The organism is Mizugakiibacter sediminis, from assembly GCF_000953855.2.
GTDB classification, from domain to species: domain Bacteria; phylum Pseudomonadota; class Gammaproteobacteria; order Xanthomonadales; family Rhodanobacteraceae; genus Mizugakiibacter; species Mizugakiibacter sediminis.
This window is the reverse complement of record NZ_DF970239.1, coordinates 4,041-61,011: the sequence shown is the minus strand read 5'-3', so window position 1 is coordinate 61,011 and position 56,971 is coordinate 4,041. Positions and strand designations below refer to the sequence as shown.

Here is a 56,971-nt window from a genome sequence, read left to right as displayed (position 1 = left end):
CGGTGATCGCGGTGGAAGAAGTGCCGCGCGAGGACACCCACAAGTACGGCATCGTCGCCACCGAGCCGTCGGCCACGCGCGCCGCGCGCATCACCCACATGGTGGAGAAGCCGAAGCCGGCCGAGGCGCCGTCCAACCTCGCCGTGGTCGGCCGCTACGTGCTGCCCGGCCGCATCTTCGAATTGCTGGAGCAGACGCGGCCGGGCGCCGGCGGCGAGATCCAGCTCACCGACGCCATCGAAGGCCTGCTGACCCAGCAGAACGTGCTGGCCTACCGCTTCGAGGGCGAGCGCTTCGACTGCGGCAACAAGCTCGGGCTGGTGCAGGCGACGCTACACTTCGCGCTGCAGGATCCGCAACTGGCCGCGGCCGCGCGCAAGTACATCGCCTCGCACTGAACGGCCGGTCCCACCGCCACGACGCAGGCGTTCGCGCGCATGGACCTCGACTGGATCCTCAACCATCTGGGCGAGGAGCGCGAACGCTACTTCGGCGCGGTCGCGCCGCCGCTGCTGCAGTCGTCCAACTTTGCCTTCCCGACGGTGGCGGACATGCGCGCGCAGGCAGGCGACGAGTTCGGCCATCACTTCTACACGCGCGGCAACAACCCCACGGTCGAGATCCTGCGTCGCAAACTGGCGGCGCTGGAAGGCGCGGAAGACTGCCTGGTGTTCGGCTCCGGCGCCGCGGCGATCGCCGCCGCGGTGATCGCCAGCGTGTCCGCAGGCGACCACGTCGTCTGCGTGCAGAAACCGTACAGCTGGACCCGGCGCCTGCTCGCCGACCTGTTGCCGCGCTTCGCCGTCACGACCACGTTCGTCGACGCCGCCGACGCGGGATCGGTCGAGGCGGCGCTGACGCCCGGCACGCGCCTGCTCGTGCTGGAAAGCCCCAACACGCTGACCTTCGAGCTGCAGGATCTCGCCGCGCTGGCGGCGGTCGCCCGCCCGCGCGGCGTCCGCACATTGTGCGACAACAGCTACGCCAGCCCGCTGAACCAGTCGCCGCTCGCGTTCGGCATCGACCTGGTGGCGCATTCGGCGACCAAGTACATCGGCGGGCACGGCGACGTGGTCGCCGGTGCGCTGTGCGGCCCGCAGGCGCTGCTGCGCGAGGTGTTCCGCGGACCGTACATGACGCTCGGCGCGATCCCGTCGCCGCACGACGCCTGGCTGCTGCTGCGCGGCCTGCGCACGCTGCCGCTGCGCATGCGGCGCTGCGCCGCCACGGCGCTGCAGGTGGCGGCGTTCCTCGAAGCGCACCCCAAGGTCGAGCGCGTGTGGTACCCGCATCTGCCCTCGCATCCGCAGCATGCGCTGGCATTGCGGCAGATGCGCGGCGGCAGCGGCCTGCTGTCGCTGGCGATCCGTTGCGAGGACGTGTCCGGCGTGGAACGTTTCTGCGACGCGTTGCGGCGCTTCCTGATGAGCGTCTCCTGGGGCGGCTACGAGTCGCTCGCTTGTCCGATCGCCGCCTTCCTGCCCGCGGGGACATCGGCTGCGGCGAAAGCGGGACAGGTGCCGGCCAACCTGGTGCGCCTGTCGATCGGCCTCGAGGAACCGGACGTGCTGATCGCCGATCTCGCGCAGGCGTTGGACCGAGTCTGACTTCCTGCCCAAGAGCGCGCTCGCCGGCGGCGCTATGCTTTGGCACTTCGGGGGAATCGGGAGCAGGCCGCTGCCATGCCGGAAGCGACCGTCGGCTATTACCGCGCGACCGCCACCGCGTACGCGCCTTTCGCACCGCTGCAGGGACGCCACGATGCGCGCGTCGTCATCGTCGGCGGCGGCTACGCGGGCTTGAACACCGCGCTCGGCCTGGCCGAGCGCGGCGTGCGCGACGTCGTCCTGCTGGAACGCGAGCGCATCGGCCACGGCGCCTCCGGCCGCAACGGCGGTTTCGCCTTCGCCGGCTACTCGCTGGGCGAGGAGGCGCTGGTGGCGAAGCTCGGGCGCATCGCCGCGCGCGAGCTGTTCCAGCACACCGTGCGCGCGGTCGAACTGATACGCCGGCGCATCGCCGAGTACGCGATCACCTGCGACGTCGTCGATCATGGCGTGATCTGGGCCAACTGGTTCCGCGACCCGGAGATCCTCAGCGCGCGCCGCCGCTTCCTCGCCGAACAGTTCGGCGTCGAATGGGAATGGCTGCCGAAGGCCTATCTGCGCGAGCTGGTACGCAGTCCGCGCTACAGCGACGGACTGCTGGAACGCAACGCGCTGCACATGCACCCGCTGAATTACGCGATCGGCCTGGCGCAGGCGGCCGCGGGGCGGGGGGTGCGCATCCACGAGACCAGCGGCGTGCGCGCCCTGGCACGCGACGGCGCCGGCTGGCGCGTCGCCACCGCCGACGGCGAGGTGCATGCCGAACAGGTCGTGCTGGCCTGTGGCGGCTATCTCGCCGGCCTCGAGCGCAAGGTCGACCGCGCGGTGCTGCCGATCGCCACCTACGTGATGGCGACCGAGCCGCTGGGCGAACGCTTGCGCGAATGCCTGACGACGTCCGCGGCGATCTACGACACGCGCTTCGCCTTCGACTACTACCGGCCGCTGAAGGACACGCGTCTCTTGTGGGGCGGACGCATCTCGATCCTCGACCGCTCGCCCGCGCAGGTGCGCCGACTGCTGACGCGCGACCTGCTGAAGGTGTTCCCGCAGCTCGCGGGCGTGAAGATCGACTATGCCTGGTCCGGCCTGATGAGCTACGCGCGCCACAAGATGCCGCAGATCGGCACCGCCGGCGACGGCCTGTGGTGGGCGCAGGCCTTCGGCGGACACGGCGTGGCGCCGACCACGGCGGCCGGCGAACTGCTGGCCGCGGCCATCGCCGAGGGCGATCCGGCGTGGCGCGCGTTCGGCACGTTCGGCCTGACCGCCGCCTTCCGCCCGGCCGGCTTCCTCGCCGCGCAGGCCAGCTATTGGTGGGCCGAACTGCGCGATCTGCTGCGCGAGGTGCTGGAAGGCTGAGACGCGCGGTCAAGACGAGGTACGGCCGCCTGCGCCATGCTGCCGACCTTGGCGACCGATGAGGGAACGCAGATGGACACCATCGCCTGGACCGATTTCGAAAAGGTGCTGATCGCAGTCGGCACCGTCACCCGCGTCGAGCCGTTTCCCGAGGCGCGCAAGCCGGCCTACCGGATCTGGGCCGACTTCGGCCCCTACGGCGAGAAGAAGACCAGCGCCCAGGTCACCGCGCTGTACCGGCCGGAAGACCTGCTCGGCCGCCAGATCGTCGGCGTGATCAACTTCCCGCCCAAGCAGGTCGGCCCGTTCCGCTCCGAATTCCTGCTGACCGGCTTCCCGACGGAGCAGGGCGTGGTGATCACCACGCCCGAACGCGCGGTGCCGAACGGGACGCGGTTGGCCTGATCCGCCGCGAAGGCCGACGCGCCGCGCCGCGCGTCGCTCAGAGCGCCTCGAAGATCCCCGCCGCGCCCATGCCGGTGCCGATGCACATCGTCACCATGCCGTACTTCTGCCGGCGGCGGCGCAGGCCGTGCACCAGGGTGGCGGTGCGGATCGCGCCGGTGGCGCCCAGCGGATGGCCGAGCGCGATCGCGCCGCCCAGCGGATTGACCTTGGCCGGGTCGAGGCCGAGGTCCTTGATCACCGCCAGCGACTGCGCGGCGAACGCCTCGTTCAGCTCGATCCAGTCGAGGTCGTCCTGCCGCATACCGGCGGCCTTGAGCGCCTTCGGGATCGCTTCCTTCGGGCCGATGCCCATGATCTCCGGCGGCACGCCGGCGACGGCGAAGCCGACGAAGCGCGCCAGCGGGGTGAGGCCGTACTCCTTGATCGCCGCCTCGCTGGCCAGCAGCACGGCGCCGGCGCCGTCGGACATCTGCGAGGAGTTGCCGGCGGTGACGCTGCCGCCCATGCGGAACACCGGCTTCAGCTTGGCCAGCGCCTCCGCGCTGGTGTCCTTGCGCGGGCCCTCGTCGGTGTCGATCAGACGCTGGTCCTCGCGCGCGCTGCGGTTGGCGAGGTCGGGATAGCGGTCGTCCAGCCGGTACGGCGCGATCTCGTCGCGGAAGTCGCCGCGCTCGATCGCCGCGATCGCGCGCTGGTGGCTCTGCAGGGCGAACGCGTCCTGCTCCTCGCGCGTGACCTTCCAGCGCTCGGCGACCTTCTCCGCGGTGATGCCCATGCCGTAGGCGATGGCGACGTTCTCGTCCTGGAACACCGCGGGATTCATCGCGATCTTGTGGCCCATCATCGGCACCATGCTCATCGACTCGGTGCCGCCGGCCAGCATCAGGTCGGCGTCGCCCATGCGGATGCGGTCGGCGGCCAGCGCCACCGCCTGCACGCCGGAGGAACAGAAGCGGTTGATGGTCATGCCCGGCACGCCGTCCGGCAGGCCGGCCAGCAGCGCGCCGATGCGCGCCACGTTCATGCCTTGCTCCGCCTCCGGCATGGCGCAGCCGACGATGACGTCGCCGATGCGCTGCGGATCGACGCCCGGCGCCTGCTCCAGCACCGCGCGCAGCACGTGCGCCAGCATGTCGTCGGGGCGGGTGTTGCGGAAGACGCCGCGCGGGGCCTTGCCGAGCGGCGTGCGCACGGCGGCGACGATGTAGGCGTCCTGGATCTGCTTGCTCATGATCTCGCTCCTCGATCGGGGAGACGGGAGATGGGAGAAGGAAAAGCGACATGCGCGTGCTTGCCCGTCCCCCGTCTCCCATCTCCCGTCTCCCGGCTTTGTCAGTTGCGCAGCGGCTTGCCGGTAGCCAGCGTGTGCACGATGCGCTCCTGCGTCTTCGGCATCTGCGCCAGCTGCACGAAGTGCTTGCGCTCGAGGTCGAGCAGCCAGGCCTCGTCGACCTGCGAGCCGCGTTCGATCTGGCCGCCGCACAGCGTGTCGGCGATGCGCGAGGCGACCTCGTAGTCGTGCGGCGAGACGAAGCGGCCCTCCAGCATGTTGACCAGCATCATCTTCAGGCTGGCCGCGCCGACGTCGCCGGCGACGACGATGTCGCGCGCGGGCAGGGGCGGGCGGTAACCCGATTCCGCCATCGCCGCGGCGACCTGCTTCGCCACGTACAGCAGCTCGTGGCCGTTGAACACGACCACGTCGCTGTCGCGCAGCAGGCCCATCTGCTTCGCCTCCAGCGCCGAGCCGGAAACCTTGGCCATCGCCACCGTCTCGAACCAGCGCTTGATCTGCGGGAACGGGTCGCCGTCCGGCGCCGCCCGCGAGCAGCGCAGCGCGATCTCCTTCAGGCCGCCGCCCGCGGGCAGCAGGCCGACGCCGGCCTCGACCAGGCCGATGTAGCTCTCCAGCGCGGCGACGGTGCGCGCGCTGTGCATCTGGAACTCGCAGCCGCCGCCCAGCGCCATGCCGCGGATCGCGGCCACCACCGGCACCAGCGCGTACTTCAGCTTCATGCTGGTGGCCTGGAAGTTGGCGATCATCGCCTCGAACTCGGCCAGCTTGCCGGCCTGCAGCAGGCCCATCGCGCCCTTCAGGTCGGCGCCGGCGGAGAACGGCTCGCCGGTCTGCCACAGCACCAGCGCCTTGCAGCCGCGCTCGGCCTCCTCGACCGCGCGCTGCAGGCCGTCCAGCACCGCGTCGTTGACCGTGTTCATCTTGGTCTTGAACGAGGTGATGGCGATGTCGTCGCCGAGGTGCCACAGGCGGATGCCGTCGTTCTCCCAGATCGTCGTCCCGGTATCGAACCGCTCGCCCAGCAGCGGATCGGGGAACAGCTGGCGCCGGTACACCGGATGCCGCGAGCGCGCCTCGAGCTTGCCGCTGCGCGGCGCGAACGAGCCGTCCCGGTCGTGCACGCCCTCGCGGCCGTCGGTCACCCAGGCGGGCAGCGGCGCCCGGCTCATCGCCTTGCCGGCGGCGATGTCCTCGGCGATCCAGCCGGCGACCTGCCGCCAGCCCGCGGCCTGCCAGGTCTCGAACGGACCGAGCTTCCAGCCGTAGCCCCAGCGGATCGCGAAGTCGACGTCGCGCGCGGTGTCGGCGATGTCGGCGAGGTGGTAGGCGGTGTAGTGGAACAGGTCGCGGAACACCGCCCACAGGAACTGCGCCTCTCGGTCGGCGGAGGCGCGCAGTTTGGCGAACTTCCCGGCGGGGTCCTTGATCGCCAGGATCGCGGCGACCTCGTCGGAAGCCTTCTGCGCGGACGGCCGGTAGTCGCGCTTGGCGAGATCGAGCACGACGATGTCCTTGCCGGCCTTGCGGTAGAAGCCGGCGCCGCTCTTCTGGCCGAGCGCGCCCTGGTCGATCAGCGCCTGCAGCCACGCCGGCGACTTGAAGTAGCCGTGCCAGGGATCGTCCGGCAGCGTGTCGGCCATGGTCTTGATCACGTGCGCCATGGTGTCGAGGCCGACCACGTCCGCGGTGCGGTAGGTCGCGCTCTTCGGACGGCCGATCGCCGGACCGGTCAGCGCGTCGACGACGTCGAAGCCGAGCCCGAACCGCTCGGTGTGGTGCATCGTCGCCAGGATCGAGAACACGCCGATGCGGTTGCCGATGAAGTTCGGCGTGTCCTTGGCGTAGACCACGCCCTTGCCCAGCGTGGTGGTGAGGAATGCCTCGAGGCCCTCCAGCACCGCGCGGTCGGTCAGCCGGTTGGGGATCAGCTCGACCAGGTGCATGTAGCGCGGCGGGTTGAAGAAGTGCACGCCGCAGAAGCGGTGGCGGATCGCTTCCGGCACCGCCTCGGCCAGCGTGTTGATCGACAGGCCGGAGGTGTTGCTGGCGACGATCGCGTGCGCCGGCAGGTGCGGCGCGATCCTGCGGTAGAGGTCGAGCTTCCAGTCCATGCGCTCGGCGATCGCCTCGATCACCAGGTCGCAGTCCTTCAGCAGGTCGAGATGTTCGTCGTAGTCGGCCGGCACGATCGCGGCGCCGCGCGTTCTCTCGGCCAGCGGCGCGGGCGACAGCTTGGCGAGATTGGCGATCGCCCTTTGCGCGATGCCGTTCTTCGGCCCTTCCTTGGCGGCGAGATCGAACAGCACGGTATCGACGTCGGCGTTGACCAGGTGCGCGGCGATCTGCGCGCCCATCACGCCCGCGCCGAGCACGGCGGCCTTGCGGATGCGGAGAGGTTGGAGGTCCATCGGTGCTCCCGTGGAAACGGAGTGAAACGGGCGTCCCGCGTCGGGGCGGAGGGTCAGGGCGCACGCAGCCCGGCGGCGGCGAAGCGGATCAGGTGCTCGGCGGCGCGCTCGCGGTGGGTCTGCTCGGACACGCCGCTCTTGCGCTTGATCACGCCGAAGTCGGCCATCGCGTAGGTCAGCGCGCCGGAGACGATGTCGAGGCGCCAGTACAGCTCTTCCTTGCCGAGGTGTGGCAGCAGGCGGGCGAAGGCGTTGGCGAATTCCTTCAGCACGTGGCCGTAGTTGTCGGAGAGGAAGCGGCGCAGGCGCGCGTTGTGCTCGGCGTAGGCGCGCGCCAGCACGCGCACGAAGGCGGAACCGCCGTTCTTGTCCAGCGACAGCTCCAGGGCCGGACGGATGAAGGCGGCCAGCACCTGTTCGAGATCGGCCTGGCCGTCGGCATTGGCCGCGGCGAGCGCGGCCAGCCGCCGCGCGTTCAGCTCGTCGAGGCGGCGGCGGAACACCTCCTCGATCAGGTTCTCTTTAGAGCCGAAGTGGTAGTTGACCGCGGCCAGGTTGACGTTGGCGGCGGCGGTGACCTGGCGCAGCGAGGCGCCGGCGAAGCCGTGGCGGGCGAACAGGTCCTCGGCGGCGCCGAGGATGCGTTCCTTGGTGGAAAAATGCTGGGCGAGCATGCGGGCGGGAAGCGGCATCAAACGTTCGTTTGAATCATACGAACGCCCGCCGGCCCGGTCAAACCAGCCCGGCCGCATCCGCCGGGCTGGTCGCGGGCCTTGCACCTGAGCTAGAATTCGTCAAGATATCGTGAGCTAAATCCGCATCCCTGCGGGATTTTGGCCTAGTCTCGCCGGTACGCCGGCGCACACCCTCACGCCTACCACCATCCGGAGCATGACGCATGGCGCTGGAGCGCACGCTTTCCATCATCAAACCCGATGCCGTCGCGAAGAACGCGATCGGCGAGATCTACGCGCGCTTCGAGAAGGCGGGCCTCAGGATCGTCGCCGCGAAGATGAAGCACCTCTCGCGCCGCGAGGCCGAAGGCTTCTACGCCGTGCACCGCGAGCGTCCGTTCTTCAAGCCGCTGGTCGAGTTCATGATCTCCGGGCCGGTGATGATCCAGGTGCTGGAAGGCGAGGGCGCGATCATGAAGAACCGCGACCTGATGGGCGCCACCGATCCGAAGAAGGCGGCGCCGGGAACCATCCGCGCGGATTTCGCTCAGAGCATCGACGCCAACGCGGTGCACGGCTCCGACGGCGCGGACACGGCCAAGGCCGAGATCGCCTATTTCTTCGCCGAAACGGAGCTCTGCCCGCGCGGCTGAGGGAAACGACGTGAGCACGGCGGGCAAGACCAATCTGCTCGACTTCGATCGCCGCGGGCTGCGCGAGTTCTTCGCGCAGCTCGGCGAGAAGCCGTACCGCGCCGACCAGGTGATGAAGTGGATCTACCACCGCCTGGTCGACGACTTCGCGCAGATGACCGACCTCGGCAAGGCGCTGCGCGCCAAGCTCGCCGATGCCTGCTACGTCGGCCCGCCACGCACGCTGTTCGAGAAGGGCTCCGCCGACGGCACGCACAAGTGGCTGCTCGGCATGGACGGCGGCAACGCCATCGAGACCGTGTACATCCCCGAGCCGACCCGCGGCACGCTGTGCGTGTCCTCGCAGGTCGGCTGCGGGCTGAACTGCCAGTTCTGCTCGACCGCGACGCAGGGTTTCAACCGCAACCTGGCCGCGGCCGAGATCATCGGCCAGGTGTGGGTCGCGGCGAAGCATCTCGGCAACGTGCCGCACCAGCAGCGCCGCATCACCAACGTGGTGATGATGGGCATGGGCGAGCCGCTGCTGAACTTCGACAACGTCGTCACCGCGATGAGCGTGATGCGCGACGACCTCGGTTTCGGCCTGGCCAACAAGCGCGTGACGCTGTCCACCGCCGGCCTGGCGCCGATGATCGACAAGCTGTCGGAAGCCGCCGACGTGTCGCTGGCGGTCTCGCTGCACGCGCCCAACGACGAGCTGCGCACGCAGCTCGTGCCGCTCAACAAGCGCTATCCGATCGACGAGCTGCTGGCCGCGTGCGCGCGCTACGTCTCCAAGCGGCCGCGCGCGTCGATCACCTTCGAGTACACGCTGATGAAAGGCGTCAACGACCAGCCCGAGCACGCGCGCCAGCTGGTCAAGCTGATGCGGCGCCTGCCCAGCAAGGTCAACCTGATTCCGTTCAACCCGTTCGCCGGCACGCGCTTCGAACGCTCGCCGCCGGAGGCGATCGCCGCCTTCCAGAAGATCCTGCTGGACAGCGGCGTGCTGGCCACCGTGCGGCGCACCCGCGGCGACGACATCGACGCCGCCTGCGGCCAGCTCAAGGGCCAGGTGCTGGACCGCACGCGCCGGCAGGCCGAATTCCGCAAGCGCATCGAGGAGGGCGCGGCCCATGCGGCTTGAGAAGCTGATCGCCATCGCATTCCTCGCAGCACTGCTGGCCGCCTGCTCGACGCCGGGAGGTTCGCCCCGCTCGAACGCTGCGGACAAGCGCGAGGAAGCGGCGCAGATCCACACCCAGCTCGGCCAGTCCTATCTGGAGCAGGGCGACCTGAAGACCGCGCTGGACAAGCTGACCAAGGCGTTGCAGTTCGACCCGAACTACGCTCCGGCGCACACCGTGATCGCGGTGGTCTACGAGCGCATCGGCCAGAACGAGCGGGCGGAGCAGCATTACCGCAAGGCTGTGGAACTGGAGCCGCAGAAGGGCATCCCCAACAACAACCTCGGCGCCTTCCTCTGCCGCGAGGGCAAGGTCGAGGAGTCGCTGCGCTATTTCCGCAAGGCGATCGCCGACCCGTTCTACGCCACGCCGGACACCGCCTACACCAACGCCGGCACCTGCGAGCTGAAGCTCAACCAGGCCGAGGCGGCGGAGGCGGATTTCCGCAAGGCCGTGCAGGCCAACCCGCAGAACCGCGAGGCGCTTTTCCAGCTCGCCCGCGTGCTCTACGGCAAGCGCGACTTGTTCCATGCCCGTGCCTTCCTGCAGCGTTTCGACAGCCTCAACCAGCCCACCGCAGAATCGCTGCTGCTGGGGCACGACATCGAAACCGGACTGGGCAACGCGGAGGGGGCCCAGGACTACGCGAAGCGGCTGCGCAGCCAGTTCCCGGATTCGGAACAGGCGCGCAGCCTCGATCACGCCGGCAACATGAGATGAGTCACAAACCGGAACAGCACGCGGAACTAGATTCCGCGGAATCGGCGCGCCGCACCGCAACGGCGCAGCCCGGCGCCGCGGCGCCGGTGCGACAGGCGGAATCTCTCGGGGGAGAGGGTGACGACATGCGTTTGGCAGAATACGGGGAAACCGGCGGCCACGGGGGAATCGGCGCGCGCCTGGCGGCCGCACGCGCGGCGCGCGGCCTCAGCCTCGAAGCCTGTGCCGCCGCGCTGAAACTGCCGCTGCGCGTGCTGCGCAAGATCGAGGCCGAGGACTACTCGGGCATCGATTCACGGGTGTACCTCGCCAGCTACCTCGGCAGCTATGCGCGCCTGCTGGACATCCCGCTGGCCGACGTCGAGCGGGCGCTGGACGAGCTGGCGCCCGAGCAGCCGACCCTGGTGGCCACCGGCACCATGCCGCGCGGCCGCTATCTGGTCGAGCGCTATGCGGCGGGCGCCACCTATGCGGTGCTGACGGCCCTGATCGCCGTACCGCTGCTTTGGCTGGGCCTGCGCGGCGGCTTGGACACCAAGCTCACCCATATCGCGCCGCTCGACATGCCCGCCGGCCGCGCGCCGGCGCCCGCCGCGGCGCCGAGGCCCCGGACGGTCGCGCCGCCCGCCACGCCGCCGCGGGCGCCGGCGGCCGCCGACGGCGACAAGCCGCTGATGGCGTCGATCGCTCCGTTCTCGGCGATGGAGACCGCACCGCCGGCCGCGGCGGAGGCGGCGCCCGCGAAACACTCGCTGCGCATCCATCTGGATGCGGAGAGCTGGGTCGAGGTCACACGGGCCGACGGCACGCGCCTCGAATACGGTCTGCTGCCGGCCGGCAGCGACCGCGAGTTCCACAGCGACGAACCGCTCGAAGTGCGCATCGGCAACGCCGACGCGGCCAGCGTCGAGGCCGACGGCAAGCCGCTCGACCTGGCCCCGTACCGTCACGCCAACGTGGCCCACCTGCAACTGTTCAAGACGTCCGCGGCGGCTGCCGCGGACGGCTGAGCGCGAGCACGACGGCGCCGCGGCGCACGACGCGCCGCAGCGCGCCGGTCGTGCCCGCGGTACGGGTTCGACGGTCCTTGGGTTATCCTTGGCGACGGCCCGGCGATTCCAGCCGGGCCGTCGCGCTTTGCGCGGCCCTTACGCATTCCGACCGACGACGCGCCGTCCGGCGCGGATTCCGCGCGGTCCCACAGGTGAGACATGGCATTCGAGGCTTACGACGAGTACGAACAGAGCGAGAAGCTGCGCCAGTGGCTGCGCGAGAACGGGCTGTCCATCGCGGTCGGCATTGTCCTCGGCCTGCTGCTGATCTTCGGCTGGCAGCAGTGGCGCTCGCACCGCGCGCAGCACCGCGCCGAGGCCGCGGCCCGCTACGACGCCCTGCAGATGGCGGCGGACGCGCAGCAGACCGAACAGGCCGACACGCTCACCGACCAGCTGATGAAGGATTACGCCGACACGCCGTACGCGGCGTTCGCCGCCGGCGAGCGCGCGGCGCGCCTGATCGACAAGGGCCAGTTCGACCAAGCGCGCACCGCGCTGGCATGGGCCGAGGCCCATGCCGGCGATGCCGCGCTGAAGTCGCTGTTCACGCTGCGCCTGGCCCGAGTGGACCTTGCCCAGGGCAAGGCCGACGCCGCCCTGGCGCGGCTCGGCACGCTGCCGGCCGGCACCTACGTCGCGCTGGCGCAGGAACTGCGCGGCGACGCGCTGGTCAAGCTTGGGCGCGGCAGCGATGCGCATGCCGCTTATGCGGCCGCGCTGGCCGCACTGCCGGAGGATGCGCCACAGCGCAGCCTGCTGCAGGTCAAACTCGACGACACGACGCCCGCCGGAGGCAGCAAGTGATGAAGCGTGGCATCCTGATTCTCGCCCTGGCCGCGCTGGTCGCCGGCGGCGGTTGCAGTGCGATCAAGCGCGCCAAGCGCGAGAACATCCAGCCGCCGCGCGAGCTCACCGAGATCACGCCGACGATCAAGGTCGAACGGCTGTGGAAGACCAGCGTCGGCGACGGCGCCGGCAAGTCCGGCATCCGCATGCGCCCGGCCTACGCCGCCGGCGTGATCTACGCCGCCGGCACCGACGGGGTGCTGCTCGCCCTCGACGCCAAGTCGGGCAAGACGCTGTGGAAGCACCGCGCCGGCTGGCACCTGTTCGGACGCAAGGGCAAGGCGGACACCGGTTACGCCGGCGGTCCGACGGTGTCCGGCGACCTGCTGGCGGTCGGCACCCTCGACGGCCACGTCTACGCGTTCGGCGCCGCGGACGGCAAGCCGCGCTGGGAGGCCCAGCTGAACTCCGAGGTGATCGCCGCGCCGGCGATCGCCGGCAACCTGGTCCTGGTGCGCACCGAGGACGGCCACGTCACCGCGCTGGATGCCGCCAACGGCGAGCGCAAGTGGGTGTACGACCGCGGCCAGGTGCCGCCGCTCAGCCTGCGCGGCAACGGCGACATGGTCGTGGCCGGCGGCGGCGTGTTCTTCGGCACCGACGACGGCAAGATCGAAGCCCTCCGCATCGAGACGGGCGTGCCGCAGTGGGAGCAGGTCGTGGCCAGCAGCGATGGCCGCACCGAAATCGAACGGCTCAACGATTCCGACGGCATGCTCGTGCTCGACGGCGCCGAGCTGTTCGCCACCGCCTATCACGGCCAGTTGGTCGACCTGCAGGCGCCGACCGGCCGCCCGCTGTGGAACCGCGCCTTCTCCAGCTATACCGGCCCCGACGTCTCCGGCACCACTGTGGTGGCGGTGGACGAGGACAGCAACGTCTGGGCGTTCGACCGCAACACCGGCAGCGACCTGTGGAAGCAGGACGCGCTGCTGCACCGCTGGCTGACCGCGCCGGCGATCCAGCAAGCGCACGTCGTCGTCGGCGACCTGCAGGGCTACGTGCACTGGCTCGACCTCGCCGACGGCAAGATCGCCGCGCGCGAGCGCCTGTCGCGCGACGCCATCCGCGCCCGTCCGCTGGTGGTGGGCGACACGGTGTACGTCGAGGACGTGGAGGGTCACCTCGCCGCGTATCGCGTCGTTGGCCAGTGAGCGGACGGATGCGCCGGCCATGCTGCCCGTCGTCGCCCTGGTCGGTCGTCCCAACGTCGGCAAGTCGACGCTGTTCAACGTCCTGACGCGCTCGCGCGACGCCCTGGTGGCCGACCTGCCCGGGGTGACGCGCGACCGCCATTACGGCGTGTGCCGCAGCGGCGCGCGGCCCTTCGTCGTCGTCGACACCGGCGGCCTGACCGGCGAGGAGCAGGGGCTCGACGCGCTGACCGCGCAGCAGGTGCGGCTGGCGATCGCCGAGTCCAGCGTCGCCGTGCTGGTGGTCGACGCGCGCGACGGCCTGCTGCCGCAGGATCGCGCCATCCTCGACGAGCTTCGCCGCAGCGGCAAGCCGGTGGTGCTGGCGGTCAACAAGATCGACGGCATCGACGAGCACGCCGCGCTGGCCGAGTTCGCCGCCTTCGGCGTCGCCGCCACGCTGCCGTTGGCCGCGGCGCACGCGCGCGGCGTCGACGCGCTGCTCGCCGCCGTGCTGCCGCTGCTGCCCGCCGACGGCGAGCCGTCCGTCGACGAGGAGGATGCCGAGGGCGGCGTGCGCGTGGCCATCGTCGGCCGGCCGAACGTCGGCAAGTCCACCCTGGTCAACCGCCTGCTCGGCGAGGAGCGCGTGGTCGTCTCCGAGGTCGCCGGCACCACGCGCGACCCGATCCGCGTGCCGCTGGAACGCGACGGCCGCCGCTACACGCTGATCGACACCGCCGGCGTGCGCCGCCGCGCGCGCGTCGAGGAGGCCATCGAGAAGTTCAGCGTGATCAAGACGCTGCAGTCGATGGCCGCGGCGCAGGTGGTGGTGCTGATGCTCGACGCGCGCGAGCCCGTCTCCGAGCAGGACCTCACCCTCGCCGGCCACGTGCTGGACGAGGGCAGGGCGCTGGTGATCGCGGTCAACAAATGGGACGGCCTGCCGGCCTACGAACGCGAGCAGTGCCGCAAGGCGCTGGAGCGCAAGCTGGATTTCGTCGGCTGGGCGAAGCAGGTGTTCATCTCCGCCCGGCACGGCTCCGGCCTGAAGGAACTGATGCGCGCCGTCGACCGCGCGCACGCCTCGGCGACGCGCGAGATGACCTCCTCGGAACTGACCCGCGCGCTGGAACAGGCCTACCAGGGCTACCAGCCGCCGCTGGTGCGCGGCCACGCGCCGAAGCTGCGCTACGCGCATCCGGGCGGGCACAATCCGCCGACGATCGTGATCCACGGCACGCGCACCGCGCACATCGCCGACGGCTACCGCCGCTATCTCGAGAATTTCTTCCGCAAGCGCTTCCGCCTCGAGGGCACGCCGATCCGCATCGAGTTCCGCGAGGGCGAGAATCCCTACGCCGGCCGCAAGAACCCGCTGACCGAGCGGCAGAAGCGCAAGCGCCAGCGGCTGGTGCGCTACGTCCGCCGCAAGGGCTGAGCATGCCGCCTTCCGCCGCCCGCCCGCGCCTGCTCGCCGCCGTGCTGGCCGGCGGGGCGGGGCGGCGCATGGGCGGCGCCGACAAGGGCTTGCTGCCGCTGCGAGGGCGGCCGCTGGCGGCATGGGCCGTCGAGGCGCTGCGCGCGCAGGCCGACGCGGTGCTGATCGTGGCCAACCGCCACGCCGAGGCCTACGCCGCGCACGCGCCTGTGCTCGCCGACGAGCTGCCCGGCTACCCGGGTCCGCTGGCCGGCATCGCCGCCGCGCTGCAGGCCGCCGGCGATGCCTGGCTGCTGACCGCGCCGACCGATTGCCCGACGCCGCCGCCCGATCTCGCCGCGCGCCTCCATGCCGCGCTCGTCGCCGGCGGGGCGCCTTGCGCCTACGCCCACGACGGCACCGCGGCGCAGCCGCTGTTCGCGCTGTATCGCCCGGGCCTCGCCGCCGCCGCGCGCGCCGCGCTGGCGGCGCACGCCTCGCCGCTGCGCTGGCACGCCGAACTGGGCGCGATCGCGGTAGATTTCAGCGACCGCGCGGCGTCTTTCGTCAACGTCAACACGCCTGCCGACCTGGACATGCTCGAACGCGAAATGGCCAGCACCGAGTTCCCGCAGCACATCGCCCTGGACGAAGCACGGCAACTCGTGCGCGCCATCGCGGCCGCGCGGCTCCTGCCCGTCGAATGCGTCGCGATCGAGGCGGCGCACGGCCGCGTGCTGGCGGAGGATCTGCGCGCGCCGCACCCGCAGCCGCCGTTCGCCAACACGGCGATGGACGGCTTCGCCCTGCGCGGCGCCGAACTGCCGACCGAAGGCGAGCGCGTTTTCATCCTGACCGGCGAGGTGTTCGCCGGCGCCGGATCGGCGCCCGCCGTCGAGGCCGGCGCCTGCGCGCGCATCACCACCGGCGCGCCGCTGCCGCCGGGCGCGGACACCGTGGTGATCAAGGAGAACGTCCGCATCGAGGGCGACCGCGTGCGGGTGCCCGCCGGCCAGCGCGCCGGCGGCAACGTGCGCCCCGCCGGCGAGGATTTCGCCGCCGGCGACGTCGCGCTGGGCGCGGGCACGCTGTTGCGCGCGCCGCAGATCGCCGTCCTGGCGGCGTTCGGCTGCGACACGCCGGCCGTGCGCCGCGCACCGCGCGTCGCGCTGTTCTCGACCGGCGACGAGCTCGCGCCGCCCGGCGCGCCGCTCGGCTTCGGCCAGATCCGCGACTCCAACCGGCCGATGCTCGCCGCGCTGCTGCGCGAGGCCGGCGCCGAGGTGGTGCAGGGCGCGCACGTCCGCGACGAGCGCGAGACGCTGCGCGAACGCCTCGCCGCCGCCGCGCGCGAGGCCGACCTGATCGTCACCAGCGGCGGCGTCTCCGCCGGCGAGGCCGACCACCTGCCGGGGCTTGTGCGCGAGCTCGGCCGCATCCATTTCTGGAAGGTGCGCATCAAACCCGGCATGCCCGTGCTGTTCGGCGAGATCGGCGGCGCGCTGGTGTTCGCGTTGCCCGGCAATCCGGTGTCGTGCGCGGCGACCTTCCTCGCCCTGGTCCGCCCGCTGCTGGACGCGTTGCGCGGACGCGCCGGCGCCCCGCCGCCGCTGCGCGCGCGACTGGCGGTCGCGGTGCGCAAGCCGCATGCGCGCGCCGAGTGCCTGCGCTGCGCGCTGACCGCCGACGCCGAAGGCGTGCTGTGGGCGCGGCCGCACGGCCAGCAGGGCTCGGCGATGCTGCGCGGGCTGGCCGAGGCCGATGCGCTGGCGGTGATCCCGGAGCAGGCGCACGAACTCGCGGCGGGCAGCGTCATCGAAGTGCTGCCGCTGCCCGGCTGGACGCAATGACATGAACACGCCTCCCACCCGCGATGTCCTGCTGGCCCAGGCCCGAGCGCAGACCGCCGAAGTGACCCCGGTCGAGGCGCTGGCGCTGCAGGCCGCCGGCGCCGTGCTGATCGACGTGCGCGAGGATGCCGAGCGTGCGGCCGGCGTGCCGCGCAACGCCGTGGGTCTGTCGCGCGGCTTCCTCGAACTGCGCATCGAACAGCTGGTGCCGGACCGCGATCACACCATCCTCACCCTGTGCGGCAGCGGCCAGCGCTCGCTGCTCGCCGCCGCCGCGCTGCGCGGCATGGGCTATCGCGACGTGCGCTCGGTCAGCGGCGGCTTCGAGCGCTGGAAGGCGGAAGGGCTGCCGGTCGACGCCGGCGCGCTGGATGGCGACAGCGTGGAGCGCTACGCGCGCCAGCTGCGGCTGCCGGAAGTCGGCGAAGCGGGCCAGGCGCGCCTGGCCGCCGCGCGCGTGGCGCTGATCGGTACCGGCGGCCTGGGCTCGCCGGCGGCGCTGTACCTCGCCGCGGCCGGCGTCGGCACGCTGACGCTGATCGACGACGACCGCGTCGAGCGCTCCAACCTGCACCGCCAGGTGATCCACGCCGACGCGCGGGTCGGCATGGCCAAGACCGAATCGGCGCGCATGACCCTGCAGGCACTCAATCCGCGCGTGCGCATCGAGACGCGCGCGGAGCGCCTGCGCGCAGCCAACGTCGAGGCGCTGCTCTCCGGCCACGATCTGGTGATCGACGGCGCCGACAACTTCCCGACGCGCTACCTGCTGGCCGCCGCCAGCGTGCGCCTGCGCCTGCCGATGGTCTACGGCGCCGTGCAGCGCTTCGAGGGGCAGGTCAGCGTGTTCGATCCGCGTCGCGAGGACTCGCCGTGCTACCGCTGCCTGTTCCCCGAGCCGCCGTCGGCGGCGGAAGCGCCGAACTGCAGCGAAGCGGGCGTGCTGGGCGTGCTGCCCGGCATCGTCGGCCTGCTGCAGGCCAGCGAGGCGCTGAAGCTGATCCTCGGCAGCGGCGAGCCGCTGGTCGGCCGCCTGCTCGCCTTCGACGCGCTGGCCGCGCGCTTCCGCGAGCTGCGCCTGCCGCGCGACGCCGATTGCCCGGGCTGCGGCGCGCGCGCCGCGTTCTCCGGTTACGAGGACATCGCGCAGATCTGCGCCGCCGCCGGCTGAAGCGCGCCGCCCGTCAGGGGTGGCGCTTCTGCGCCGCCTCGAACGCGGCGACCTGTTCCGGCGTCGCCTCCTTCTGGAACAACGCGCGCCACTCGGCGTAAGGCATGCCGTAGACGCGTTCGCGCGCCTCGTCCTTGCCGATCTCGACGCCGCGCTCCGCCGCCGCCTCGCGGTACCAGTCGGCCAGACAGTTGCGGCAGAAACCGGCCAGCGTCATCAGTTCGATGTTCTGCACGTCGCTGCGCTTGCGCAGGTGTTCGAGCAGACGCCGGAACGCGGCGGCCTCGAGTTCGGTGGTGATGTCGCTCATGCCATGCCTCCCGGCGCCGCTGCCGGAGGTTTGTGCGGCGCCACATGAACGAGGATAATGCGCGCTTCCCGCATGTCCACGCCATGAGCGCACGCATCCTCGACGGTAAACGGGTCGCCGAAGAAGTCCTGGAACGCGTGCGCCGGCGCGTCGCCGAGCGTGTCGCCGGCGGCCGCGAGGCGCCCGGCCTGGCCGTGGTCCTGGTGGGCGACGATGCGGCTTCCGCCGTCTATGTCAGGAACAAGCGACGCGCCTGCAAGCAGGTCGGCTTCCGCTCGTTCGCCTACGACCTGCCGGCGAGCACCTCGCAGGCGGAGCTATACGCGCTGATCGACCGGCTGAACGCCGATCCGGCGGTGCACGGCATCCTGGTGCAGTCGCCGCTGCCTTCGCACATCGACGAGAACGCGCTGGTCGATCGCATCGACCCGCGCAAGGACGTCGACGGCTTCCACGCCGAGAACGTCGGCCGCCTGGCGCTGCGCCAGCTCGGCCTGCGCCCGTGCACGCCGAAGGGCGTGATGACCCTGCTTGGCCACACCGACCGGCCGGTGCGCGGCCAGCACGCGGTGGTGGTGGGCGTGTCCAATCACGTCGGCCGCCCGCTGGCGCTGGAGCTGCTGATCGCCGGCTGCACCACCACCTGCTGCCACAAGTTCACGCAGAACCTCGAGCAGTACGTGTGCCAGGGCGACATCGTCATCGTCGCGGTCGGCAAGCCCGGGCTGGTCAAGGGCGAATGGATCAAGCCGGGCGCGGTGGTGATCGACGTCGGCATCAACCGCCTGGAGGACGGCCGCCTGGTCGGCGACGTCGAGTTCGACGCGGCCGCCGAGCGCGCGTCCTGGATCACGCCGGTGCCCGGCGGCGTCGGGCCGATGACGGTGGCCACGCTGATGGAGAACACGCTGGAAGCCGCGCAGGCCGCCGAGCGCGGCTGAGCGCGGTCTGCGCGCCCCGAAGGCTGGCCGCGCGGGGCGGGGAAGCCGTATAATTCGTCAATTTACTTGCCCGGTCACGCTCATGCGCATCCTCGCCGAGGCCCTCACCTACGACGACGTCTACCTCGTCCCCGCCTACTCGAACGTCCTCCCGCGCGACGTCGACACCTCCACGCGGCTGACCCGCGGCATCTGCCTGAACATCCCGATCGTTTCCGCCGCCATGGACACGGTGACCGAAGCGCGGCTGGCCATCACCATGGCGCAGTGCGGCGGCATCGGCATCATCCACAAGAACATGCCGATCGAGCAGCAGGTGGCGGAAGTGCGCCTGGTGAAGAAGTTCGAGGCCGGCGTGATCCGCAATCCGATCACGGTGGGCCCGCAGACCTCGATCCGCGAGGTGATGCAGATCACCCGCGCCAACAACATCTCCGGCGTGCCGGTGGTGGAGGGCGACCAACTCGTCGGCATCGTCACCAGCCGCGACCTGCGCTTCGAGCGCAAGCCCGACGACCCGGTCAAGAACATCATGACCCGCAAGGACAAGCTGGTCACGGTGAAGGAAGGCGCGGGCCACGACGAGGTGCTGGAGCTGCTGCACCGCCACCGCATCGAGAAGGTGCTGGTGGTCAACGATGCGTTCCAGCTGCGCGGGCTGATCACCGTCAAGGACATCCAGAAGGCGCGCGACAACCCGCACGCCGCCAAGGACGACCACGAGCGCCTGCGCGTCGGCGCGGCGGTCGGTGTCGGCGGCGACACCGAGCAGCGCGTCGCGGCGCTGGTCGACGCGGGCGTGGACGTGCTGGTGGTCGACACCGCGCACGGCCATTCGCAGGGCGTGATCGACCGCGTCGCCTGGGTCAAGAAGCACTTCGGCGACCGCGTGCAGGTGATCGCCGGCAACATCGTCACCGGCGAAGCCGCGCGCGCGCTGGTCGACGCCGGCGCGGACGCGGTCAAGGTCGGCGTCGGCCCCGGCTCGATCTGCACCACGCGCATCGTCGCCGGCGTCGGCGTGCCGCAGATCACCGCGATCGACCTGGTCGCCGGCGCGCTGAAGGACGAGGTGCCACTGATCGCCGACGGCGGCATCCGCTATTCGGGCGACATCGCCAAGGCGCTGGCCGCCGGCGCGTCCACCGTGATGCTCGGCTCGATGTTCGCCGGCACCGAGGAGGCGCCGGGCGAGGTCGAGCTGTACCAGGGCCGCTCCTACAAGAGCTACCGCGGCATGGGCTCGCTGGGCGCCATGCAGCTCGGCTCCAAGGACCGCTATTTCCAGGACGAGGCCGACGCCGACAAGCTGGTGCCGGAAGGCATCGAGGGGCGCGTGCCGTACCGCGGCCCGCTGCGCGCGATCATCCACCAGATGGTCGGCGGCCTGCGCGCCTCGATGGGCTACTGCGGCTGCGCCACCGTCGAGGAGATGCGCAGCAAGCCCCGCTTCGTGCGCGTGACCAGCGCCGGCGTGCGCGAGGCGCACGTGCACGACGTGCAGATCACCAAGGAAGCGCCGAATTATCGGTTGGATTGAGGTGGAGCCGGGACTCGGGACTCGGGACTCGGGACCCGGCTGAAAGAGCGAGGCGGATCGAACGCCGCTCTACGTGCGGCGACGGACCGGCGGTGGTGCTCACAACACTGAGGGCAGGGATCCCGAGTCCCGAGTCCCGAGTCCCGAGTCCCGATGCACGACATCCATAGCGACAAGATCCTCATCCTCGACTTCGGCGCGCAGTACACGCAGCTGATCGCGCGCCGCGTGCGCGAGATCGGCGTCTACTGCGAGATCTGGGCCTGGGATCACGATCCCGCCGAGATCGTCCGCTTCGCGCCGAAGGGCATCATCCTGTCCGGCGGGCCCGAATCGGTCCCCGAGCCGGGTTCGCCGCGCGCGCCGCAGGTCGTGTTCGAGCTCGGCGTGCCGGTGCTGGGCATCTGCTACGGCATGCAGGCCATGGCCGCGCAGCTCGGCGGCAGGGTGGAGGGCAACCACAGCCGCGAGTTTGGTTACGCCGAAGTGCGCTTGACCGCGCCGTGCAGGCTGTTCGAGGGCCTGGCCGAGGCGCTGCCGCCGGCGCCGCACTTCGGCGAAGGCGAGAGCTGGATGGGTCAGCCCGAACTGCCGGCGGTCGCCGCCGCGGCGCAGCCCGTCCGCCTGGACGTGTGGATGTCGCATGGCGACCGCGTCACCGCGGTGCCGCCGGGCTTCCACGTCACCGCCACGACGGAAAGCCTGCCGATCGCCGGCATGGCCGACGAATCGCGCCGCTACTACGGCGTGCAGTTCCACCCGGAAGTCACCCATACCAAGCGCGGCACCGAGATCCTGCGCCGCTTCGTCGTCGACCTGTGCGGCTGCGCCACGCTGTGGACGCCGGCGCACATCATCGAGGACGCCGTCGCCCGCGTGCGCGCGCAGGTGGGGCAGGACAAGGTGCTGCTCGGCCTCTCCGGCGGCGTCGACTCCTCCGTGGTCGCCGCGCTGCTGGAAAAGGCGATCGGCGACCAGCTGGTGTGCGTGTTCGTCGACACCGGCCTGCTGCGCTGGCGGGAAGGCGACCAGGTCATGGCCACCATGGCCGAACACATGGGCGTGCACGTGATCCGCGTGGACGCCGCCGAGCGATTCTACGCGGCGCTGCGCGGCATCGAGGACCCGGAGGCCAAGCGCAAGACCATCGGCCGCCTGTTCGTCGAGGTGTTCGACGAGGAGGCGCACAAGCTGCAAGGCGTGAAGTGGCTGGCGCAGGGCACGATCTACCCCGACGTGATCGAATCGGCCGCTTCCAGGACCGGCAAGGCGCACGTCATCAAGAGCCACCACAACGTCGGCGGCCTGCCGGAGCGCATGAAGCTCAAGCTGGTCGAGCCGCTGCGCGAGCTGTTCAAGGACGAGGTGCGGCGCGTCGGCGTCGAGCTCGGCCTGCCGCACGAGATGGTCTACCGCCACCCGTTCCCCGGACCGGGACTCGGCGTGCGCGTGCTGGGCGAAGTGCGCCGCGAATACGTCGAGCTGCTGCAGCGCGCCGACGCGATCTTCATCGAGGAACTGCGCAAGCAGGGTCTGTACGACCAGGTCAGCCAGGCCTTCGCGGTGTTCCTGCCGGTCAAGTCGGTCGGCGTGGTCGGCGACGCCCGCGCCTACGAGTGGGTGATCGCGCTGCGCGCGGTGGAGACCGTCGACTTCATGACCGCCCACTGGGCACACCTGCCGTACGCCTTCCTCGATCATGTTTCACGCCGCATCATCAACGAGTTGCGCGGCATTTCTCGCGTCGTGTATGACATCAGCGGCAAACCCCCGGCGACCATCGAGTGGGAGTGAGCGGAAACAAGCACTTGCGCCGCGCGGCGGCCGCATGCACCGTCGCCGCACGCAGCAAGATTTGCCGCCAACCCGCTGATGCATAAGGACAGCCAGGCACCTGCCACGGGCGACGACTTCGACGCCGCCGACGAACGCTGGATGCGTCGCGCCCTGTCGCTGGCGGTCCACGCCCGCGACCACGACGACGAGGTCCCGGTCGGTGCCGTCCTGGTGCTGGACGGAGAAGCGGTAGGCGAGGGCTGGAACCGCAATATCACGCTGAGCGATCCCACCGCCCACGCCGAGGTGAATGCGTTGCGCGCGGCAGGCCGGAGACTCGGAAATTACCGTTTCCCCGGGGCCACGCTCTACGTCACCCTCGAACCCTGCGCCATGTGTGCCATGGCACTGATCCACGCCCGCGTCGCACGCGTGGTCTACGCGGCCGCCGATCCCAAGACCGGCGCGGCCGGAAGCGTTTTCGACACGCTGATCTCCGACCGCCACAACCACCGCATCGCGGTACAGGGCGGGCTGCTGGCCGAGGAGGCCTCGACGCTGCTGCGGGATTTCTTCCGCCGGCGGCGTTGAATCCGGGGAGGCGCGGCGTCATCCGAAGCCCCCAGATTGTGAAAATGTGATACAAATCACAGTCTAGGGGGTCCCTTCATGCTTCGGGCCAGCGAATTGGCCGTGGGCTTGCTGTTCGGCCTCGGCTGCGGTTTCGCGGTAGTCGCCTATGTCGGCCACAGCCAGCCGTCCGGCAGGTCCGTGCCCGTACCGTCAGGCGGCGTCGCTGCGGCCACCGTCCCGCCGCTGCCCGAGGCGCCCGTGCGGGCGGACGAACCGTCGCGCGCCGGCGCGCCGGCCGTGTCCGGGGCCGCGGCCGCCTCCGCTGGCGACGATCCGCACGCGACGGGCGGACATCGCCGCAACGGCATCGTCCGCTGTGTCGGCGGCAAGCTGTACTGGATACACAAGCAGGGCGGCGTGACGGTGATCGAACCCTATCCGCCGCAGCCTCCCGGCGATTGCCGCGCATCCTGCACCTGAGTTCGGACCGGGCTCTTTCGGCAGCGCAGGCCGCGGGCTGTCAGTGCGACAGGGCAGCGAATGGCGAACGGTTTCGTCGCGCCGCATCGGGCCGCCCGTATAATTTTACATAATATGCATTATGCGAAGCACAGGAAGGCCAAGCGCCTGAGCGGGCGGCCGTTGCTGTGTCTGCTCCCGGACAAGTGCCCCCCTCTCGGCGACGGCGTCGGCGCGTGTGGTTGGTCAGCGCGGAAGGCTTCCGCGAACTGCGGTTGTCCTGCCTGCTGAGCCGGCGCACGGCGGCGGCGTTCCTCGGTGTCAGCGTGGACACGGTGCGCCGCTGGGACCGTGGCCGTCAGCGCGTGCCGTGGGCGGCGGTGCGCCTGCTGCGGCTCAAGCGCCTCGGCGACCTGGGCGCGCTGGCGCCGGCGTGGGACGGCTGGCGGATCGACGGCGACGCGCTGTGGTCGCCGGAAGGGTTCGCCTACCGCGTCGGCGAGGTGGCGTGGTGGGGCCTGCTGGTGGCGCAGGCGCGGGCTTTCCGTGAGCGCCACGACGGCGTCCGCTGAACGATGCCCCGGCTTCGGGCGGCTCGCCATCACGCTCGGCTGCCGTTCTGGCACCATGCTTGCTTGCCTTGCAGGCAGCTCCGTCCGGCATGGCAACGCCATTCGATGGCGCGAAAGTAGTCCACCCGGCCCCGCTGCACCGCCCCGGCACATTCGTCCATGGAACCCGACCAGGCACCCCCGCTCGCCACCGTCATGGACATGCTGCTCGACGCCGTCTGCGTGGTCGATGCGGAGGGGCGCTACCTGTTCGTCAGCGCCGCGTTCGAGCGGATCTTCGGCTATCGGCCGGAGGAAGTCCTCGGCAGGCCCATGATCGAACTGGTCCACCCGGAAGACCGCGAGCGGACCCTGCAGGCCGCCCGCGAGATCATGGCGGGGCAGCCGAAGGCGCATTTCCAGAACCGCTACGTGCGCAAGGACGGCAGGGTCGTCGACATCCTGTGGTCGGCGCGCTGGTCGGAAGCCGACCGCGTGTGCATCGCCGTGGCGCACGACATCAGCGACCTCAAACGCGCCGAAGCCGTGCAGGCGGCGTTGCTGGCGATCTCCGAGGCCGCGCACGCCGCGGAGGATCTGCTGGAGCTGTTCCGGCGCATCCACCAGGTGATCGGCAAGCTGCTGCCGGCCAGGAACTGTTTCGTGGCACTGCTCGACGCATCGGGCCAGACGCTCGGATTCCCCTACTTCGTCGACGAGCACGATCGGGCGCCGGAGCCGGTGCCGCTCGACGCCGCGACGCTCAGCGGCGAAGTCGTGCGGACCGGGAAAGCGCTGCTGCTGACGCCGTCCAGCCTTGCGCAACTCCCCGAACGTCTGCGCTCGGCCATCGGCAGCGAACCGCTGGACTGGCTGGGCGTGCCGCTGCGCTCGGCGCGCGGCGTGATCGGCGCGCTGGTGGTGCAGAGCTACGACGGCGCGGTGCGGTATGCCGAGCGGGACAAGGCGCTGCTGCAGTTCGTGTCCGCGCAGATCGCCGACGCCATCGAACGCAAGCGCGACCAGGCGCGGCTGCTGCACCTCGCCAACCACGACCTGCTGACCGACCTGCCCAACCGCGAGCGCTTCCACCAGCGCCTGCAGGCGGCGCTGGGCGAGGCGCGGCACGAGCACGCACGCCTGGCGGTGCTGTACCTCGATCTCGACGGCTTCAAGCAGATCAACGACCGCCACGGGCACGACGCCGGCGACGTGCTGCTGCGCGAAGCCGCCCGGCGCATCCGCGGCTGCGTGCGGGAAGCCGACATCGTCGCCCGCGTCGGCGGCGACGAATTCGTGGTGCTGCTGCACGGCATCGACCGCAACGACCAGGCCACGGCGGCGGCCGCAAAACTGCGCGATGCGCTGCGGCAGCCGTTCCTGATCGAAGGCGCCCGGCTCGCGATCAGCGCCAGCATCGGCATCGCGCTGTGCCCCGAACATGGCGCCGAGGGCAAACCGCTGATCCGCCGTGCCGACGACGCCATGTACGAAGCGAAGAAGCAGGGCGGCGACCGTTACGTGATGAAGGCCCCCTGCCCTGCGCCTGCGGCCTGACGGCCGCGCCCGCCCCCGCGCGGGTTGACCGCGGTCAAGACGCCGCATCCCGCATCGGCGACGCTGGCGCCGATGCCAGAGGCGGCCCGCAGGCATGGATCATCCGGTCATCCACAAGCGTCACGACGCCGGGCGGCGCGCGCCGCACCTCGCGGACTACGCCGGGACCTGCCGCGCCTTCCGCTGGGAGGCCGCGCGCGCGGAGCTCGCCGGCCTGCCCGGCGGCAGCATCAACATCGCGCACGAGGCGGTCGACCGGCACGTCGCCGAAGGCCGCGGCGACCGCGTCGCGCTGCGGCTGATCGCGCGCGACTGGAGCGTGCGCGACCTGCGCTATGCCGAACTGGCCGCGCTCAGCAGCCGCTTCGCGCATGCGCTGGAGGCGCTCGGCGTCGGCCGCGGCGAGCGCGTGTTCACCCTGCTCGGGCGCGTGCCCGAGCTGTACGTCGCCGCGCTCGGCACCTGGAAGCGCGGTGCGGTGCTGTGTCCGCTGTTCTCGGTGTTCGGGCCGGAGCCGATCCGCGCGCGCATGGCGATCGCCGAGCCGGCCGTGCTGGTGACCTCGGCGCAGCTGTACCGCCGCAAGGTGGCGCCGATCCGCGCCGAGCTGCCTTTCCTCAAGGCGGTCGTCCTGACGGACGGCGGCGACGGCGGCCTGGACTGGAAAACGCTGCTCGATGCCGCTGCGGACGGCTACGAGACGGCGCGCACCGCGCCCGGCGACCTCGCCACCCTGCACTTCACCAGCGGCACCACCGGACGGCCGAAGGGGGCGATGCACGTGCACGAGGCGGTGGTCGCGCACCGCATCACCGCGCGTTATGCGCTCGACCTCGACGAGAACGACGTCTTCTGGTGCACCGCCGATCCGGGCTGGGTCACCGGCACCTCCTACGGCATCGTCGGGCCGCTGGCGATCGGCTGCACGATGATCGTCGACGAGGAGGAATTCGACGCCGAGCGCTGGTACCGCATCCTCGCCGGGCAGCGCGTCGGCGTGTGGTACACCGCGCCGACCGCGATCCGCATGCTGATGAAGGCGGGCGCGGAGCTGCCCGCGCGCCACGACCTCTCCGCGCTGCGCTTCGTCGCCAGCGTCGGCGAACCGCTCAATCCGGAGGCCGTGCTGTGGGGCGAGCGCGCGCTCGGCCTGCCGATCCACGACAACTGGTGGCAGACCGAAACCGGCGGGATCATGATCGCCAACTACGCGGCGATGGACATCAAGCCCGGTTCGATGGGCCGCCCGCTGCCGGGCATCGAAGCGGCGATCGTGCGCCGCACCGGGCGCGGCGTCGAAGCGATCGCCGCGCCGGACACCGAAGGCGAACTCGCGCTGCGCCCCGGCTGGCCGGCGATGTTCCGCGGCTACCTCAGGGAAGACGAGCGCTACGCCAAGTGTTTCGCCGACGGCTGGTATCTCAGCGGCGACCTTGCCCGCCGCGACGCCGACGGCTATTTCTGGTTCGTCGGCCGCGCCGACGACGTGATCAAGTCGGCCGGTCACCTGATCGGGCCGTTCGAGGTCGAGAGCGTGCTGATGGAGCATCCGGCGGTGGCCGAGGCCGGCGTGATCGGCGTGCCCGACCCGATGGCGCTCGAAGTGGTGAAGGCGTTCGTCGCGCTGAACCCGGGCTACGCGCCGAGCGAGACGCTGCGCAGCGAACTGCTGGCGCACGCGCGCAAGCGACTGGGGCCGGCGGTGGCGCCGCGTGCGATCGACTTCCGCCCGTCCCTGCCCCGCACGCGCTCCGGCAAGATCATGCGCCGCCTGCTGAAGGCACGCGAACTCGGTCTGCCCGAGGGCGACCTGTCCACGCTGGAGGAAAGCGCATGAGCGCGCCCGCGCCGCACAAGGTGCGGGTGACGCGCGAGCACGCGCGCGAGCTGCTGCGGCAGATGATCCTGGTGCGGCGCTTCGAGGAGGCCTGCGTCGAGCAGTACGGCGCGCAGAAGATCCGCGGCTTCCTGCACCTCTACATCGGCGAGGAAGCGAATGCCGTCGGCGTGATGCAGGCGCTGACGCCCGAGGACGCCGTCGTCGCCACCTACCGCGAGCACGGCCACGCGCTGATCCGCGGCATTCCGGCGACCGCCGTGATGGCCGAGATGTTCGGCAAGGCCGCCGGTTGCAGCCGCGGCCGCGGCGGCTCGATGCACCTGTTCGACGCGTCGAGGCGCTTCTACGGCGGCAACGCCATCGTCGGCGGCGGCCTGCCGCTGGCGGTCGGGCTGGCGCTGGCCGACAAGTTGCGCGGGCTGGCGCGCGTGACCTGCTGCATCTTCGGCGAAGGCGCCGCCGCCGAGGGCGAGTTCCACGAATCGCTGAACCTGGCGGCGCTGTGGAAACTTCCGGTGCTGTTCGTCTGCGAAAACAACCGCTACGCGATGGGTACGGCCATCGAGCGCTCGGAGTCGGTGCCGGACATCCGCCGTCACGCCGAGGTCTACGGCATCGCCTCGGAAACCGTCGACGGCATGAACGTGGTCGACGTCGAAGTCGCCGCGCGCCGCGCCGCGGAGGCGGTGCGCGCCGGCGAGGGGCCGCGCTTCCTCGAAAACCACACCTACCGCTTCCGCGCGCACTCGATGTTCGACCCTGACCTCTATCGCGACAAGGCCGAGGTGGAGACGTGGAAGAAACGCGGCCCGATCGTGCGCTTCTCGCAATGGGTGCTCGAGACCGGCACGCTGCACCAGGCGGACATCGACGCCATCGAAGCGGAGACGGCGCAGACGATCGCGGACGCGGTCGCCTTCGCCGAAGCCGCACCGCCGGAGCCGGTCGAGGACCTGCTGCGCGACGTCTACGCGCCCCGCCCCGCCGCGCCGGAGCCGCCCGCGCCATGAGCGCGACGCGCCGCATCACCTATCGCGAGGCGGTGCGCGAAGCGCTGCGCGAGGCGCTGCTGCGCGATCCGCGCGTGTTCCTGATGGGCGAGGACGTCGGCCGCTACGGCGGCGCCTACGCCTGTTCCAGCGGCCTGCTGGCGGAATTCGGCGAGGAGCGCATCCGCGACACGCCGCTCAGCGAATCGGCCTTCGTCGGCGCCGGCATCGGCGCAGCGATCGGCGGCATGCGGCCGATCGTCGAGGTGATGACGATCAACTTCAGCCTGCTGGCGCTGGACCAGATCGTCAACAACGCCGCCACGTTGCGGCACATGTCCGGCGGGCAGATCGCCGTGCCGGTGGTGATCCGCATGGCCACCGGCGCCGGCCGCCAGCTCGCCGCGCAGCATTCGCACAGCCTGGAATGCTGGTACGCGCACGTGCCGGGCATCCGCGCCGTCGCACCGGCCACCATCGCCGACGCGCGCGGCATGCTGTGGACGGCGCTGCAGGAGCCGAACCCGGTGGTGATCTTCGAGCACGCCACGCTGTACAGCGACGAGGGCGAGGTGCCGGCCGGAGGCGAGTTCGCCGTCGACATCGACCGCGCGGCGATCCGCCGCGCCGGCGCCGATCTCAGCCTGATCACCTACGGCGGCAGCCTGAAGAAGGCGCTGGCCGCGGCCGAGACGCTGGCCGGCGAGCGCATCGACTGCGAGGTGATCGACCTGCGCACGCTGCGCCCGCTGGACGAAGAAACCCTCCTCGCCTCGGTACGCAGGACGCACCGCGCGCTGATCGTCGACGAAGGCTGGCGCAGCGGCAGCCTGGCCGGCGAGATCGCCGCGCGCATCGCCGAACAGGCGTTCTTCGACCTCGACGCGCCGGTGCGCCGCGTGTGCAGCGCCGAGGTGCCGATCCCCTACCCGCGCCATCTCGAGGAAGCCGCCACGCCGCAGGTCGACACCATCGTCGCCGCGGCGCGCGGCCTGATGCGGCGATGATCGAGTTCCGCATGCCCGCGCTCGGCGCCGACATGGAGGCCGGCACGCTGGTCGAATGGTTGAAGCGGCCGGGCGAGCGCATCGCCCGCGGCGATCCGGTCGCGGTGGTGGAAACGCAGAAGGGCGCGATCGAGATCGAGTCGTTCCAGCCGGGGGTGCTGGCGGAGATCCGCGTCGACGTCGGCCGGCGCGTGCCGGTCGGCGAAGTGCTGGCGCTGATCCGCGGCGAGGACGAAGCGGCCGCGCCGGCGCGGGCCGCCGCGCGGCCGATGGCGCCGCCCGCGCTGCCCGGCGTGCGCATCTCCCCGGCCGCGCGCCGGCTGGCCGAAGCGGAGGGCATCGACGTCGCGGCGCTGCACCCCGGCGCGGACGGCAACATCGGCCTCGCCGAGGTGGAAGCCGCGCGCGCCGCGCGACCGTTCGCGCCCGCGCCGACGGCGCGGACGCCCGCCGAGCGCGGCCTCGACCTCGTCGCCATGCGCCAGGCGATCGCCGCGGCGATGGCGCGTTCGCAGCGCGAGATTCCGCACTACTTCGTCGGCTCGACGCTGGAATTGTCGACGCTGCTGGCGTGGCTGGAGCACGTCAACGCCGCCCGTCCGCCCGCCGCGCGGCTGCTGTACCTGGTGCCGTTGCTGAAGGCGATGGCGCGCGCGCTCGCCGCCGTTCCCGAACTGAACGGCCACTTCGTCGACGGCCGCTTCGTGCGCGCGGAAGCCGTGCACATCGGCGTCGCCGTGGCCCTGCGCGGCGGCGGCCTGATCGCGCCGGCGATCCACGGCGTCGACCGCCTCGACCTCGACGCGTTGATGGCGAAGCTGGACGACCTCGTGCTGCGCGTGCGCGGCGGACGGCTGCGCGGTTCGGAACTGGCCGATCCCACCATCACCGTGTCCAACCTCGGCGAACGCACCGCCGATGCGCTGCTGCCGGTGATCTACCCGCCGCAGGTGGCCATCGTCGGCTGCGGGCAGATCGCGCCGCGGCCGTGGGCGGTCGACGGCGCGCTGGCGGTGCGGCCGGCGATGACGATCACCGTCGCCGGCGACCACCGCGTCAGCGACGGCCGCAGCGCCGCCCGCTTCCTCGCCCGCGTCGGCGAGCTGCTGCAGGCGCCGGAGGCGCTGTGAACGCGCGCGATCCCGTCGAACTGGCGCGGGCCGCCCTGCTAGGGGTGGCGCCCGATCTCGCCGGCGAACGCATCGAGCCGGACACGCCGTTCCGCGACCAGTTCGACTTCGACTCGATGGACTTCATGCACTTCGTCGCCGGCCTCGCCAAGACCACCGGCCTCGACATCCCCGAGCGCGACTACCCGCGGCTGCAGTCGTTGCGCGATTGCGCGCGCTATCTCGAGGAGCACGGCTGGCGGGCCGCTTGACGCCGCGCCCCTACGCCACCGCGGCGCGCGCGGCCCGCGCGATCACGATCTCCTCGTCGGTCGGCACGACCAGCACGTCCACCGCCGTCTGCGGCGCGCCGATGCGCGGCGCATGGCGCGCGTTGGCCTGCGCATCCAGTTCCACGCCCAGCCAGCGCAGCCGCGCGCAGATGCGCCGGCGCATCGCCGCGGAACGCTCGCCGATGCCGGCGGTGAACACCAGCGCATCGAGGCCGCCCAGCGCGGCGACCATCGCGCCGATCTCGCCGGCCGCACGATAGGCGAACAGCTCCAGCGCCTCCTCCGCATGCGGATCGCCGCTCGCCTCCAGTTCGCGCACGTCGTCGCTCAACCCGGAGACGCCGAGCAGGCCGCTGCGTTCGTTCAGCAGCTCGACCAGCCGCGCCGGGTCCATGCCGCGCTCCTGCATCAGGTACAGCAGCACGCCGGGATCGAGCGCGCCGCAGCGGCGCGCCATCATCAGCCCGTCCATCACCGTGAAGCCCATGGTCGTGGCGATGCTGCGCCGCCCGCGCATCGCGCACAGGCTGGCGCCGTGGCCGAGGTGCGCCACCAGCACGCGGCCGTCCGCGCGCGCGCCGAGCAACTCGGACAGGCGGCCGGCGATGTAGGCGTAGGACAGGCCGTGGAAGCCGTAGCGCACGATGCCGGCGTCGGTCAACGCGCGCGGCAGCGCGAACAATTGCGCCAGCCGCGGCTGGCCGCGATGGAAGGCGGTGTCGAAGCAGGCGATCTGCGGCGACGCGGGCCAGCACGCCATCGCCGCGCGCACCACCGCGAGGCCGTACGGCTGGTGCTGCGGCGCCAGCGGGATCAGGCGCTCCAGCGCGTCGAGCGCCGCCTCGTCCAGGCGTGCCGGCGCGGCGAACGTCGCGCCGCCGTGCACGATGCGATGGCCGATCGCGGCCGGCTCGGCGTCGGCGAGGTGCCGGCGCAGGCGCACCATCAGCCAGCGCGCCAGGTGTTCGAGGCTGCCGTCCGCCGGCAGGTCGGCGGTATCGCCGAGCGCCTCCGCCGCGGGCGCGTGCAGCACGAGGCGCGCCCCGGCGCCGATGCGCTCGATCGCGCCGCGCAGCGACGGCGCGTCGGCGGCGCCGCGATAGGCGGCGAACTTCAGGCTCGAGGAGCCTGCGTTGAACACCAGGACGCTGCGCGTATCGCCCACGGGCCGCCTCCGCCGCTCAGCGCTGCCATGTGATCAGCGCGAGTTCCGCCGGCAGGAACGCTTCGGCATGCCAGGGCCGGATGCGCGGCGTGTAATCGGCCGCCGGGCGCGCATCGGGCACCCGCGCTTCGTAGAGATAGCCGTGCACGCTGCCCGGGATCGCGTCGCCGCAGCGCATCGGCTCGCATGCGCCTTCGCGCTCCGGCGCCGGATCCGCGTACGCCTCCACCCGCACCATGTCCGGCGTCAGTCCGCCTAGGTAGACCGGCACGCTCAATCGCCACGCGCCCTCTTCGCGCTTCGCCTCCACGTCGCCGAGGCGGACCTCGTGCCAGCGCGCCTCCACCGCCGTCTGCCAGGCGCGCAGATCGCGCGCCAGCCGTGCGCCGTCGTCCGTCCGCCTGCGCAAGGCGGCGGCGGCGACGCGATAGAACCGTTGCAGATACTCGCGCAGCATGCGGTTGCTGCTGAAGCGCGGCGCGAGGCGCGACATGCTCGCGCGCATGCGCGCCACCCAGCGGCGCGGCACGCCGCGCGCGTCGCGATCGTAGAAGTCGGGCACCACTTCGCGTTCCAGGATGCGGTAGAGGCAATCGGCGTCCGCGGCGTCGGCGCCGGCGTCGTCGCGTCCGGCGGCGCTTTCGATGCCCCAGCCGCAGGCGGGGTCGTACGCCTCGGCCCACCAGCCGTCCAGCACCGACAGGTTCAGTCCGCCGTTCACCAGCACCTTCATGCCGCTGGTGCCGCAGGCCTCCCACGGCGGCTGCGGCGTGTTGATCCAGACGTCGACGCCCTGCACCAGGCGCTGCGCCAGCGCCATGTCGTAGTCCTCGAGGAAGACCGCGCGCATGCGCACGCCGGGACGGCGCATGAACTCGATCCACGCATGGATCAGCCGCTTGCCCTGCTCGTCCTGCGGGTGCGCCTTGCCGGCGACGATCAGCTGCACCGGGCGTTGCGCGTCGCAGAGCAGGCGTGCCAGGCGATCGGCGTCGTGCAGCAGCAGGTTGGGCCGCTTGTAGCCGGCGAAGCGGCGCGCCAGGCCGAGCGTGAGGATGTTCGGATCGAGCACCTGCGCCGCCTCCGCCACCAGCGCCGGCGATTCGCCGCGCTGACCGAGGTGCCAGGCCAGCCGCTCGCGCGCGTAATCCACCAGGTCGCGGCGCTGCGTCGTGGCCAGCGCCCACAGCGTCTCGTCGTCGGCCGCGGCGATGCTCTCCGGCAGCACGTCCAGCTCGCCGCGCCAGCGCTCCTTGCCGCAGCAGGTCGTCCACAGCCGGTCGGACCACACCGAATCCCACGACGGCACGTGCACGCCGTTGGTGACGTGCCGCAGCGGCACTTCGCGCGTCGGCCAGCGCGGGTACAGCGGCCCGAACAGGTGGCGGCTGACCTCGCCGTGCAGCGCGCTCACCGCGTTGGTCTGCGCGCAGCCGCGCAGGGCGAGGTGGACCATGTTGAACGGTTCGTCGTCGTCGCGCGGATCGCGGCGCCCCAGCGCCAGCAGCTCGCGCGGCGGGATGGCGAAATCGCCGACGTAGTCGCGCGAGTACTTGTAGACCAGCGACGGCGGGAACGCGTCGAAACCCGCCGCGACCGGCGTGTGCGTGGTGAACACGTTGCCGGCGCGCGTCGCCCACCACGCTTCCCAGAACGACGTGCCCGCGCGCCGCATGAACCTACGCGCCCGCTCCAGCGTCACCAGCGCCGCGTGGCCCTCGTTGAGGTGGCACACCGTCGGCTCGACGCCGAGCGCTTCCAGCATCGCCAAGCCGCCGACGCCGAGCACGATTTCCTGCAGCAGGCGCATCTCGGCGCCGCCGCCGTAGAGCTGCGCGGTGATGCCGCGGTCCGCCGCACCGTTGCGGATGTCGTTGCTGTCCAGCAGGTAGAGCCGCACGCGCCCCACGTTCGCCTGCCACACGCGCAGGAACAGCGTGCGTCCGGGCAGCCGCAGGCCGACCTTCAGCCACTCGCCGTCGGCGCCGAGCGCGGGCTGGATCGGCAGGCTGGCCGGCTCGTTGTTCGGGTACGCCTCGGTCTGCCTGCCGCCGGCGTCGATGATCTGGCGGAAATAGCCTTCCTGGTACAGCAGGCCGACGCCGACCACCGGCAGGCCGAGATCGCTCGCGGTCTTGAGGAAATCCCCGGCCAGCACGCCCAGGCCGCCGGCGTACAGCGACACCGCCTCGCTGAGACCGAACTCCATGCTGAAGTACGCCACCGTGCCCAGGTCCTGCTCGGGCTGGCGCGCGTACCAGCCGGCTTCCTGCAGGTAGCTGCGATGCTCGTCGATGGCGTGCCGCAGCTCCCCGGCGAAGGCGGCGTCCTCGGCGAGCTTCTCCAGGCGCGACTGCGGCACGTTCTGCAACAGCGCCCACGGGTTCTCGGTGCGCTGCCACAGCTCGTCGTCGATGCGCCGCCACAGCACGTCGCTGGCGTGGCTCCAGGTCCAGTGCAGGTTGAGCGCGAGCTCGCGCAGCGCGACCAGGCTGTCCGGCAGGGGTCGAGGCGTTGCGCTGGGCACGGCGCCGTCCTAGGCGCTGCGCGGACGCCGCGGCGACGCCGCACGCCGCCTCATGCCGAGACGCATGGTTCCTGCTCCGGAACCGCCGAGCGCCGCAGCGCGATGGCCGCCCGCAGGCGATCGTGGGCGGCCTGGAACTTCCGCACGCCCTCGCGCTCGAGCTGCACGGCCGCCTCGTCGAGACCGATGCCCAGCAGCGCGAGGTCGCGCAGCGTCGCCCTGCCCTCGCGAACCGCGTCCGGCAGTCGCCGCCGCGGCCGCCCGTGCGCGCGATACGCTTCCAGGGTTTCCGGCGGCAGGGTGCTGATGGTGTCCGCCGCGACCAGCGCGTCGACGTACTTGGTGTCCGGATAGGCCGGATCCTTGGTGCCGGTGCTCGCCCACACCAGCCGCTGCGGGCGGGCGCCGGCGTCGCGCAGTGCGCGGAAGCGCGCGCCGGCGATGCTCTCCATGAACAGGCGGAAGGCGTCGCAGGCGCAGGCCGTCGCGGCGCGCCCGCGCAGCGCGGCCGCGCGTCCCGCGCCCGCGCCGCGGCCGGCGGCGATGCGGTCGAGCATGGCGTCGACCAGCGTGTCGATGCGGCTGACGAAGAAGCTCGCCACCGAGACGACGGCGTGCAGCGGCTTGCCGCCGGCGCGGCGCTCCTCCAGCGCCGAGAAGTAGGCGTCGACGACTTCCGCGTAGCGCTTCGTGCCGAACAGCAGCGTGACGTTCACGTTGATGCCTTCCGCGAGCAGCGCACGCGCGGCCGGCACGCCGGCGGCGGTCGCGGGCACCTTGATCAGCACGTTGGGGCGACGCAGCGCGGTCCATAGCGCGCAGCCCTCGCGGATGGTCGCCGCGGTGTCGTAGGCGAGATGCGGCGACACCTCGACGCTGACGAAGCCGTCGTCCCCCGCGCTGCGCACGTGGCGGGCATGCAGCTGGTCGGCCGCCTCGGCGACGTCGCGCAGCACCAGCGCGCGCATGATGGCCGCGTCGGTCTCGCCGCGGCGGGCGAGCCGCACGATCGCGGCGTCGTAGTCGCGGTTTGCGGCGATCGCGCGCTCGAAGATCGCGGGATTGGATGTCACCCCGGAGACGCCGTCCTCCTCGATCAGGCGCGCCAGCCTGCCCGAGGCGAGCAACCCGCGCCCCAGCGCGTCCAGCCACACGCTCTGGCCGAGTTGACGCAGCGTCAGCAGAGGATTGGATCGCATGGCACCTCGTCCGCAGCCGTCGATGGCCGCCGCATTCGGACCCCGTCAACCGTCCAGCATGGCCGCGACCTCGCGCTCGGCCTCCAGCCAATCGTCCAGTTCGCGCCCGGGCGCGAAGCCGCGCCGTTCGGCGCGGAAGTACGCCGCCAGCGCGATCATCGCGTGCCGCGTCTCCGCATCCACCCGCATTTCGTCCGCCCGGGACGCGGCGTCCGACGGCTCCGAGGACGCCGCCGCGCGGCGTCCGCTCGGTGCGTGCAGTCCGATGGAGCTCCTGCGCATGCGGCACCCGCTGATACGGCCTCCACCGCACCGTAGCCGGCGCGGACGCCTGCGTGTTGATCGCTGTCAAGTTCCGGCTGTGCGGACCGCGGTCAGTACGGCCACTGCCAGCCGCTGATGTCGGGCATGTCGCGGCCGTGCGCGACGATGTACTCGCGGTGCTCGGTCAGGCGGTCACGCAGCACCTGCTTGACGTGGCCGATGCGCCCGCCGAGGCCCGGCAGGCGGTCGAGCACGTCGCCGGCGAGGTGGAAGCGGTCGAGGTCGTTGCGCACCGCCATGTCGAACGGCGTGGTGGTGGTGCCCTCTTCCTTGTAGCCGCGCACGTGCAGGTGGTCGTGGTTGTGGCGGCGGTAGGCCAGGCGGTGGATCAGCCACGGATAGCCGTGGTAAGCGAAGATCACCGGCGTGTCGACCGGGAACATCGCGTCGAATTCGCGGTCCGGCAGTCCGTGCGGATGCTCCTCGCGCGGCTGCAGCGTCATCAGGTCGACCACGTTGACCACGCGGATCTTCAACTGCGGCATGTGCTGGCGCAGCAGGTCCACCGCCGCCAGCGTCTCGATGGTGGGCACGTCGCCGGCGCAGGCCATCACCACGTCCGGCTCGACGCCCTGGTCGTTGCTCGCCCAGGCCCAGATGCCGATGCCGGCGCTGCAATGCTTCACCGCGGCGTCCATGCTCAACCACTGCGGCTGCGATTGCTTGCCGGCGACGATCACGTTGACCAGGTCGCGGCTGCGCAGGCAGCGGTCGGCGACGCACAGCAGCGTGTTCGCGTCCGGCGGCAGGTAGACGCGGATGATGTCCGCCTTCTTGTTGACCACGTGGTCGATGAAGCCGGGGTCCTGGTGCGAGAAGCCGTTGTGGTCCTGGCGCCAGACGTGCGAGGTCAGCAGGTAGTTGAGCGAGGCCACCGGCCGCCGCCAGGGGATGTTCTTGCTGACTTTCAACCACTTGGCGTGCTGATTGAACATCGAATCGACGATGTGGATGAACGCCTCGTAGCAGGAGAACAGGCCGTGGCGGCCGCTCAGCAGGTAGCCCTCCAGCCAACCCTGGCAGGTGTGCTCGCTGAGGATCTCCATCACGCGGCCGTCCGGCGCCAGGTGGTCGTCGTCGTCCAGGCGTTCGGCCATCCAGGTGCGGTCGGTCGCCTCGAACAGCGCGTCCAGACGATTGGATGCGGTTTCGTCGGGGCCGAACACGCGGAAGTTGCGTCGCGCGGCGTTGCGCTTCATCACGTCGCGCAGCAGCGCGCCGAGCACGCGCGTGGCCTCGGCCTGCGTCTGGCCGGGGCGCGGCACGGCGACCGCATAGTCGCGGAAGTCGGGCAGGTCGAGATCCTCGAGCAGCAGGCCGCCGTTGGCGTGCGGATTCGCGCCCATGCGGCGCGCGCCCGCCGGCGCCAGCGCGGCGAGTTCCGGCCGCAGCGCGCCGTGCTCGTCGAACAGCTCCTCGGGCCGGTAGCTGCGCATCCATTCTTCCAACATGCGCAGGTGTTCCGGCTTCGCGGCCAGCTCCGCCAGCGGCACCTGGTGCGAGCGCCAGCTCCCCTCCACTTTCAGGCCGTCGACGCGCTTCGGCCCGGTCCAGCCTTTCGGCGTGCGCAGGACGATCATCGGCCAGCGCGGCAGGCCGCGTGCGCCGCGTTCGCGCGCCGCCAGCCGGATCGCATGGATGTCGTCGAGCACGGCGTCCAGCGTCGCCGCCATGCGCTGATGCATCGCGGCAGGTTCGTCGCCTTCGACCAGGTACGGTCGGTAGCCGTAACCTTCGAACAGCTTGACCAGCGATGCGCCGTCGATGCGCGCCAGCACGGCGGGGTTGGCGATCTTGTAGCCGTTGAGATGCAGGATCGGCAGCACCGCGCCGTCGTTCGCCGGATCGAGGAACTTGTTGGAATGCCAGGCGGCGGCCGCCGGCCCGGTCTCGGCCTCGCCGTCGCCGACCACGCAGCAGGCGATCAGCCCCGGGTGGTCGAACACGGCGCCGAAGGCGTGCGCCAATGCGTAGCCCAGTTCGCCGCCTTCGTGGATCGAGCCCGGCGTCTCCGGCGCGGCGTGACTGGGGATGCCGCCGGGAAAGGAAAACTGCCGGAACAAGCGGCGCATGCCTTCGGCGTCGCGGCCGACGTTCGGATACAGCTCGCTGTAGCTGCCTTCGAGATAGGTGTTGGCGACCAGCGCCGGTCCGCCGTGGCCGGGCCCGGCGACGAAGATCATGTCGAGGTCGCGGGCGCGGATCGCGCGGTTGAGATGCGCGTAGACGAAGTTCAAGCCGGGCGTCGTGCCCCAATGGCCGAGCAGCCGCGGTTTGACGTGGTCGAGCGTCAGCGGCTCGCGCAGCAGCGGATTGTCGAGCAGGTAGATCTGCCCCACCGAAAGGTAGTTGGCGGCGCGCCACCAGGCGTCGATGCGGCGCAGCGTTTCCGCATCGAGCGTTTCGGACGCGCCGGTGGCGCGCAGCGCTGTATCGTCCCGCACGGCATCACCTGTCGGAGGATCCGCCGACGGCGCCGCCGCGCGGCCCGTGCGAATCGCGATCGACGCTACGCTTCGGTGCGACGCGCGGCTTGATTTCGGTCAAGCCGTGCGCCGCGGCGAGGCGCGGCGTGATTCCGCGGCGGACGGCGTGGCGCGCGGCTGTCCGCCCGCGCCGCGCGCGTTGCCGCGTGCGGTCCCGGGGCCCGGCGGCGCCGGCGCGGGCCGCCGGGCAAAACCCGTGCGGCTTACGGTGCGGCCGGCGCGGCGCTGCCGGACGACGCGCCGGCGAAATCGACCACCAGCGTGACGCGGCGATTGTTCTCGCCCTCGTCGTGCGTCTTGCCGCGATCGACCTGGCGGCTGACCGCCTCGCCGTAGCTGACGGTGCGCACCTTGTCCGCGGACATGCCGCCGGTGTTCACCAGATAGTCGCGCACGGCCTGCGCGCGCTTCATGCCGAGGCGCAGGTTGTAGCCCGCCGAACCGGCCGGATCGGCGAAACCTTCCACGGTGACGACGGCGTTCGGATAGCGGCCGCCGACGACCTTGGCGAAGTCGTCGAGCAGCGGCTTGTCCTGGTCGCGCAGCGTCGCGTCGTTGAAGGCGAAGTGCGCGATCGCGTCGACGCGCACGCGGCCGCCCATCTCGGCGATCTTGGCGTCGTACTGCGCGAACTTCTGCCGCATCTCCTGCGTCAGCGCGTCGATCTGCTGCTGCTGCTTCTGGTCGTTGGCCCGCAGCTCGGCGATGGCGGCGTCGAAATCCGTTTTCTTGACGTACTGTGCGCAGCCGCCGAGTGCGATTGCCGCGAGGCTTAACGGAACAATCACGAACCGGAACGCTTTGCTGGCCATGGCTCTTCTCCTCTTCAGCCTGCGGCGGGGGCCCCATCCTGCAAGTCGCGCCGCGCCGACCGCAAGATTTCGTGGCTCCGGACTCACTGTTCGTTCAGGCTAGGAGCCTCGTCTCGAAGCGGGATTGACCTGCATCAACCTGCCGCGCGGCGACGACCTACCGATAAGCCGGCGCCTCGATCGGCTCCAGCCTGGATGCTCGCCGCGCCGGATACAGCCCGAAGAACACGCCCAGCAGGGAGGCGATCAGGAACGCCGCCGCGACCGCAACCAGGCCGACGACCATCGTCATGCCCGCGACCAGGTTGACCGCGACCGCCGCCGCCGCGCCGACGAGCGCACCGGCCAGGCAACCCGCCACCGAAAGCGTCACCGCCTCGAGCAGGAACTGCATCAGGAGGTCGCGCCGGCGCGCACCGATCGCGACGCGCACGCCGATCTCGCGCGTACGCTCGGTGACCGAAACCAACATGATGTTCATGCTGGCGATGCCGCCGATTGGCGTCGCAGGCAGCGTCCCCGTTCGCCGCGAAACCGGACTGGCCTCGATCAACATCGCCGCGGTTGGCCGGCAGCGCGCGCAACCGCGGCGTTGACGTGCGTCAAGCCGGCGAGCCGCGCGGTCCGTTAGCAATCGAGGCACGAGGCCATGGCCGTGACCGCATCCGATCCGGCGACGCGCGAGCGCGTGCTGCACGAGGAGCTCGCGCGGCTGCATCGCGAGTTGCACCCGCATGCAACGCGCACGCTGCGGTTGCGCGCCGAGGCGCGCCTCGACCGCGATCTCGGTCTCGACAGCCTCGCCCGCATCGAGCTGCTGGCGCGCCTGGAGCAGCGCCTGGGCGTGGCACTGCACGAGCGCGAAGGACTGGCCGCGATGACGCCGGCCGAGCTGCTGCAGGCGCTCGCCCGCGCCACGCCGCGCGCCGCCGCCGTCGAGCTGGGCACGGCGGCCGAGATAGGCGCGCAGCCGTTCGAAGTACCCGAGGACGCGCGCACGTTGAACGAAGTCCTCGCCTGGCACGCGGCCCGTCATCCGCAGCGCCTGCACGTGCATTTCGAAGGCGGCGACGCCGACGGCACGGAGCTGACCTTCGGCGCGCTGCACGAAACCGCACTGCGCCTCGCCGCCGGGCTGCAGGCGCTGCGCCTCGCGCCCGGCGAGCCGGTGGCGCTGATGCTGCCGACGCACCCGGATTTCCTGATCGCCTTCTGCGGCGCGCTGCTCGCCGGCGCCGTGCCGGTGCCGCTGTATCCGCCGGCGCGGCCCGCCGATCTCGCCGACTACTGGCGCCGCCAGGCCGGCATCCTGCGCAACTGCGCGGCGCGCTTCCTGCTCGCCGACGAGGCGCTGCTCGCGCACCGTCACCTGCTGCGCGGTCTGACCGGACCTATCGAACGGGTGCTCGCGGTGAAGGCGCTCGGCGCCGGCGCGGCGGCGGCCGAGCCGGCGCACGCCGGACCCGACGATCTCGCCCTGCTGCAATACACCTCGGGCAGCACCGCCGACCCCAAGGGCGTGATGGTCAGCCACGCCAACATCCTCGCCAACCTGCGCGTCATGGGCGACGTGGTGGATATCGGCGCCGACGACCTGTTCGTCAGCTGGCTGCCGCTGTATCACGACATGGGCCTGATCGGCGCCTGGCTGGGCAGCCTCTACTTCGGCACGCCGCTGGTGCTGATGCCGCCGCAGACCTTCCTGCTGCGGCCGCAGCGCTGGCTGTGGGCGATCCACCGCTACCGCGCGACGATGTCGGCGGCGCCCAACTTCGCGCTGGAACTCTGCCTGCACCGCGTCGCCGACGAGCAGCTGCAGGGGCTGGACCTGCAGCGCCTGCGCCTGCTGTTCTGCGGCGCCGAGCCGGTGTTCGCGGAAACGCTGCAGCGCTTCGCCGCGCGCTTCGCCGCGTACGGCCTGCATGCGGAAGCGCCCTATCCGGTCTACGGCCTGGCGGAGAACGCGCTGGCGCTGACCTTCCCGCCGCCGGGCCGCGCGCCGCGCGTGCTGCGCGTCGACCGCGACCGCCTGCTCGCGGAGGCGGTCGCGGTGCCGGCGGCGGATCCCGCGCGCGCCGCGCTGGACTTCGTCTCCTGCGGCCTGCCGCTGCCCGGCCACGAAGTGCGCATCGTCGACGAGGACGACCGCGAGCTGCCCGACGGCCGCCAGGGCATCGTGCAGTTCCAGGGCCCCTCGGCCAGCCGCGGCTACTACCGCGCGGAGGCGGCGACGCGCGGCCTGCTGCACGGCGCCTGGCGCGACACCGGCGACCTCGGCTTCGTACATGACGGCGAGCTGTACGTCACCGGCCGCGTCAAGGACGTGGTGATCCGCGCCGGCCGCCACCTGCACCCGCAGGCGATCGAGCAGCGCGTCGGCGGCCTCGATGGCGTGCGCCGCGGACGCGTCGCCGTGTTCGGCGCGCAGGCGCCCGACACCGGCACCGAGCGGCTGGTCGTGGTGGCGGAGACGCGGCTGCAGGAACGCGCCGCGCGCGAGGCGCTGCACGCCCGCATCCAGGCCGCGGTCACCGAGGCGGCCGGCGAACCCGCCGACGAGATCGTGCTCGCCGCGCCCGGCACGGTCCTGAAGACCTCCAGCGGCAAGCTGCGCCGCGCCGCCTGCCGCGTGGCCTACGCATCGGGCCGGCTGGGCGCGCCGCCGCGCGGCGCGCTGGTCCGCGTGCTGGCGCGCGGGCTGATGGAGAATCTGCGCAGCCGCCTGCGCCGCGCAGGCGCCCTCGCCTACGCCGGCTACGCCTGGGCTCTGTTCGGCCTGATCGCCGCGCCTGCGGCGCTGGCCACGCTGCTGCTGCCGGATCTGCCGCGCCGCTGGCGAGCCGTGCAACATCTTCTCGAAGGCCTGCGCCGCGCGGCGGGCGTGCCGCTGTCGATCCGCGGCGCCGCGCCGCCCGCCGGGCCCTGCATCTTCGTCGCCAACCACGCGAGTTACGCCGACACGCTGCTGCTGGTGCGCGCGTTGCCGCGGCCGGTCGCGTTCGTCGCCAAGGCCGAACTGCAGCGACGCCCGTTGCTGGGCCCGCTGCTGGCGCGCTTCGGCGCGGTGTTCGTGGCGCGGCTCGAGCCGGCGCATTGCGTCGACGTCGTGCGCGCCGCCGCCGCCGGCCGGCGCGACTTCCTGTTCTTCCCCGAAGGCACCTTCCTGCGCATGCCGGGCCTGCTGCCGTTCCACATGGGCGCGTTCGTCGCCGCGGCGGAGGCCGGGCTGCCGGTGGTGCCGATCGCGCTGCGCGGCACGCGCATGCTGATGCGCGGCGACGACTGGTTCCCGCGCCGCGGCGCGCTGGAGGTGGAGTTCGGTCCGGCGCTGCCGCCGCGGTCCGGCGCCGACCGCTGGCAGGAGGCGCTGCGGCTGCACCGGGAAGCGCGCGCCTTCCTGCTCGCGCGCGTCGGCGAGCCGGACGCCGGCGCGGCGGGCTTCACGATGCCCGCCGGCGCGCTGTGAGGCATCCTCACCCGGCGCGCATCGCCACCTGCGGCCGCGCTTCCTCGCGCAGCCTGAAGCGCGGCTCCAGCTCGGCCAGCATCGCGGTGACGCCGGTGTACTCGAGCTCGGCCATCGGCAGCATCGCCGCGCCGAAGAAGCCCTGGCGGCGCAGCTCGATCGCCTTCGCCGCCACCTGGTCGCGCACGCGGTCCCAGAACGGATGCGCGAACGCGTCCTCGGCCTCGGTCAGGCGGCCGTCGTGCATGCACAACGCCGCGCAGCTCACCACCGGCGGTCCGTCGAAATAGCTGACGCCGGACTCCTGCGGCACCGGCATCAGCGGCATGTTGTGCGAGCCGCGCATGCCGCCGGCGACCAGCGCGCCGATCGCGTAGGGCGCCAGCACCTCGCCGGTGGCGGGGAAATTCTTCTGCACGCGCACCAGCATCACCGGGTCGTCCTTGCCGGTGTACTTGCCGGCGATGTTGTGCAGGCGCGTGGTGCACGCCGCCACCGCCTGCTCGCCGGTGGCGCGCGACCACACCGACTCGACCACGTAGCGCTCGGTGTCGCGCAGCAGCGCGGCGATGCGGTACATGTCCTCGGGCGCGTTCAGTTCGATCACGCGGTCGCCCTCGGTGTGGCCGACGTCCATGATCACGAAGCGGAAGCCCTGCGACAGCTCCGGCGAAAGCAACAGGCCGGGCGTGTTCATCGGATCGGCGAACGCGAGGTACAGCGGCAGGTTGAACGCGCCGGGATCGGTCTTGTCGGCGGCGAAGAACAGGAACGGTTCGGCCGGGCGCTCCTCGAACTCCATCTCGGCCACCGCCGGTCCCATGCCGCGCACGTTGCCGGAGAACGCGTCCTTCAGCAGGTCCTGGCCGGCGCCGTACAGGCCCTGGCGGCGGGCGACGTCGGTGCCGCCGCGGAAGGCGTCCCAGGCCAGCTTGTGCACCGCCGGATCGCCGACGCCGTGGCGGTGCGTCATCAGGATGGCGATGTCGTCGCCGGTGGCGCTGACCCGCGCGTCGATCAGCAGATGGTTGCCGCGATGGGCGTGGATGCGCGAGCGCACCGCGTCCAGCAATGCCTGCGACGGCCGGATGTGGCCGCCGATCGAGCCGATGTCGGCCTTGATCACGCTGAGCGTCGTTTTCATCTGCCACCTCGTGCGCGCACGGCGCCTTGCCATGTCTCGAGGCTAGGCCGCGCGCGCGCGAGCGTGTTGATGCCCGTCAAGATCACGGGCGCCAGCGCCGGCGCCGCGCAGGCACGCGCCACGCCAGTACGCGCCGGTGCACGGCGGCGACCAGCGCGAGGTAGGTCGCCGCGGCGGCGGCGACGAACGCGTAGTAGCCGGCCGGCGGCCGCACGAAGCCGAGCGCCGGCGCCAGCGGCGTCAGCGGCAGCAGCCAGGCGAGGCACACCACCGCGGCGCTGGCCAGGATCAGCGGCGTGCCGGGCCGGCTGCGCCGCGCCTTGCCCAGCGTGCGGATCACGAACACCACCAGCGTTTGCGTGGTCAGCGACTCGACGAACCAGCCGCTCTGGAACAGCGGCGCCGAGGCGCCGAACACCGCCAGCAGCACGTAGAAGGTCAGGAAGTCGTACAGCGAGCTGATCGGGCCGATCGCCAGCATGAAGTTGCGGATCTGCGCGACGTTCCAGCGCTGCGGCCGGCGGATCGCGCTGGCGTCGACGGTATCGGTGGGCAGCGTGGCCTGCGCGATGTCGTAGAGGAAGTTGTTCAGCAGGATCTGTACCGGCGTCATCGGCAGGAACGGCAGGAACAGCATGCCGGCCGCCATGCTGGCCATGTTGCCGAAGTTGGAGCTGGTCGCCATCAGCAGGTACTTCATCACGTTGGCGAAGGCGCGACGGCCTTCCAGCACGCCGTCGTGCAGCACGCCGAGGTCGCGCTCGCGCAGCACGATGTCGGCGCTGTCCTTGGCCACGTCCACCGCGTTGGCCACGGAGATGCCGACATCGGCGGCGTGCAGCGAGGGCGCGTCGTTGACGCCGTCGCCGAGGAAGCCGATGACGTGACGACGCGCCTTCAGCGCCAGCAGGATGCGGTGCTTCTGCGCCGGCGACACGCGCGCGAACGCCGTCGCGCGCTCGGCCGCGCGGCCGAGCGCGGCGTCGCCCAGGCGGTCGACCTCGACGCCGGTCACCGCCGGCTGCGTGCCCAGCCCGACCTGCTCGCACACGCGCTGCACCAGCGGCGCGTCGTCGCCGCTGAGGATCTTCACCTGCACGCCGTCGCGGCGCAGCGCCGCCAGCGTCGCCGCGATGCCCGGCACCAGCGGGTCGGCGAAGGTGACGAAGCCGGCGAACACCAGCCCGGTCTCGTCCTCGACGCGGTACGCGGGCTGCGCCGGCACGTCGCGCCACGCCACCGCCAGCACGCGCAGACCGCGCCTGCCGCAGTCCTCGGCGAGGCGCAGGCAGCGCGCGCGCAGCGCTTCGTCCAGCGGCTCGCGGCGGTCGCCGCGCTCGCAGGCCGTGCAGCACGCCAGCACGTGGGCGGGCGCGCCCTTGGTCACCAGGATGCGCGCGCCGGCGCGCGCGGCGACCACCGACAGCCGGCGCCGTTCGAAGTCGAACGGAATCTCGTCGACCTTGCCGTAACCTTCCGCCCCGGCCACGTCGCCGTGGGCGAGGATCGCGGCGTCGAACGGGCTGCGGATGCCGCTCTCGTACAGGCTGTTCAGATAGGCGAACTCCAGCGGCCGCCTCGCGGCGTGGCCGTCGATGTCCAGTCCCTCCTCCACGCGCATCTCGCCGGTGGTCAGCGTCGCGGTCTTGTCGCACAGCAGCAGCTGCATGCTGCCGAAGTCCTCGATCGCCGCCAGGTGCTTGACGATCACCCGCCGCCGCGCCATGCGCACGGCGCCACGCGCCAGCGTCACGGTAACGATCATCGGCAGGAATTCCGGCGTCAGCCCCACCGCCAGCGCCACGGCGAACATCAGCGATTCGAACGGCTCGCGGCCGCGCGCCAGCGCGATCAGCAGCGTGGCCAGCACGAGGAACACCACCGTGCGCATGATCAGGCCGGCGAAGCGCACCAGACCGCGCTCGAACTCGGTCTCGGGCGGGCGTGCCGACAACAGCTCGGCGACGTCGCCGAAGGCGGTGGCGCGGCCGGTGGCGAACACCACCGCCTGCGCGGTGCCGACCACCACCGAGGTGCCGAGCAGCACCACGTGGCGCGCCTCCGCCAGCGCGGTCGTCGGCGGCGGCGCGTCCGCCGGCGCCTTCTCGGCCGGCGCCGATTCGCCGGTCAGCGCCGCCTGCTGCACGTACAGCCCGCGCGCGTCGAACAGCCGCGCGTCGGCCGGCACGCGGTCGCCGGCGCCGAGGCGGATCACGTCGCCCGGCACCAGCCGGTGCCGCGGCAGCTCGCGCCATGCGCCGTCGCGGCGCACGCAGGCCGTCGGCGCGATCTCCTCGCGCAGCCGCTCCGCGGCGCGCTGCGAGCGGTAGCTCAGGAAGAAATTCAGCAGCACGCTCAGCGCGACGATCACCGCGATGATCGCCGCCTCGGCGAACTCGCGCAGCAGCGCCGAGACGGCGGCGGCCAGCAGCAGGATCAGCACCAGCGGATTGCCGAGGAACGCGAGCAGCGCCAGCGCCGCCGCGCCGCGCCGCCGCGGCGCGGCCTCGTTGGGCCCGTGGCGCGCGAGGCGGCGCTCGGCCTCGGCGCTGTCGAGCCCCTGCGGCGTCGACGCCAGCGCGCTCCACGCCGCGGCGATCGGCGCGGCGACCGCCGCCGCGCGCGGATCCTCGCGGGCGTCGTTCACGCGCGGCCGCCCTTCCGCGCGGCGCCGCGCGCATCGTTGACGTGCGTCAAGCCGCCGCGGGCGCCGCGCGCGAGGATGCAGGCGCATCCCCACGGAGGGCCGCCACGATGCGCATCCTGGTTGTCTACTACAGTCGGACCGGCATCACCCGCAGCCTGGCCGAGTCGCTGGCCGTGCGGCTCGACGCCGACCTCTCGCCGATCGAGGAAGCCGCGTCCCGCCGCGGCGTGCGCGGCTGGCTGCGCTCGGCGCTGGAAGCGCGCCGCGAGGCGTTGCCGCCGCTGCTGACGCCGCGCCACGATCCGTCGAAGTACGACCTGGTGGTGATCGGCACGCCGGTGTGGTTCGGCCGCGTCTCCAGCCCCGTGCGCAGCTACCTGCAGGCGAACCGCGGGCGCATCCGCCGCGCCGCCTTCTTCTGCACCATGGGCGGGCGCGGCGCCCAGCATGCGTTCGAGGACATGAGCGAGGCGCTGGACATGGCGCCGGTGACGCAGGCGGCGTTCGCCGACCGCGAGATCGCCGAGCAGACGCATTACCGCACCCTGGAGCATCTCGCCGGTTTCCTGCGCGCGGCCGCGTTCGTCGCGCCGTCGTTCCTGCATGCGCACGGCGCCGCCGCGGGCTCCGTGCACCCGTGACGCCTGCGGCCGCCGCACGGCCGCGCTCATGACGGCGCGAACCAGCGCCCGAACCAGGCCGCCGCCTGCCGCGCCACCTGCGCCAGCGCGCCGGGCTCCTCGAACAGGTGCGTGGCGCCGGGCACGACGATCAGTTCGGCGGGCGCGCGCAGCCGCGCCAGCGCCTCGCGGTTGAGCGCCAGCACTTCGGCGTCGGCGCCGCCGACGATCAGCAGCGTCGGCGCGCGCACCGCGGCCAACACCTCCGCGCCGGCGAGATCCGGCCGGCCGCCGCGCGAGACCACGGCGGCGACCGCCTCGGGATGCGCGGCCGCGGTCGCCAGCGCCGCCGCCGCGCCGGTGCTCGCGCCGAACAGGCCCAGCGGCAGCGCCCGCAGCGGCGGTTCCGCGCGCGCCCACGCCAGCGTCGCGCCCAGGCGCGCGGTCAGCAGCGGGATGTCGAAGCGCATCGCGCGTTGGCGGTCTTCGTCCACCGTCAGCAGGTCGAGCAGCAGCGTGGCGATGCCGGCGGCGTGCAGCGCCTCGGCGACGCTGCGGTTGCGCGGGCTGTGCCGCCCGCTGCCGCTGCCGTGCGCGAACAGCACCAGGCCGCGCGGCAGCGCCGGCACGCGCAGGTCGCCTTCGAGCACGACGCCGTCGGCGGGAACGCGCACGGCGCGTTCGCCGGACGCCGACGCGGCCGGCGACGCGCCCAGCAGCGCGGCCACCTCGGCGTCGTCCACCGGCGGGAAGTGCCGGTAGAAGGCGCCGACGGCATAGAAGTCCAGCGGCGTCGCCAGGCACACCACCTCGTCGGCCAGCGGCTCGACCCGCGCCAGGCTGTCGCGCGCGGCCACCGGCACGGCGCAGACCAGGCGCGCCGGCCCCTGCGCGCGCACCGCGCGCAGCGCGGCCGCCATGGTCGCGCCGGTCGCCAGCCCGTCGTCGACGACGATCGCCGTGCGCCCCGCCGCATCCAGCGACGGCGCGCCGCCGCGCCAGCGCTGCCGGCGTTCGCGGATCTGCGCCAGCCGGCGCGCGCTCTCGCGCTCGACGTAGGCGGCGTCGGCGCCGGCGCTCGCGGCATGCGGCGCCAGCCACACCGAGCCGCGCTCGTCGATCGCGCCCACCGCGAACTCGGGATTGCCGGGCGCACCCAGCTTGTGCACCAGCACGACGTCGAGGTCGCCGCCCAGCGCATCGGCGAGCACGCGTCCCATCGGCACCGCGCCGCGCGGGATGGCCAGCACCAGCGGATGGCGGCCGCGGTACGCCGACAACGCCGCGGCGAGCTGCTGCGCCGCGTCGACGCGATCGCGATAGGGCAGTTGTGGCATCGATCGTTCCATTGGACATGCCGTCATGCCCGCGAAAGCGCGCGCAGTCGCGGCCGCGACGTCGACGGATGCGGGCCGTCCTTAGCACAGCCTCGATGCGATCCGGCCTCCTTGATGCACGTCAAACTCGTCCCGGCGCGCGCGTCTACGCTGCGCGCAACGGCAGAGAGGTAAGCGCGTGGACAGACTCGCGGGCAAGGTTGCGGTGGTCACCGGCGGCGCCCGGGGCATCGGTCTCGCCTGCGTGCGGCGCATGGCCGAGGAAGGCGCGCGCGTGGCGATGGCGGACGTGCACGACGCCGACGGCCGCGACCGCGCCGCCGAGCTGCGCGCGCAAGGCCTCGACGTGCGCTACTTCCACTGCGACGTTGCCGCCGAAGCCGAGGTGGCCGCGCTGATGGACGGCGCCGCCGAGGCGTTCGGGCGCATCGACGTGCTGGTCAACAATGCCGGCATCGCCGGCGCGAACAAGCCGACGCATGAACTGACCGAGGCGGAATGGGACCGCGTGCAGGCGGTCAACGTGAAGGGCGTGTTCTTCTGCACCAAGCACGCGATCCCGCACCTGCGCGACGCCGGCGGCGGCTGCATCGTCAACCTGTCGTCGATCTACGGCTTGGTCGGCGCGGCGGACTCGCCGCCCTACCACGCCTCCAAGGGCGCGGTGCGGCTGATGAGCAAGACCGACGCGATGCTGTACGCCGCCGACCGCATCCGCGTGAACTCGGTGCACCCGGGTTTCGTCTGGACGCCGATGGTCGAGCAGCACCTGCGCGGCATGGGCGGCGACCTCGAGCAGCATCGCCGCGAAACCGACGCGCTGCATCCGCTCGGCCACATGGGCGAACCGGACGACATCGCCTGGGGCGTGGTCTATCTGGCGTCGGACGAGGCGCGCTTCGTCACCGGCGCCGAACTGGTGATCGACGGCGGCTACACCTGCCATTGAGACGGCAGGCGCGCCGCCCCGCACGAGGATGGGTTCGATGGGCAAGACATGGGTCCTGGTCGCCGATCGCGTACGCGCGCGGCTGTTCGAGCTCGAAAGCGGCAATGCCGCGCTGAACGAGGTCGAGGCTTTCGTCAATCCCGAGGGGCGCGATCCGGCGGGCTCGCGCGGCGACATGCGGCCGACGCGCAGCATCGAGAGCGTCGGCGGCGCGCGCCACGCGATCGAGCCGCACACCACGCCGGAGACGAAGTACGCCGAGCGCTTTGCGCGCCGCCTGCACGACGCGCTGGAACAGGGGCGCGTGCAGCACCGGTACGACCAGCTGGTGCTGGTGGCGCCGCCGCGCTTCCTCGGCGCGCTGCACGGCGCGTTGGGCAAGAACGTGCGCAGCCACGTGGTCGCCGAAGTGCGGCGCAACCTCACCGCGATGACGCCCGAGCAGATCCGCGTGCACATCGGCGAGCGGGCGCTGCGCTGAGGCGCGGCGCGCCCGTTCCGTCAACGGGTGGCGAACGCCACCTGCGCGGCCGCTGCCGCGGTGTCCGCCGGCACCGCCACCTCGGCGCCCATGCGTTCCGCCCAGCGCAATGCCGCGGCATCGCCGGCGTCGACGTGGCCGATCAGGCGCGCGCAGCCATGGGCGGCGGCGTAATCGCGCAGCACGTCGAGCAGCGCGCGCGAGGCGCCGCGGCGCCGCCAGTCGGCGGCCACCGCCAGCGCGAAGCCGGCCGTGCCCGCCGTCGCGCCGAACGCGTAGCGGGCGACCCCGGCCGGCGCGTCCGCGCCGTGCGGCAGCAGCACGAAGCCCATGTCGCGCGCGTAGTCGATCGCGCGCGGGCAGCTCCACAGGCGCTCGCCGTCGGCGGGCAGCCAGTCGCGCTCGGGGCCGGCCTCGAGCAGCGCGCGCGCCGCCGGCAGGTCCTGCGGCCGCAGCGGCCGCAACAGGCAGCGCGTGCCGTCGCCCAGCGTCACCTCGCGCGACCAGTCGTGCGGATACGGGTGCACGGCCAGGTGCGGATAGCCGGCGGTCGCGGTCGGCGCGCCCGGATCGATCACCACGCGCGCGTCCAGCGCGATGCAGCCCTGCGCAGCGGCCACCAGCGGGTTGATGTCGAGCTCGCGCACCCACGGCAACGCGCAGACCAGGTCGGACAGCCGCAGCAGCATCTCCACCAGCGCTTCGCGCTCGACCGCCGGCTCGTTGCGGTAGGCGCGCAGCAGCGCGGCGACGCGCGTGCGCTCGACCAGGTCGGCGGCGGCGCGCCGGTCCAGCGGCGGCAGCGCGAAGGCGACGTCGCGCAACTGCTCCACCGCCACGCCGCCGGCGCCGAAGCAGAGCACGCGGCCGAAGGCGGGGTCGGTGGCCACGCCGGCCATCAGCTCGCGCGCGTGCGCGAGGCGCAACATCGGCTGCACCATCACGCCGGCGATGCGCGGTTCCGGCGCCGCGGACGTGGAGATCGCCAGCAGGCGCGCGAAAGCGCCGCGCACCGCGTCCGCGTCGGCGAGGTTCAGCCGCACGCCGCCGACGTCGCTCTTGTGCACCACGTCGGGCGACTCGAGCTTGAGCGCGACCGGATAGCCCAGCGCGCGCGCCGCTTGCACCGCCTCATCGGCGGTCGTCGCCGAGGCGCACGGCGGCGTGGCGATGCCGAACGCGGCCAGCAGCGCGTGCGCCTCGTGCGTGTAGAGCTGCGTGCGCTCCTCCGCCAGCGCGCGCTGGCGGATGGCGAGCGCGGCGCCGAGGTCCGGCCGCGGCGGCGTTTCCGCCGCTTCCGCCGGCGCCGCGGATTCGCGCCGCGGCCGCGCGAACGCCGCCAGCGCGGCCAGCGCCGCGATTGCCTCCTCCGGCTGGCGCACGTGCGCCACGCCCAGCGCCTTGCAGCGCTCGTGCGCGGCGGCGACGTGGGCGTCGCCCAGCCAGGCGCCGACCACCGGCTTGGCGTGATGCGCGCCGGCGTCGGCCAGCACGTCGGCGATCTCGGCGGGGTCGTCGCCGCGCAGCGGCACGTACAGCGCAGCCGCGCCGTCGACCGCCGGGTCGGCCAGCACCGTGTCCAGCGCGGCGGCGAAGCGTTCGGCGCCGGCGTCGCCCAGCACGTCGACCGGATTGGCCACGGCGGCGGCGGCCGGCAGACGCCGGCGCAGCGCGCGCTGCGTTTCCGGCGACAGCTCCGCCAGCGCCACGCCATAGTCGCGCGCCGCGTCGGCGGCCAGCGCGGCCGGACCGCCGCCGTTGCTGACCACGACGAAACGGTGGCCGGCCGGCAGGTCCAGCAGCGCCAGCGCGCCGGCCGCAGCGTACAGTTCGGCCAGCGAGCGCAGGCGCGGCACGCCGCAACGGCGCAGCGCGGCGTCGAACACGGCGTCGTCGCCGAGCAGCGCCGCGGTGTGCGAGCCGATCGCGCGCTCGCCTTCGGCATGGCGGCCCGCCTTCATCGCCACCACCGGCTTGATGCACGCCGCGCGGCGCAGCGCGGAGACGAAGCGGCGCGCGTCGTTGACGCCCTCGACGTAGAGCACGATCGCGCGCGTGAAAGGGTCGTCGGCCAGGTAGTCGACGACCTCGCCGAAACCGATGTCCGCCGCGGCGCCCAGCGCCACCGCCGCCGACATGCCGACGCGCCCGCCCTCGGCCCAGTCCATCATCGCCGCGCACAGCGCGCCCGACTGCGTCACCAGCGCCAGCCCGCCGGGCTGCGGCCGCGCCACCGCGAAGGTCGCGTTCAGGCCGACGTGCGGCCGCACCACGCCGAAGCTGTTCGGGCCGAGCAGGCGCACGCCGCCCTCGCGCGCGATGCGCAGCACGCGCGCCTGCCGTTCGCGGCCGCTGTCGTCGCTCTCGGCGAAGCCGCCGCTCAGCACGGCCGCGGCGGGAATGCGCGCGCGCACGCAGTCGCCGACCACCTGCTCCACCGCATCCGCCGGCACCGCGATCACGGCGAGGTCGACGGGGCGCGGCAGCGCTTGCAGCGAGGGAAAGCAGGGCCGGCCGGACAGCTCGGCGCGGCGCGGGTTGACCGCAAACACGTCGCCGGCGTAATCGCCGGCGACGAGGTTGCGGTAGACGGCCGCGCCGACCGCCCCTTCCCGCGCCGAGGCGCCGACGACGGCGATCGCCCGCGGTTCCAGCAGCGCGGACAGCGCCGATCGTCCCGCGCCGGCGGGTCGCGTGGTCTGCATGCGGGGCTCCTCGATCCGTTGCGGCGATGCTCGGCCTGGGCGCGTCACCGCGTGTTGATGGCGATCAAGGCGCGCGCCCGCGGCGGTGCGTTGACCTGCATCAATCCGTCCCGCTCGGGGCCGGCTAAGGTTGGAAAAGTGCCCCGCCGCTTTCATGGTCGCGCCTCCATGTTCAAGCACATCCTGGTGGGTTTCGACGGCTCCGAATCGTCGCGGCGCGGCTTCGGCACGGCGCTGGAAATGGCCGTCCGCCTCGGCGGCGCGCTCACCGTGATGCAGGTGCTGGCCACGTACGAGCGCGTGTTCGCCGGCACGAAGGAGATGCGCGACCTGCCTTCGCGCAACGCCTACGAATCGGCCATCCTGGCCGCCGCGCAGCGCGAGGTCGCGGCGCTGACCGACGCCGCCGAGGCGCGCGGCGTGCCCTGCCGCACCGTGCTGGAGTTCGCCGCCGAGCCGCACCAGGCGCTGCTGCTGCAGGCGCAGCGGGACGCCTGCGACCTGATCGTCCTGGGCGGCGGCCGGGACGAACGCGGCGGCCGCGTCCCGCCCGGCCGCGAGACGGCCTCGACGCTGGTGCGCGGCAGCATCCCCGTGCTGGTCGTCGGCGCCGCGGCGGAGCCGGCCGCGGCGCCAGCCTGGACTGGTTAGCGCCCCCGTTCGGTGCCATGATGGCCGTACTTCGGCGGAGGGAGCCGCGGGAGACCGCCATGAGAGGCCCTGACGACCCAGCTACCGAATCGGCGCCGATCGTCGTCGTCATCGACGACGAAGTGGAAATCGTCGAACTGGTCGAGACGTACTTCGCCGAACGCCGGATGCGCGTGATCGGCGGCCACTCCGGCACGGACCTGCGCCGCATCCTGGCCGAGCACCGCGTCGACCTGGTGATGCTCGACCTCGGCCTGCCGGGCGAGGACGGCATCGACCTCGCGCGCGAGTTGCGCCGCACCACGACCACGCCGCTCATCATCCTCAGCGGCCGCGCCGCCACCGTCGACAAGGTGCTGGCGCTGGAGCTCGGCGCCGACGACTACGTCACCAAGCCATTCGAGCTGGCCGAGCTGCACGCCCGCGCGCGCTCGGTGCTGCGGCGTTCGCGGCAGGCGCACGCGGCGGCGGACGAGCCCAGCCTGCGCTTCGGCGGCTACGTGTTCTATCCGCGCCAGCGCCGCCTGCAGACGCGCGAAGGCACGACCGTGGAGCTAACCAGCGGCGAACTGCAGATGCTGGAGATGTTCCTGTACCACCCCAACCGTCTGCTCTCGCGCGACCAGATCCTCGAATGGACGCGCGGCCGCGACGGCGGTCCGTTCGACCGCAGCGTCGACATGCAGATCGGCCGCCTGCGCCGCAAGATCGAGACCGACGCCGCCGCCCCGCAACTGATCAAGACCGTGCGCGGCCAGGGCTACTGGTTCTCCGCCGCGGTCGAGCGCGTGCCGTGAACGAGCGGCCGGCGCCGACGCCGTTCGAACAGGCGTTCGGCAGCCTGGCGGTGCTGCGTCAGGTGCTCGACTCGGCGCCGGACGCGATGCTGATCGTCGACGCCGGCGGCGCGATCCGCTACTGGAACACCGAGGCGGAAAAACTGTTCGGCTACGGCGAGGACGCCATCCGTGGCCGCTCCGTCGAGACGCTGGTGCCGGCGCGCCTGGCCGACGCCCACCGCGCGCACCGCGGGCGCTACATGCAGCAACCGCAGCGCCGCCCGATGGGCATCGGCATGGAACTGCGCGGCCTGCGCAGCGACGGCACGGAAGTGCCGATCGAGGTCAGCCTGAACGCGGTGACGATCGGCGGCGGCGCCTACGTGATCGCCTCGGTGCGCGACATCGGCGCCAAGCTGCGCGCCGAGGAAGACCAGCGCCGCCTGCGCCAGCAGGAAATGCTTCTGGCGATGTGGGAGCAGACGCTGCGCAGCTCGTCCTTCGACGCGGCCTGCCGCGTCACCGTGCAGGGCGTGCGCGACGCGCTCGCCGCGCGCCGCATCTGCGTGTACGAATTCGCCCCCGGCCGCGGCTCCCGCCTGGTGCGCGTGGCCTACGACACCGACGCCGACGGCAACCCGATCTGGGTCGATCTCGCCGCGCTGCCGCAGGTGGCAGCGCTGCTGCAGGACGAAACCGACGCCGCCGCCACCGCCGCGCCGGCGGTGGCGATGCGGCTGTACAACGACGCGCAGGGCGTCGAACTGGTGCTGTCGCTGCGCGCGCACACCGGCATCCTCGGCGCGCTCACCATCGCGCGCCCGGCCGGCGCCTGGTTCGGCAGCGACGACATCTACGTGGCGCAGAGCGTGGCCCACCTGCTGGCGCACGCGCTGGCGCGCAGCCAGTCGGACCAGCTGCTGGTCGCGGCGGCGCAGATGGAGGCGCTCGGCCAGTTGAGCAGCGGCATCGCCCACGAGTTCAACAACCTGCTCAGCATCATGGCCGGCAACCTGGAGATCCTCAGCGCGCGCCTGCAGGACAACGCCTCGATGGAGAAGATGGTGCGCGCCGCGCTGCGCGCCACCCGCCGCGGCGGCGAGCTGACCAAGCGCCTGCTGATGCTGGCGCACAAGCAGCCGGCCAAGGTCGCCGCCTACCACATCCAGCAATTGCTGCCGGGCCTGGCCGAACTGGTGACGCGCGCGGTCGGCGAGCGCATCGAGGTGCTGCTCGACGTGCCGTCCGACCTGCCCGCGGTTGCGCTCGACCCTTCGGTGCTGGATGCCTGCATCATCAACCTCGCCACCAACGCGCGCGACGCCATGCCCGACGGCGGCCGGCTCACCCTCGGCGCCGGGTTCGTGCGGCTCGACGCGGCGCCCGACCCCGAGCACGCCGCGCAGTTCGCGCCCGGCGAATTCGTCGTGGTGGCGGTCGCCGATACCGGCTGCGGCATGACCGAGGAAGTGCGGCGGCGCGCCTTCGAGCCTTTCTTCACCACCAAGGAAGCCGGCCGCGGCACCGGCCTCGGCCTGGTGCTGGTGCGCTCGCTGATGCACCAGATCGGCGGCTGCCTGACGCTGCACAGCGCGGCCGGCTTCGGCACGGTGGTCAAGCTGTACTTCCCGGTGGCGAGGACCGCCGTCTCGGGCAGCCGCACCGAGGCCCCGCGCGGCGCGGGCGAGCGCGTGCTGCTGGTCGAGGACGACGAGGCGGTGCGCGAGACCACCACGCTGCTGCTGGAGGATCTCGGCTACGCCGTGGCGGCCGTGGATTCGGTGGCCGCCGCGCGCGCGGAACTGGCGTGCCGCGCCGACATCGCGATCGTCTTCAGCGACGTGGCGCTGGGCGGCCCCGCCGACGGCATCGACCTCGCCGACGAACTGCGCCGCAGCCGCCCTTCCCTGCCGGTCGTGCTGACCTCAGGTTACGCGGCCTCGCTGAGCGCACGGCTGGGCGATCATCCGGCCGTGGCCAGCCTGCTGGCCAAGCCGTTCAGCCGCGAACAGCTCGCGACGGCCCTGCGCGACGCGCTGGTGCGGCCGCGCGCGGACTGACGCGGAGCCCCCGCGCCTCAGGCCGCCCAGGCGGCGGCGCGGCCCAGCCGCTCGCGGTCGCGGATGCTGATGTGCCGGCCTTCCACCTGCACCGTGCCTTCGCGGTTGAAGCGGCTCAGGCCGCGGCTGATCGTCTCCAGCTTGAGGCCGAGGTAGCTGGCGATGTCCTCGCGGGTCATCTTCAGCACGTACTCGGTGCCGGAGTAGCCGCGCGCCGCGTAGCGCCGGCCGAGATCGAGCAGGAACGTGGCCAGGCGCTCCTCGGCGGTGGTCGAGCCGAGCAGCAGCATGGTCATCTGCTCGTGCTGGAGCTCGTGCGCCAGCTTGCGGATCAGCGCCTCGTTCAGCGTGCGCACGTCGATGCCCATGCGCTCCAGGCGGCGCAGCGGCACTTCGATGGCGACGCTGTACTCGAGCGCGCGGATCGAGGTCGGATGCACCTCCGCATCCAGCGCGTCCAGGCCCAGCAGGTCCTCGGCGAAATAGAACCGGGTCACCTGCTCGCGGCCGTCGATGCCGATGCGCACCGCCTTGGCCGAGCCGCTGGACAGCAGGAACAGCGATTCGAACGGATCCCCGGCGTGCACGATGTGTTCGCCCTTCTGCAGGCGCACGACGTGCAGGGTCGTCTGCGCGGAGTAGCCGGCCAGGCAGCGTCCCAGCGCGCTGCGCTGCAGGGCGGCGTCGGCGAGGTTGCGGGCGGAGGAGAGGTCGATCGGAGGACGTGTGGTCATGACGAGCGTCTCGGGGAAGGGGCCACGCGTCCACCCTAGCGCGGGCGTCGCGCAACCGTGCCACCGCGCGGTCACGCCGTGTAACGGCGCGTAACGGCGCCTCGCCCCGGCGCCGGACGGGATTGATCCATCTCAAGCCGCGACCCGTCCACGGTTGCTAGAACTCGACC

The 56,971-nt window shown here is 72.3% G+C and carries 49 protein-coding genes (1 of these 49 running past the window's edge); 33 read left to right on the top strand and 16 right to left on the bottom strand.

Annotation, left to right across the window (positions count from 1 at the left end; translation table 11 throughout):
* The 4 genes from galU to MBSD_RS11960 all read left to right on the top strand — a co-directional run.
* Window positions 1–398, top strand: the 3' end of a protein-coding gene (galU, locus tag MBSD_RS11975) for a UTP--glucose-1-phosphate uridylyltransferase GalU (protein WP_062537536.1). The gene continues 472 nt to the left of window position 1, outside the view; the window shows 398 of its 870 coding nt (coding positions 473–870); its start codon lies off the left edge, out of view; it ends in the stop codon at window positions 396–398.
* Window positions 399–437: 39 nt separating this feature from the next.
* Entirely contained in the window at window positions 438–1,607 is a 1,170-nt protein-coding gene (locus MBSD_RS11970) for a trans-sulfuration enzyme family protein (protein ID WP_062537535.1), read from the top strand.
* Between the two features lie 75 nt (window positions 1,608–1,682).
* On the top strand, window positions 1,683–2,969 hold the full coding sequence (locus MBSD_RS11965; RefSeq protein ID WP_062537534.1) for an NAD(P)/FAD-dependent oxidoreductase: 1,287 nt from the start codon (window positions 1,683–1,685) through the stop codon (window positions 2,967–2,969).
* A gap of 72 nt (window positions 2,970–3,041) precedes the next feature.
* A complete protein-coding gene (locus MBSD_RS11960; protein ID WP_062537533.1) occupies window positions 3,042–3,374 on the top strand; it encodes a tRNA-binding protein in 333 nt (110 codons plus the stop codon).
* 37 nt (window positions 3,375–3,411) lie between these two features.
* Here the strand turns inward: MBSD_RS11960 and MBSD_RS11955 are convergent, their stop codons facing one another.
* The 3 genes from MBSD_RS11955 to MBSD_RS11945 all read right to left on the bottom strand — a co-directional run bounded on the left by MBSD_RS11955 (window position 3,412) and on the right by MBSD_RS11945 (window position 7,774).
* A complete protein-coding gene (locus MBSD_RS11955; protein WP_062537532.1) occupies window positions 3,412–4,608 on the bottom strand; it encodes an acetyl-CoA C-acyltransferase in 1,197 nt (398 codons plus the stop codon).
* A 101-nt stretch (window positions 4,609–4,709) separates the two neighbouring features.
* Entirely contained in the window at window positions 4,710–7,082 is a 2,373-nt protein-coding gene (locus MBSD_RS11950; RefSeq protein WP_062537531.1) for a 3-hydroxyacyl-CoA dehydrogenase/enoyl-CoA hydratase family protein, read from the bottom strand.
* Window positions 7,083–7,135: 53 nt separating this feature from the next.
* Window positions 7,136–7,774: a TetR/AcrR family transcriptional regulator gene (locus MBSD_RS11945; RefSeq protein WP_062537530.1), complete on the bottom strand. Its 639-nt coding sequence runs from the start codon at window positions 7,772–7,774 to the stop codon at window positions 7,136–7,138.
* A 206-nt stretch (window positions 7,775–7,980) separates the two neighbouring features.
* On the opposite strand from MBSD_RS11945, the gene ndk reads away from it, so the two are divergent.
* From ndk to moeB, 9 genes are all read left to right on the top strand, one after another.
* Complete coding sequence (gene ndk / locus MBSD_RS11940) at window positions 7,981–8,409, top strand: nucleoside-diphosphate kinase (RefSeq protein WP_062537529.1); 429 nt, start codon at window positions 7,981–7,983, stop codon at window positions 8,407–8,409.
* A 10-nt stretch (window positions 8,410–8,419) separates the two neighbouring features.
* Window positions 8,420–9,535: a dual-specificity RNA methyltransferase RlmN gene (rlmN, locus tag MBSD_RS11935; RefSeq protein ID WP_062537528.1), complete on the top strand. Its 1,116-nt coding sequence runs from the start codon at window positions 8,420–8,422 to the stop codon at window positions 9,533–9,535.
* Window positions 9,525–10,295: a type IV pilus biogenesis/stability protein PilW gene (gene pilW / locus MBSD_RS11930; protein ID WP_062537527.1), complete on the top strand. Its 771-nt coding sequence runs from the start codon at window positions 9,525–9,527 to the stop codon at window positions 10,293–10,295. Before rlmN ends, pilW begins: the two co-directional genes overlap by 11 nt.
* A 125-nt stretch (window positions 10,296–10,420) precedes the next feature.
* Window positions 10,421–11,305 (top strand): helix-turn-helix domain-containing protein, encoded by an 885-nt coding sequence (locus MBSD_RS11925; RefSeq protein WP_082306645.1) that lies wholly within the window; start codon window positions 10,421–10,423, stop codon window positions 11,303–11,305.
* A 201-nt stretch (window positions 11,306–11,506) separates the two neighbouring features.
* Window positions 11,507–12,154 carry a YfgM family protein gene (locus MBSD_RS11920; protein WP_062537526.1) on the top strand — a complete coding sequence of 216 codons (648 nt, stop codon included), beginning with the start codon at window positions 11,507–11,509 and terminating at the stop codon, window positions 12,152–12,154.
* Window positions 12,154–13,350: an outer membrane protein assembly factor BamB gene (gene bamB, locus MBSD_RS11915; RefSeq protein ID WP_187300673.1), complete on the top strand. Its 1,197-nt coding sequence runs from the start codon at window positions 12,154–12,156 to the stop codon at window positions 13,348–13,350. The genes MBSD_RS11920 and bamB overlap by 1 nt, the downstream gene beginning before the upstream one ends.
* A gap of 19 nt (window positions 13,351–13,369) precedes the next feature.
* Entirely contained in the window at window positions 13,370–14,770 is a 1,401-nt protein-coding gene (gene der / locus MBSD_RS11910) for a ribosome biogenesis GTPase Der (protein ID WP_062537524.1), read from the top strand.
* A 2-nt stretch (window positions 14,771–14,772) separates the two neighbouring features.
* Window positions 14,773–16,599 (top strand): molybdenum cofactor guanylyltransferase MobA, encoded by a 1,827-nt coding sequence (gene mobA, locus MBSD_RS11905; RefSeq protein ID WP_082306644.1) that lies wholly within the window; start codon window positions 14,773–14,775, stop codon window positions 16,597–16,599.
* 1 nt (window position 16,600) lies between these two features.
* The gene (moeB, locus tag MBSD_RS11900; protein ID WP_062537523.1) at window positions 16,601–17,770 is read left to right on the top strand and encodes a molybdopterin-synthase adenylyltransferase MoeB; all 1,170 of its coding nucleotides are present in this window, start codon (window positions 16,601–16,603) and stop codon (window positions 17,768–17,770) included.
* 13 nt (window positions 17,771–17,783) lie between these two features.
* On the opposite strand, the gene MBSD_RS11895 is transcribed toward moeB, so the two are convergent.
* Window positions 17,784–18,080 (bottom strand): DUF1244 domain-containing protein, encoded by a 297-nt coding sequence (locus tag MBSD_RS11895; RefSeq protein WP_062537522.1) that lies wholly within the window; start codon window positions 18,078–18,080, stop codon window positions 17,784–17,786.
* Between the two features lie 83 nt (window positions 18,081–18,163).
* Between MBSD_RS11895 and folD the strand changes: the two genes are divergently transcribed.
* The 12 genes from folD to MBSD_RS11835 all read left to right on the top strand — a co-directional run bounded on the left by folD (window position 18,164) and on the right by MBSD_RS11835 (window position 30,694).
* Window positions 18,164–19,021 carry a bifunctional methylenetetrahydrofolate dehydrogenase/methenyltetrahydrofolate cyclohydrolase FolD gene (folD, locus tag MBSD_RS11890; RefSeq protein ID WP_062537521.1) on the top strand — a complete coding sequence of 286 codons (858 nt, stop codon included), beginning with the start codon at window positions 18,164–18,166 and terminating at the stop codon, window positions 19,019–19,021.
* 82 nt (window positions 19,022–19,103) lie between these two features.
* On the top strand, window positions 19,104–20,561 hold the full coding sequence (guaB, locus tag MBSD_RS11885) for an IMP dehydrogenase (protein WP_062537520.1): 1,458 nt from the start codon (window positions 19,104–19,106) through the stop codon (window positions 20,559–20,561).
* Between the two features lie 153 nt (window positions 20,562–20,714).
* Window positions 20,715–22,355 carry a glutamine-hydrolyzing GMP synthase gene (guaA, locus tag MBSD_RS11880; RefSeq protein ID WP_062537519.1) on the top strand — a complete coding sequence of 547 codons (1,641 nt, stop codon included), beginning with the start codon at window positions 20,715–20,717 and terminating at the stop codon, window positions 22,353–22,355.
* Between the two features lie 78 nt (window positions 22,356–22,433).
* Window positions 22,434–22,928: a tRNA adenosine(34) deaminase TadA gene (tadA, locus tag MBSD_RS11875; protein ID WP_062537518.1), complete on the top strand. Its 495-nt coding sequence runs from the start codon at window positions 22,434–22,436 to the stop codon at window positions 22,926–22,928.
* A 102-nt stretch (window positions 22,929–23,030) separates the two neighbouring features.
* A complete protein-coding gene (locus MBSD_RS11870) occupies window positions 23,031–23,390 on the top strand; it encodes a hypothetical protein (RefSeq protein ID WP_062537517.1) in 360 nt (119 codons plus the stop codon).
* 215 nt (window positions 23,391–23,605) lie between these two features.
* Window positions 23,606–23,941, top strand: a complete 336-nt coding sequence (locus MBSD_RS11865) for a VC1465 family Xer recombination activation factor (protein WP_062537516.1) — start codon at window positions 23,606–23,608, stop codon at window positions 23,939–23,941.
* Between the two features lie 159 nt (window positions 23,942–24,100).
* On the top strand, window positions 24,101–25,477 hold the full coding sequence (locus MBSD_RS11860; protein WP_062537515.1) for a sensor domain-containing protein: 1,377 nt from the start codon (window positions 24,101–24,103) through the stop codon (window positions 25,475–25,477).
* Window positions 25,478–25,571: 94 nt separating this feature from the next.
* A complete protein-coding gene (acsA, locus tag MBSD_RS11855; RefSeq protein WP_062537514.1) occupies window positions 25,572–27,314 on the top strand; it encodes an acetate--CoA ligase in 1,743 nt (580 codons plus the stop codon).
* Window positions 27,311–28,327 carry a pyruvate dehydrogenase (acetyl-transferring) E1 component subunit alpha gene (pdhA, locus tag MBSD_RS11850; protein ID WP_062537513.1) on the top strand — a complete coding sequence of 339 codons (1,017 nt, stop codon included), beginning with the start codon at window positions 27,311–27,313 and terminating at the stop codon, window positions 28,325–28,327. Before acsA ends, pdhA begins: the two co-directional genes overlap by 4 nt.
* Window positions 28,324–29,313, top strand: coding sequence for an alpha-ketoacid dehydrogenase subunit beta (locus MBSD_RS11845; RefSeq protein WP_062537512.1), 990 nt, complete (start codon window positions 28,324–28,326; stop codon window positions 29,311–29,313). The genes pdhA and MBSD_RS11845 overlap by 4 nt, the downstream gene beginning before the upstream one ends.
* Window positions 29,310–30,443: a dihydrolipoamide acetyltransferase family protein gene (locus MBSD_RS11840; protein WP_062537511.1), complete on the top strand. Its 1,134-nt coding sequence runs from the start codon at window positions 29,310–29,312 to the stop codon at window positions 30,441–30,443. The genes MBSD_RS11845 and MBSD_RS11840 overlap by 4 nt, the downstream gene beginning before the upstream one ends.
* Window positions 30,440–30,694, top strand: a complete 255-nt coding sequence (locus tag MBSD_RS11835) for an acyl carrier protein (RefSeq protein ID WP_062537510.1) — start codon at window positions 30,440–30,442, stop codon at window positions 30,692–30,694. The genes MBSD_RS11840 and MBSD_RS11835 overlap by 4 nt, the downstream gene beginning before the upstream one ends.
* A 10-nt stretch (window positions 30,695–30,704) precedes the next feature.
* On the opposite strand, the gene MBSD_RS11830 is transcribed toward MBSD_RS11835, so the two are convergent.
* From MBSD_RS11830 to MBSD_RS15645, 7 genes are all read right to left on the bottom strand, one after another.
* Window positions 30,705–31,880 (bottom strand): acetate/propionate family kinase, encoded by a 1,176-nt coding sequence (locus MBSD_RS11830; RefSeq protein ID WP_062537509.1) that lies wholly within the window; start codon window positions 31,878–31,880, stop codon window positions 30,705–30,707.
* 16 nt (window positions 31,881–31,896) lie between these two features.
* Window positions 31,897–34,407 carry an alpha-glucan family phosphorylase gene (glgP, locus tag MBSD_RS11825; RefSeq protein WP_062537508.1) on the bottom strand — a complete coding sequence of 837 codons (2,511 nt, stop codon included), beginning with the start codon at window positions 34,405–34,407 and terminating at the stop codon, window positions 31,897–31,899.
* Between the two features lie 50 nt (window positions 34,408–34,457).
* The gene (gene tal, locus MBSD_RS11820; protein WP_062537507.1) at window positions 34,458–35,606 is read right to left on the bottom strand and encodes a transaldolase; all 1,149 of its coding nucleotides are present in this window, start codon (window positions 35,604–35,606) and stop codon (window positions 34,458–34,460) included.
* A gap of 45 nt (window positions 35,607–35,651) precedes the next feature.
* Window positions 35,652–35,789, bottom strand: a complete 138-nt coding sequence (locus MBSD_RS11815) for a DUF2934 domain-containing protein (protein WP_237071800.1) — start codon at window positions 35,787–35,789, stop codon at window positions 35,652–35,654.
* Between the two features lie 191 nt (window positions 35,790–35,980).
* Window positions 35,981–38,374: a phosphoketolase family protein gene (locus MBSD_RS11810; RefSeq protein WP_237071799.1), complete on the bottom strand. Its 2,394-nt coding sequence runs from the start codon at window positions 38,372–38,374 to the stop codon at window positions 35,981–35,983.
* Between the two features lie 245 nt (window positions 38,375–38,619).
* Entirely contained in the window at window positions 38,620–39,228 is a 609-nt protein-coding gene (locus MBSD_RS11805) for an OmpA family protein (RefSeq protein ID WP_062537506.1), read from the bottom strand.
* A gap of 157 nt (window positions 39,229–39,385) precedes the next feature.
* Window positions 39,386–39,709: an ABC transporter permease gene (locus MBSD_RS15645; protein ID WP_062537505.1), complete on the bottom strand. Its 324-nt coding sequence runs from the start codon at window positions 39,707–39,709 to the stop codon at window positions 39,386–39,388.
* Here MBSD_RS15645 and MBSD_RS15910 point away from each other — a divergent pair.
* Together MBSD_RS15910 and MBSD_RS11795 are read left to right on the top strand one after the other, a co-directional pair.
* Window positions 39,699–39,824: a hypothetical protein gene (locus tag MBSD_RS15910; protein WP_272898342.1), complete on the top strand. Its 126-nt coding sequence runs from the start codon at window positions 39,699–39,701 to the stop codon at window positions 39,822–39,824. The two genes, MBSD_RS15645 and MBSD_RS15910, sit on opposite strands and share 11 nt — an antisense overlap.
* A 53-nt stretch (window positions 39,825–39,877) precedes the next feature.
* Window positions 39,878–42,694: an AMP-binding protein gene (locus MBSD_RS11795; protein ID WP_062537504.1), complete on the top strand. Its 2,817-nt coding sequence runs from the start codon at window positions 39,878–39,880 to the stop codon at window positions 42,692–42,694.
* A 7-nt stretch (window positions 42,695–42,701) separates the two neighbouring features.
* Here the strand turns inward: MBSD_RS11795 and fbp are convergent, their stop codons facing one another.
* Window positions 42,702–43,838, bottom strand: coding sequence for a fructose-1,6-bisphosphate aldolase/phosphatase (gene fbp / locus MBSD_RS11790; RefSeq protein WP_062537503.1), 1,137 nt, complete (start codon window positions 43,836–43,838; stop codon window positions 42,702–42,704).
* An 82-nt stretch (window positions 43,839–43,920) separates the two neighbouring features.
* Window positions 43,921–46,485: a magnesium-translocating P-type ATPase gene (gene mgtA / locus MBSD_RS11785; protein WP_237071798.1), complete on the bottom strand. Its 2,565-nt coding sequence runs from the start codon at window positions 46,483–46,485 to the stop codon at window positions 43,921–43,923.
* A gap of 107 nt (window positions 46,486–46,592) precedes the next feature.
* Here mgtA and MBSD_RS11780 point away from each other — a divergent pair, with 107 nt between their 5' ends.
* Window positions 46,593–47,126, top strand: coding sequence for a flavodoxin family protein (locus tag MBSD_RS11780; protein ID WP_062537502.1), 534 nt, complete (start codon window positions 46,593–46,595; stop codon window positions 47,124–47,126).
* 26 nt (window positions 47,127–47,152) lie between these two features.
* Here MBSD_RS11780 and MBSD_RS11775 read toward each other — a convergent pair whose 3' ends face one another.
* Window positions 47,153–48,442, bottom strand: coding sequence for an alpha/beta family hydrolase (locus tag MBSD_RS11775; RefSeq protein WP_187300669.1), 1,290 nt, complete (start codon window positions 48,440–48,442; stop codon window positions 47,153–47,155).
* A gap of 178 nt (window positions 48,443–48,620) precedes the next feature.
* Here MBSD_RS11775 and MBSD_RS11770 point away from each other — a divergent pair, with 178 nt between their 5' ends.
* Together MBSD_RS11770 and MBSD_RS11765 are read left to right on the top strand one after the other, a co-directional pair.
* Complete coding sequence (locus MBSD_RS11770; RefSeq protein WP_062537501.1) at window positions 48,621–49,391, top strand: SDR family NAD(P)-dependent oxidoreductase; 771 nt, start codon at window positions 48,621–48,623, stop codon at window positions 49,389–49,391.
* A 37-nt stretch (window positions 49,392–49,428) separates the two neighbouring features.
* Window positions 49,429–49,872, top strand: a complete 444-nt coding sequence (locus tag MBSD_RS11765; RefSeq protein WP_062537500.1) for a host attachment protein — start codon at window positions 49,429–49,431, stop codon at window positions 49,870–49,872.
* Window positions 49,873–49,892: 20 nt separating this feature from the next.
* Here the strand turns inward: MBSD_RS11765 and MBSD_RS11760 are convergent, their stop codons facing one another.
* Window positions 49,893–52,577, bottom strand: coding sequence for a bifunctional acetate--CoA ligase family protein/GNAT family N-acetyltransferase (locus tag MBSD_RS11760; RefSeq protein WP_062537499.1), 2,685 nt, complete (start codon window positions 52,575–52,577; stop codon window positions 49,893–49,895).
* A 168-nt stretch (window positions 52,578–52,745) separates the two neighbouring features.
* Between MBSD_RS11760 and MBSD_RS11755 the strand changes: the two genes are divergently transcribed.
* The 3 genes from MBSD_RS11755 to MBSD_RS11745 are packed head-to-tail and all read left to right on the top strand — an operon-like array spanning window position 52,746 to window position 56,067.
* A complete protein-coding gene (locus MBSD_RS11755; protein ID WP_062537498.1) occupies window positions 52,746–53,228 on the top strand; it encodes a universal stress protein in 483 nt (160 codons plus the stop codon).
* Between the two features lie 59 nt (window positions 53,229–53,287).
* Complete coding sequence (locus MBSD_RS11750) at window positions 53,288–54,025, top strand: response regulator (RefSeq protein WP_062537497.1); 738 nt, start codon at window positions 53,288–53,290, stop codon at window positions 54,023–54,025.
* Window positions 54,022–56,067, top strand: a complete 2,046-nt coding sequence (locus tag MBSD_RS11745) for a PAS domain-containing hybrid sensor histidine kinase/response regulator (RefSeq protein WP_062537496.1) — start codon at window positions 54,022–54,024, stop codon at window positions 56,065–56,067. Before MBSD_RS11750 ends, MBSD_RS11745 begins: the two co-directional genes overlap by 4 nt.
* A 17-nt stretch (window positions 56,068–56,084) precedes the next feature.
* Here MBSD_RS11745 and MBSD_RS11740 read toward each other — a convergent pair whose 3' ends face one another.
* A complete protein-coding gene (locus MBSD_RS11740) occupies window positions 56,085–56,801 on the bottom strand; it encodes a helix-turn-helix domain-containing protein (RefSeq protein WP_062537495.1) in 717 nt (238 codons plus the stop codon).
* Window positions 56,802–56,971: the final 170 nt, after the last annotated feature.

Coding starts and splice junctions, on each gene's coding strand:
- MBSD_RS11970 (WP_062537535.1), top strand. CDS start 438: ATGGACCTCGACTGGATCCTCAACCATCTGGGCGAGGAGCGCGAACGC.
- MBSD_RS11965 (WP_062537534.1), top strand. CDS start 1,683: ATGCCGGAAGCGACCGTCGGCTATTACCGCGCGACCGCCACCGCGTAC.
- MBSD_RS11960 (WP_062537533.1), top strand. CDS start 3,042: ATGGACACCATCGCCTGGACCGATTTCGAAAAGGTGCTGATCGCAGTC.
- MBSD_RS11955 (WP_062537532.1), bottom strand. CDS start 4,608: ATGAGCAAGCAGATCCAGGACGCCTACATCGTCGCCGCCGTGCGCACG.
- MBSD_RS11950 (WP_062537531.1), bottom strand. CDS start 7,082: ATGGACCTCCAACCTCTCCGCATCCGCAAGGCCGCCGTGCTCGGCGCG.
- MBSD_RS11945 (WP_062537530.1), bottom strand. CDS start 7,774: ATGCCGCTTCCCGCCCGCATGCTCGCCCAGCATTTTTCCACCAAGGAA.
- ndk (WP_062537529.1), top strand. CDS start 7,981: ATGGCGCTGGAGCGCACGCTTTCCATCATCAAACCCGATGCCGTCGCG.
- pilW (WP_062537527.1), top strand. CDS start 9,525: ATGCGGCTTGAGAAGCTGATCGCCATCGCATTCCTCGCAGCACTGCTG.
- MBSD_RS11925 (WP_082306645.1), top strand. CDS start 10,421: ATGCGTTTGGCAGAATACGGGGAAACCGGCGGCCACGGGGGAATCGGC.
- MBSD_RS11920 (WP_062537526.1), top strand. CDS start 11,507: ATGGCATTCGAGGCTTACGACGAGTACGAACAGAGCGAGAAGCTGCGC.
- bamB (WP_187300673.1), top strand. CDS start 12,154: ATGAAGCGTGGCATCCTGATTCTCGCCCTGGCCGCGCTGGTCGCCGGC.
- der (WP_062537524.1), top strand. CDS start 13,370: ATGCTGCCCGTCGTCGCCCTGGTCGGTCGTCCCAACGTCGGCAAGTCG.
- mobA (WP_082306644.1), top strand. CDS start 14,773: ATGCCGCCTTCCGCCGCCCGCCCGCGCCTGCTCGCCGCCGTGCTGGCC.
- moeB (WP_062537523.1), top strand. CDS start 16,601: ATGAACACGCCTCCCACCCGCGATGTCCTGCTGGCCCAGGCCCGAGCG.
- MBSD_RS11895 (WP_062537522.1), bottom strand. CDS start 18,080: ATGAGCGACATCACCACCGAACTCGAGGCCGCCGCGTTCCGGCGTCTG.
- folD (WP_062537521.1), top strand. CDS start 18,164: ATGAGCGCACGCATCCTCGACGGTAAACGGGTCGCCGAAGAAGTCCTG.
- guaB (WP_062537520.1), top strand. CDS start 19,104: ATGCGCATCCTCGCCGAGGCCCTCACCTACGACGACGTCTACCTCGTC.
- guaA (WP_062537519.1), top strand. CDS start 20,715: ATGCACGACATCCATAGCGACAAGATCCTCATCCTCGACTTCGGCGCG.
- tadA (WP_062537518.1), top strand. CDS start 22,434: ATGCATAAGGACAGCCAGGCACCTGCCACGGGCGACGACTTCGACGCC.
- MBSD_RS11860 (WP_062537515.1), top strand. CDS start 24,101: ATGGAACCCGACCAGGCACCCCCGCTCGCCACCGTCATGGACATGCTG.
- acsA (WP_062537514.1), top strand. CDS start 25,572: ATGGATCATCCGGTCATCCACAAGCGTCACGACGCCGGGCGGCGCGCG.
- pdhA (WP_062537513.1), top strand. CDS start 27,311: ATGAGCGCGCCCGCGCCGCACAAGGTGCGGGTGACGCGCGAGCACGCG.
- MBSD_RS11845 (WP_062537512.1), top strand. CDS start 28,324: ATGAGCGCGACGCGCCGCATCACCTATCGCGAGGCGGTGCGCGAAGCG.
- MBSD_RS11840 (WP_062537511.1), top strand. CDS start 29,310: ATGATCGAGTTCCGCATGCCCGCGCTCGGCGCCGACATGGAGGCCGGC.
- tal (WP_062537507.1), bottom strand. CDS start 35,606: ATGCGATCCAATCCTCTGCTGACGCTGCGTCAACTCGGCCAGAGCGTG.
- MBSD_RS11805 (WP_062537506.1), bottom strand. CDS start 39,228: ATGGCCAGCAAAGCGTTCCGGTTCGTGATTGTTCCGTTAAGCCTCGCG.
- MBSD_RS15910 (WP_272898342.1), top strand. CDS start 39,699: ATGATGTTCATGCTGGCGATGCCGCCGATTGGCGTCGCAGGCAGCGTC.
- MBSD_RS15645 (WP_062537505.1), bottom strand. CDS start 39,709: ATGAACATCATGTTGGTTTCGGTCACCGAGCGTACGCGCGAGATCGGC.
- MBSD_RS11795 (WP_062537504.1), top strand. CDS start 39,878: ATGGCCGTGACCGCATCCGATCCGGCGACGCGCGAGCGCGTGCTGCAC.
- fbp (WP_062537503.1), bottom strand. CDS start 43,838: ATGAAAACGACGCTCAGCGTGATCAAGGCCGACATCGGCTCGATCGGC.
- MBSD_RS11780 (WP_062537502.1), top strand. CDS start 46,593: ATGCGCATCCTGGTTGTCTACTACAGTCGGACCGGCATCACCCGCAGC.
- MBSD_RS11775 (WP_187300669.1), bottom strand. CDS start 48,442: ATGCCACAACTGCCCTATCGCGATCGCGTCGACGCGGCGCAGCAGCTC.
- MBSD_RS11765 (WP_062537500.1), top strand. CDS start 49,429: ATGGGCAAGACATGGGTCCTGGTCGCCGATCGCGTACGCGCGCGGCTG.
- MBSD_RS11760 (WP_062537499.1), bottom strand. CDS start 52,577: ATGCAGACCACGCGACCCGCCGGCGCGGGACGATCGGCGCTGTCCGCG.
- MBSD_RS11755 (WP_062537498.1), top strand. CDS start 52,746: ATGTTCAAGCACATCCTGGTGGGTTTCGACGGCTCCGAATCGTCGCGG.
- MBSD_RS11750 (WP_062537497.1), top strand. CDS start 53,288: ATGAGAGGCCCTGACGACCCAGCTACCGAATCGGCGCCGATCGTCGTC.
- MBSD_RS11740 (WP_062537495.1), bottom strand. CDS start 56,801: ATGACCACACGTCCTCCGATCGACCTCTCCTCCGCCCGCAACCTCGCC.